The following is a 52,685-nucleotide window of genomic DNA, read 5'->3' as shown; positions in this document are numbered from 1 at the left end:
TGGTCGGCGGCTTCGTGGTCGGTGGTGTCGTGGTGGGCGGTGTCGTGGTGGGCGGCTTCGTCGCGGGCGGCGGGGTGGGTCGGGTCGGGTGGGGAGCGAGGACCGTCTCCGAGACGCGGGAGCACCGGCACCGACTGTCGACGGTCGTGTGCCCTTCCGTCCGGGCGGAGCGTGCGCGTGAGCGTGCCGGACGGCGTGTCCGCAGTGCCTCGATCTGCCATCATGGCGAAACGGAACCTCGCTCCGCCAACGATACGGAACATGGTTCCGCTTTGCAACGGCACGAAAGGACCCGTCTCGATGAACGACGACAACCGGCAGGGAAGCGCGGCCGAATCCAAACGCAAGGACGTCCGGCGCAACCAGAAGACCCTGCTGGACGCGGCCGCCGCGGTGTTCGTCGCCGCGGGCGTGGAGGCTCCGGTACGCGACATCGCGGCCAGGGCCGGCGTCGGGGTGGGTACGGTCTACCGCCACTTCCCCACCCGGGCGGACCTCGTCATCGCCGTCTACCGCCACCAGGTCGACGCCTGCGCCGAGGCCGGCCCGGCCCTCCTGGCCGCCGGCCCGACCCCGCACGCCGCCCTCGAACGGTGGGTCGACCTGTTCGTCGACTTCCTGGTCACCAAGCACGGCCTGGCCGCCGCGATGCAGGCCGACAACGCCGGCTTCGAGGCGCTGCACGCGTACTTCCTCGACCGGCTCGTACCGGTGTGCACCCGACTCCTCGAGGCCGCCGTCGCAGCGGGCGAGGTCCGCTCCGACGTCACCGCGTACCAACTCATGCGCGGCATCGGGAATTTGTGCATCGGCGCCGAAAGCGACCCCCGCTACGACGCCCGCGCGCTGGTCGCACTCGTCGTCGCGGGCCTGCGCCGACCACGCTGACCCGACACCCGGCGGGCCGCGCCCCGGTCGTCAGGCGCGGTAGCCATGCGCGGTGAGCAATGCGGACTACTGCCGCGCCCACGTGACGAACGCGATCAGGAAGAGCGCGCCGGGGCCGACCAGCCAGGCGGCGGAGAGCAGTTTGCCCACCGCCGCTTCGGCGGCCGGCGCACCAGGCCGCGCCCGGGCGCCGGCGACACCGGCGGAAGACGTGTCGGGGCTGTTCGCGCTCCATCGGTGTTCCGAGCGGGGCGTCGATCCGTTGGGAGCGGGCGTCAGTTCGGGTCCGGGATCCAGGAGCCGTGGATCATGGCCGGGACGCGGCGCGGGAGGTGCACGGTGGCGACCGGGGCGGCGGTCAGGTCGCGTGCGTCGAGGACGAGGAGGCGCGAACCGTCGGTGTTGAGATCGCTGACAACGGTCAGGAGATAGCCGTGGTCCTCGTCGGCGGCGTCCGCCGCGCCGACGAAGACGGCCTCGCTGGGGAGTTGGCCGACCCCGACGGGCCGGAGCCGGCGCCCACCGGTGGCACGGTCGTACTTCACCAGGGTGTGGTTGCCGATGCCTTCGTCGTCGGGGAAGGCGAGGGCGTACTGGTAGCGGTGGACGCGGCCGAGGCGAGTCTCGTTGATGGTGGGGAATTCGACGATCAGGTCGTCGGTCTGCTCCTCCCGGGCGGTTCCGGCGCCCAGATCGATCACCCAACGACGGCTGGTGGAACCGGAGTTCGGCTCCGCGCCGCGACCGGGCGCACCCACCCACCAGTTCCACGAGCGCTGCCACCCGTCACGGTCGACCGTGGCGCCTTCGACGACGATCCGGCCGAGGGCGTCCTCGTAGGCGTTGGCGAAGTGCATGCCGAAGCCGGCCTCGACGTCGAACCAGCGAATGTTCGCCGCACCGCCGTCGCCCTGCGGCATGATCCCGATGCGGCACCGCTGCGCGTCGCTCCAGGCGTAGGGGATGCCGGAGCGCTCGGTCGGGTCGAACGTGACCGACCCTTCGAGGAACACGACGTGGTGCTCGGTGATCGCGAAGTCGTGCTTGAGCGCGGCGGATGCGCCCGGAACCTCCTGGCTCTGCACCAGTTCCCCGTCCCGGCCGACCACATGGTGGGTGAGGAACGGCGGGAACGGCGACGACGCGAAGAAGTGCAGTTCGCCGGTGACCGGATCCTCCTTCGGGTGCGCGGTCATGAAGGAGGTGAGCTTGCCGGCGAAGTCGTACGCGCCGACCGTGTCGAGTTCGGGCGTCAGTTCGTAGGGCAGCGCGGACTCGCACAGCGCGAGCAGTCGCCCGCCGTGCTCGATGACGTGGGTGCCGGCGGTGCTGACCCGGAAGTCGGGCCCGTGCTCGGTCATGTACGGCTCGCCGTCCAGCGCCGGAGTACGCACCCAACGGTTGCGGTACCACTCGGCGTTCCCGTCCCGCAGCCGGATGCCGTGCACCATGCCGCTGCCCTTGAACCAGTGCGTCGGGGTGACTCCCGGCTTGGGGTTGTGACTCGCGCGCAGCAGCCGACCGGTCAACTCGGGCGGGAGGGTTCCTTCGACCACCAGGGAGGTGGCGGTGATCTCGTCGGCGACCGGGGCGTAGTGACCGGTCAGATAGGGCTTGTTCATGGTGGGACTCCTTCGGGTTTCGGGTTCGGGCGTCCGACTTCGGGCGTCCGACTTCAGGCTTCAGGTTTCGCGCTTCGGACCTCAGCCCTCGGACCTCAGCCCTCGGAGCTCGGGCTTCGGGCCTCAGCCCTCGGACCTCAGGCTTCGGGCCTCAGGCTTCGGGCTTCGGTATCGGCGGGCCTCGGATCGGCGATGTCTCGGCGAACTTCGCGCCCGGGACGCCGTCTTCGCCGTCGCCGGCACGGTTCACGGGGTGCTCTCCTCTCCCCTGGACGGGGCGACATACGACTTGCGCTCGTCGTCCACGGCGGCCGGCCGCGGTTCGGCCCTCCCGCCGGGCGTGCCGTCGGCGGGTGTGGACCCGCGCCGGGTCCGGCCGACCAGCAGCGGGACGAAGAGCGTGCCCACGGCGGCGATCGCCGCCGAGACCAGGAAGGCGGTCCGGTACCCCTCGGTCAGGGCCACCTCGCGGCTCGCCCCGGGGAGGAGCGAGTCGGTACGGGACGTGGCCAGGGTGCCCAGGACGGCCAGGCCGAGCGCGCCACCGATCTGGCGGGTGGTGTTGACCAGTCCGCCGGCCAGCCCGGCGTCCGCGGCCGGGACACCGGCGACCGTCGCGGCGGTCAGTTGTACGAACGCGGCCCCGAGGCCGAGTCCGATCAACACCGTCGGGCCGAGCACGTCCCCGGCGAAGCTGCCGTCGGCGGAGACCCGCGACAGCCACAGGAAGCCTGCCGCGAGCGCGGCCATCCCGACCGCGAGCGTGCCGGCCGGCCCCCATCGACGGACCAGCCGGGGCGCTGCCGAGGCACCTACGATGTTCGCCACCGCGAGCGGGAGTTGGGTGACCCCGGCCATCAACGCACTGTCACCGAGCACCTGTTGCTGGTAGAGCGGCAGGAAGAAGAACAGTCCCACCCACACCGCGCCCAGCAACGCCATCACCGCGTTGGCCGGCGTCACGGTACCGGCCGCGAGCAGACGCGGCGGCAACAGCGGTGTGGGATGGCCGCGTTCGATCACCGCGAACAGCACCAGCAGCACGAGGGCGGTCGCGATCGAGGCCAGGACCCACGGATCGGCCCACCCGGAACGTCCCGCCCTGGTCAGGCCGTACACGAGCGCCACCAGGCCCAGGCTGACGGCCGACGTACCCGCCGGATCCAGGGCGCGCGGGCTCGGCCGCGGTCCGATCGCCTCGGTGACGCGGACCAGCCAGGCCGTGGCCGCCAGCACGGCGGCGGCGGTGAGCGCGCTCGCGAGGAACACGCTGCGCCAGCCGAACCCTTCGGTGAGCACGCCGCCGAGCAGCACCCCGGCGGCACCACCGGCCCCCGACACCGCACCCCACACCCCGAGCGCCTTGCCCCGGCCGGGGCCCGGCGGGAAGACCTGCATGACGAGGGACAACGCCGCCGGCGCGATCGCGGCTGCGCCGATGCCCTGCAGCGCGCGGGCCGTGATCAGTTGCCATCCGGTGGTGGCCAAAGCCGCGGCCAGTGCGGCGGATGCGAACACCGCGAGCCCGCCCAGCAGCAGGCGACGGCGTCCCACCAGGTCGGCCGCCCTGCCCCCGGGCAGCAGCAACGCGCCGAAGGCCAGGCCGTACGCGTTGATCACCCAGGCCATCCCGGTCCCCGACAGCCCGACACCGTCCCGCACCTGCGGCAGCGCCACGTTGACGATGGAGGTACTGAGCACCACGACGAACTGCGCGGCGGCCAGGACGCCCAGGATCACCCCGGGACTTGCCGCGCGCGCCCCGGCCACGGATTCGGCCGCGGGCGCGGATCGGTGGTTACTGCCTCGCACGAGAACCTCCTGATGTGTGGTTGATCAATCACTTTCGATTCCTGTACCGAACGCGCCGCGAGCAGCTCATGGGCGACGCAATGCAGGGCGTGTCACTCTTGGACCTCGCACCGAGGCCAGGCGGCCCGGATGGTGCTCCGCAACCATCATTGAGTGGTCGATCACTCATCTTGCAGTCCGCACAGATCCCGAGCTCTCCGAAGCCGTCAGCCCCGAAGCCCGGCCCGCGGCGCGACCGCGCCCGGTCGCGCCCGGTCGAACCCCCTCGTACGTAGTCGTGGTCAGAAGTGCCGAACGCCGGCCGTCAAGGTCCGCGTCCAAGGCGCGTCGACCTCGTCGGCGCCGATCGCGGACACCAGGTGGCACAACATCCCGATCGCGAAGAACCGCTGCACCTCCGCGTCGTCCCCGCCGGAGGCGCCACGCACATATTCCACCAACCGCGCGTATCCGCCCCGCACCGCTTCCCGAACCGCCGGCTCGGACGCCGCCGCCGCCTGCGCGTGGAGCTGCAGGAGCATGAGGTCGTTGTCGCTGATCAGGCGGGCATAGGCATCGCCCATCGCGGACAGCACCGCCTCCGCCGAACTGCCCGTCGCGGCGGCGGCGCCACGCTCCAGGCTCTCCCGCACCCGAACGAAGCAGTACTCGACGACCGCGACGAACAGGCTTTCCTTGTTCGGAAAGAGCCGGAACACGTACGCCTGCGAGATCCCGGCGGCCTTCGCCACATCCGTGGTCGTCGTGCCGAAGTAGCCCCGCGCCGCAAACGCCCCGATCGCCGTGCGAAGCACCGTCTCGCGGCGCTCGTCGGCGGTGGAGAGTTGCCTCTTGCGTTCCGTCTTCATGTGAGTACTCAATCACTCACACTCCACCCCGTCAACCTCGGATCCCGGCGTCGGAGTCGACGCCGACGCCGACGTCATTCTTGACCGGACCGCCATATGAGTGATTAGCTACTCACACCCCGACGCACAACGGCAGTACGCCAAGGCCAAGCCGGGACACCCGCTGGATTTCGAGCAACCTGCCTCGACACGCAGCGGACCACAGTATGAGTGATCAATCACTTATGACGCGCCATCCCCTCGAGGAGATCCCGCCATGAGCACCGAAGCCACCACACTCGCCACCGGAACACCGGACGCCATCCTCCCCCCGATCGAGGCCGTCGACGCCGAAGCCCCCGTCATCGTGCGGCTCTCCATCACGGTGAACGCCCCGCTCGCCGACGTCTGGGCCCTGCACAGCGACATCGACGCCTGGGCCGACTGGAACCCGGACATCGACCGCGCCGAACTCGACGCTCCTCTCGCCCCCGGCGCGCGGTTCCGGTGGCTCACCCACGGCCTCGACATCACCTCGACCGTCTACCAGGTCGTCCCCGGAAGGCGCATCGTCTGGGGTGGGCCGGTGCAAGGCATCGAAGGCGTCCACGTCTGGACGTTCCAGGAGCGGGACGGCCTCGTGACGATCCGCACCGACGAATCCTGGAGCGGCGCACCGGTCGAGGCCGCCGCCGACGACATGCGCCACGCGCTCGACCAGTCGCTGCGCCAATGGCTTCGGCACCTGAAGGACCACGCCGAGCGCCGGCAGCCGTAGCACCACCGCGGTCGACGCACGCACCGGCGGACCCAACTGCCGGCGTGGACGCGGCTCATCGGCTCGGCCTCTTGGGCGGCGCCTTCACTCCGGTCTGGCGCGCCTTCTTGGCCGGCGCCCTCAGCTTGGTTCGACCCGCGTCCGCGCCCGCCCCCGCGCCCCCGGGCGGCGCCTGCACCTCGGCCCGGCTCGCCCGCGTCGGCGCTGCCTTCTTCGCCTCGGCTCGGCTCGGCGTCCCGGGCGCCGCCTTGACCTTCGTGTGGAAGGCATCGGGCTGCTTGACGCGCTCGCCGTTCACGGTGAGTTCGGTGGTCACCGTGATCTGGCCGGCCACCCCGTCGGTCTGCGCGATGAAGGCGAGCAGATGTGGCGTATCGGGGGCCACCGGCTTGCTGGGCTTCCAGGTGATCTCGGTGGCCGCGGGCGTGGTGGTGACCGTGGCCCCGATCGCCTGCGCGGGCGGGATGGTGACCTTGGTCTTCTCGCCGCGCACGGTCACGGTGAAGGCCACCTCGGCGGCCGACGGACCCTCGTCGAGCAGGGACCAGCTGTAGGTCACCTGGTCGCCGGCCGTGCAGTCGGAGGGCGCGTTGATCGGGGTCGGGGTGACCGTGGCCTCCCGTTGGACGATGACCGTGCCGGCGGCGTTCTTGCCGGCCGTGGGGTTCTTGCCGGCGAGGGTGGCGGTCACCGGCCATGTGCCGGGGGCCGCGTCCGCTGCCAGATCGAGCTTGGCCTCCACCTGGGTGTTGTCACCGTCGCGGAGCGTGCCGACGTCGATCACCCACTTCTTCGGCGTCCCCTCGGTACGGAACGCGGCCGGGAGGGTCCCGACGGTGGCGCTGAGCAGGGTGCCGCCGGCCAGGACCGGAAGCGACAGCGTCAGGTCCGAACAACCGGACGGACCGGCGGTGTTGTCGGCGTCCCAGATCAACTGGGCGTCACTACCGGGCGCGGCCGGGTCCGGGGCGGTCGGCTGCATGGCCAGGCCGAGGGCCGACTTGCGGGTGACGGTCAGCGTCACCGGCGTCGAGAGCACCGTCTTCGGCGCCCCGTCCCACACCGGGGTGGCGGTGAACACCACGGGACCGGCGGCGAGTTCGTCATCGATCCGACAGGAGAGCTCGACGGTCACCGGTTTGGCCAATGCCGGGGGAATGGGCGCCGGTTGTTTGCCGTCGCGCACCCTGACCGCATGGCCGTCGACCGTGACGCCGGTGACCCGGACCTGCTTGGGGACGTCGATCTCCAGGAAGGTGCCCGCCAAAGGGCCCTGTGCGGCGCGGGAGACCGTCCAGCCGAGGGTGGCGGTCGCCCCGGCGTCCACGGCGGTCGGATTGCCCGGCGCGGCGGTCGCCGCCACGCTCGCCTCGGAGACGGCCGCTCGGGTGCCGGAGACGCTTGCCAGGATCTTGCCCCGGTAGGCGACCTCGGCGATGGCCGTATAGGCGCCGGGGTGGGGCGGGTTCAGGATGCCGGTCAGCACGGCCGCTCGGCCCAAGACGGTGTTGCCGCCGGGCACGCGGTCGAAGGTCACCGTCATGCCGTCGACCTTCCCGTCCTTGGAGGTCAGCTTTGCCCCGGTCAGCTCGCCGGGCGGCCGTACGGTGACCTTGACGCCGCTCGCGTCCGACCCCCCGTTCTGCAGGCTCCAGGAGAACTCCGCCTGCTTCCCGATACCCACCGGCTTCGGATACCCGACGGGAAACACCTGCAACTGCGGGTTCTCCGCGATGTCGGCCCGCGGCTTGTCCTTGACCGAGACGGTCTCGGCATTGGCCGCCCTGGCCTCGGCCGCGGTGGGGCCCAGCTTCTTGCCGCCCTGGTCGGGTCGGAGCGTGAAGACGGCGATCGCGTTCTTGGCCGAGTTGCCCGGGAGGGTGCCCAGGTTCCACACCACCTTGCCGTCGTCCCGGGAGGCCGGCGGAGGCACGGAGTTCAGGAAGTGGCCTTGGCGCACGGTGGGTCCGTCCATGGACAGGACGACCTTGTCTGCCTGGACACCGGTCGTGTTGCGGACCGTCCACAGATAGGTGGCGAACGCGTTGGACGCCACCTTGCCGACGATCTTGCCCGAAACCTCCAGTACGGTCCGCCCTTCTTCTTCACGGTCAGCGGCTTGTCACCCACCGTCACAGCGACGCCGTCCAGGCCCTTGGGCACCGTCACGGTGAGCTTGGTGTTGTGGGCGGTGGAGGGGCCGTCGTTGGTCAACGACCACGCGAAGACGACTTCCTTGCCCAACCGGACCTGGTCGGGCGTGGGCTTGCCCTTGGGCAGCCGCAGCTTGACGGTGCGCCGGGGGGGGTGACGGTGAGCCGGTGGACGGCCGGGACGGCGTTGGTCGCGGTCGCGGTGCCGACGGCCGTCACCGACTTCGGCGGGTCGCTCTCCACGGTGGCGGTGAGTTCGAGCTTGACGTCCTTGTCGGTACCCAGCGAGCCGGGCCGAAAGAGGGCGCTGCGCTTGCCGAGCACCTTGGCCGAGCCCTTGGCCGAGGTGGCCTTGGTGACCTTCAGGCCGGCGGGGACGACGACGGTGACGGAGGGCGACTTGGCCGCGTTCTTGCCACCGGTGTTCTTGAGCGTCCAGGTCATCACCACCTTGGCGCCCGCCTTCGGTGTGGTGACGTCGGCCTTCGCATCGAGTTGGATGGAGGTGAACTTGTTCTACTTGTTCTTGTTGCGCTTGGGCTTCTTGTTCTGCTTCGGCTGGGACGAATTGCCGCCGCCGGGCGAGCCGATCAGCTTGAACAGCGCGAACAGTCCGCCCACGAGCGCGTCGCCGATCCGCTTCCACAGGTCGTCGTCGTCCGAGGAATCCCACTTGGCGCCCTCGGCGGTGACCTGGGCCCAGGACTCCAGCGCGGGCGCGGGATCGGCGATGTTCGCGGCGGTGACCTCGGCGGTGGCGGTGAGCCTGCCGCCGGCGTCGCCGCCCACCCTGGTGATCAGCGGGACGGTCCAGCCATCGTCGGCGGGCTCGAGATCGGCGGTCTTGAACCGGTATTTGCCGCCGCCGAGGTCCTCGATCGCGCCCTTCTCGACCGCGTCCCGGTGCTTGGGGTGCAGGGTGACCTTGGCCGGCAGTTGCACCGTCACCAGTACGCCGGTGGCCTTGGTAGGGCCGTTGTTGTCGATGCGCCACTGGAAATTCAGGTCGCTGCCCGACCGGACCTCGGCCGGGAACGCGTACCCCTCCTGGAGGCTGAGTTCCGCGTCCGTCGCCGGGGCGAGCGCGAGCACCGTGGGCGAGGCCCCGCCGCCGGACAGCCGCAGCGCCGGGACGCCGAAGTCGACCCGCTTGAGCACATAGGGCTTGCCCTTGACCGCGGACTCGCCGGGGAAGATCTCGTTCACGTCGGCGGGGTCGCCGTTCGGCCGGTCCCCGGCGAGGTAGCGCGGGGAGTCGGACTTGGCGAGAAACGCGTAGTGCCCGGCGGCGATGGCCGACACCTCGGGTTCGCTGATGAGCAGGGGGCCGCCCTGGGTGGAACTGCCCACGCCCCAGGTGTAGGCGTGGCCGTCCTCGGTCAGCGCCATGGCGAGCCGCTGGTACGCGGAGACCGCCGCCACCTTCGCGGCGAGTACCTCCGGGGGCGGGATCAGCAGCTTGTCGTCGGGGTCCTTGCGCCGGCTCACCAGGCGGTTCTTCGAGGTACGGATGAGCGCGTGCTCCTGGCCGGTGGCGACCTCCACGGCAAACTCGCCCATGGCCACCGTGGAGCCTCCGTCGTTCGTCGTCTCATCGCCGTCGTTCGGCGCTTGCAACGCAAGAGTCGGGGCTGTTCCCGGCGCGGCGGCGGACGGTAACCCGATTCCGGGAATATCACCCGTATATGGGAACGGGCGCGGCTATAGGGGAACGGGCGCGGCCGAGGTCGATCCCAGTGGCCACCCGTGGGTGTGGTCGGGTGTCGACTCGTGCGCCGGGATCGAACCCCGAACCGGCTGGAGGTGGTTCCGCCGCCGACGCGACGTTTGTCGCAAATGGGCGTGGGCAGCAGGGGCGGTGGGCCGCCGTCACGACCGATGGACGGCCGGCCTCCCCTGTCGTGAACCGCGAACCGAAAGGCGAGCCCGATGAACGACGCCGACCTGACCGGCCGACGCATCCTGGCGATCGTCACCAACTACGGCGTGGAGCAGGACGAACTCGTCGTACCGGTCCGCCGTCTCCGCGCATCCGGTGCCCGGGTCGACATCGCGGCGCCTTCGGCGGAACCGATCCGGACCCTCGTCGGCGACAAGGACCCGGGCGTGAGCGTCGAGGCGACGCTCACCCTGTCCGACGCGGACCCCACCGGCTACGACCTCCTGCTCGTACCGGGCGGCACGCTCAACGCCGACTCGTTGCGCCTGAACGACACCGCCGTCGGGATCGTCCGCTCCTTCGCCACCTCGGGCCGCCCCGTCGCCGCCATCTGCCACGGCCCCTGGATGCTGGTCGAGGCCGACGTCGTACGCGACCGCACGCTGACCTCCTACGCGTCCGTCGAGACGGACATCCGCAACGCCGGCGGCCGCTGGCTCGACGAGCCGGTCGTGCGGGATGACACGGGCGACTACGTACTGATCACCTCCCGCACGCCCGATGACCTCGAGGACTTCCTGCACCAGATCGACGCGGCCCTGACGATGTCCGGCCTCGGGTCGACGCGCCGCGTGTGAATCACGAAGCAGTCCGATTTCGGATCACCGGACCGATCGATGGCGCTCCCCCCGCCCGGGGTGGGGCGCCATCCGCATGTCCGCGGCGTCCGCAACCCCACGCCCCTTGGTAGGCGTCTCGGCATCTCCCGCGGGCCTCGGTAGCGCGGAGCGAGGGCCGGGACCGGGGCGCGGCGATGACGAGAGCGATGGCGATGGCGATGGCGATGGCGAGAGCGAGAGCGAGAGCGAGAGCGAGGGCGAGGGCGAGAGCGAGGGCGAGCGGCGACAATCCTTGCCGCAGCCAAGATTATGAGCATGCTCACAATCGCCGGCGCCGTCGCCGCCGATCCTTGCTCTCTGCAATGATCACGACACGTTATCGACGCGTTGCCCGATGGTGACCCCTCGGTTTTCACGCGGAATCTCTCGTCATATTCCGGTCGAGCCGAAGATTTTCCCGCGCACCCCCCACCAGGTTCGAAGGATTTGTGGACGGGAGCCGGACGACGTCGAGCACGTGCCGACCGGAGGTTTGGCGTCCGGCCTCCGGGCAACGTGCGCGCGTGCACCCGAAGATTACGAAGAGGTGCCCGGGCGGGGAAGGTCCGTCCTTCCCGTTGGCCGAGAGCGCGTCGGTAGGTTCGATCCGCATGTCCGCCGAAACGAAATTCTTCGCCGAAACGGAATCCGCACATCCCGTCGTCACGATGGGTCCACCCGAGCTGCGCGACGGCGCGGCGCTGTGGCAGCTCGCCCGCGAAAGCGGGTCGCTGGATCTCAACTCCTCGTACAGCTACCTGCTCTGGTGTCGGGACTTCGCGGCGACCTCGATCGTCGCCCGTGACCGCGACGCCCGCGTCCTGGGCTTCGTGACCGGCTACGTCAGACCCGGCCTGCCGGACACGCTCATGGTGTGGCAGGTCGCGGTGGCCGAATCCGCCCGAGGGCAAGGGCTGGCCACGCGCATGCTGACCGCGTTGATGCGGCGGCGCGTACCGCATGGGCAAACCCGCCTGGAGACCACGATCACCCTCGACAACTCGGCGTCGATCGCGCTGTTCACCGCGCTGGGACGCGAGCACGGGGCGGGCGTGAGTCGTACCGAACTCTTTCGCGCGGCGCTCTTCCCGGATGGGCACGCCGACGAAGTCCTTTTTCGGGTAGGCCCGTTCACCGCAGCCGCCTGACCCCCGACAGGCCCCGAACCGGAGGGGGCGGCACCGTCGGACGTGGCTCGCCGCTGCCCTCGACCATGCGATCCAGGAGAAGCATGACTGTTTTCGAAACTCTCGAGTCCGAGGTCCGCAGCTACTGCCGGAGCTGGCCGACCGTGTTCACCCACGCGCGCGGCAGCCGGATGCACGACGAGAACGGCCGCACCTACCTGGACTTCTTCGCCGGAGCCGGCGCGCTGAACTACGGCCACAATCACCCGCTGCTCAAGCGCGCGTTGCTCGACTACCTGGAGAACGACGGCGTCACGCACAGCCTGGACATGTCCACGGCGGCGAAACGCACGTTCCTGGAGCGCTTCGCCGAGGTGGTGCTGGAGCCGCGCGGCCTGGACTACAAGGTGCAGTTCCCCGGCCCCACCGGCGCCAATACCGTGGAGTCCGCGCTCAAGCTGGCCCGCAAGGTGACCGGGCGCGAGGCCGTGATCGGGTTCACCAACGCCTTCCACGGCATGACGCTGGGCGCGCTCGCGGTCACGGGCAACTCGAAGAAGCGCGCCGGCGCGGGCATTCCGCTGGTGCACGCCACGCCGATGCCGTACGACAACTACTTCGACGGGCAGTTGCCCGACTTCATCTGGTTGGAACGTCTGCTGACCGACGGCGGCAGCGGCCTGAACCTGCCCGCCGCGGTGATCGTGGAGACCGTGCAGGGCGAGGGCGGCGTCAACGTCGCCCGTTTCGAGTGGCTGCGCGCGCTGGCCGACCTGTGTCGGCGTCACGACATCCTGCTGATCGTGGACGACGTGCAGATGGGTTGCGGCCGCACGGGGCCGTTCTTCAGCTTCGAGCCGGCCGGGATCACCCCGGACATCGTGTGCCTGTCGAAGTCGATCGGCGGCTACGGCCTGCCGATGGCGCTCACCCTGTTCCGCCGTGACCTGGACGTGTGGGAGCCCGGCGAGCACAACGGCACCTTCCGCGGCAACAACCCGGCCTTCGTCACCGCCACTGCGGCGTTGGACCTGTGGGCGGACGGGTCGCTGGAGAAACAGACCACGCTCAAGGGCGAACTGATCGAGCGACACCTCGACGACATCGTCACCGAACATGCCGAGCTCGGCGCCTCCCGGCGCGGTCGCGGCCTCATCCAGGGCCTGACCTTCGCCGACGACTCCTTCGCCGAGGCCGTGTGCGCACGGTCCTTCGAGGACGGACTGCTGGTCGAGACCTCCGGTTTCGAGTCGGAGGTGGTCAAGCTGATGCCCGCGCTGACCACCACCGAGGACGAACTCGACGAGGGCATGCGGATCCTCGCGAACGCCGTCCGCGCCGTCCGCGCCGCCTGAACTCCCCTACGCCACCGACCACAACGGAAGGACCACCACGATGATCGTTCGCACGCTGGACGAACTCGACGGCACCGACCGCGACGTCGTCGCGGACACCTGGCGCAGTCGCCGCATCGTCCTCGCGAAGGAGGGCGTCGGCTTCTCCCTGCACGAGACGGTGATGTACGCGGGCACGGAGACCTCGATGTGGTACGCCAATCACATCGAGGCGGTCTTCTGCACCTACGGCGAGGGTGAACTCACCGACGAGGAGACCGGCCGGACCTACTTGATCACGCCGGGCACGACCTACCTCCTGGACGGTCACGAACGACACACCATGCGGCCGAAGACCGACATCCGAATGGTGTGCGTGTTCAACCCGCCGTGCACAGGCCGCGAGACACACGACGAGAACGGGGTGTACCCGCTGCTGCACGAGGAGGCGGGCGCATGACGATCCATTCGCTCGATCACCCCTCGGTCGACGGCTACCCCACCCGGCACGTCACCGGCTCGCTGCGCGTCGAGCGACGCGAACCCGTGGTGTGGGCCGACTCGTTCGAGGGCCCGATGGGCCGGGACGAGCTCCGCGGCTACGAGCGGGACGGATTCGTCACCGTCGAGCAGTTGCTCGACCCGGACGAAATCGTGGCGCTGCGCGCCGAGTTGGCCAGACTGTGCGGTGATCCCAAGGTTCGCGCGGACGAACGTACCGTCATCGAACCCGCTTCCGAGGCCGTGCGGTCGATCTTCGAGATCCACCGCATCAGCCCGCTGCTGCGCGAACTCGTCCACGATCCACGGCTGGTCGGCCGGGCCCGCCAGATCCTCGGATCGGACGTGTACATCCACCAGAGCCGCGCCAACCTGAAGCCCGGCTTCGACGGCTCCGGCTTCTACTGGCACTCCGACTTCGAGACCTGGCACGCCGAGGACGGCATGCCCGCGATGCGGGCCGTGAGCATCTCGATCGCGCTGACCGAGAACCACGTGCACAACGGCGCGTTGATGATCATGCCGGGCTCGCATCGCACGTTCGTCGCGTGTCCGGGCGAGACGCCGCACGGCCACTACCGAACCTCCCTGCGCCGCCAGGAGATCGGCACGCCCGACCCGGACTCGCTGACCGAACTCGCGGACCGACACGGCATCTCGGTGATCACCGGCCCGGCGGGTTCGGCGACCGTGTTCGACAGCAACTGCATGCACGGCTCCGCGGAGAACATCACCCCGTTCCCGCGCAGCAACCTGTTCATCGTCTACAACAGCGTCGACAACGCCCTGACCACCCCCTACGCGGCCCCGGCACCCCGCCCCGACTTCATCGCCACCCGCACCCGTCCCGTCACCTGACCCCCTCGCGACCCGGACCCCGACAACCCCGGGGATCCCATCGCCCGGCGCCCCCGACGAAGGGGCGCCGGCCCGGGTCTCGCACCCGCCCCGGTTCCCGGACTCGGTCGCACCCTTCGCCCGGGAACCCGGTGTGCGCACCGAGCGCGTTCGGTAGCCGGCGGCCCGGAACAGGAGGGGCCACCGACAGCCCGAGCACCATCGACCTCGTCACTCCTCGTGATTCAATGATCACGCTCGGGTGGTTCGGGTCGAGGTGAGAGGTGGGTCCATGGGCGAGTCGTTCGTGGAGGTTCACGGCGGGCGGTATCGGGACTCGGTGGCGCTGGCGTTGTTCTCCCGTGAGGTGGCCGAACTGCCCGGGGTGTCCGTCGCGTCCGTGGCGATGGGAACCGTGATGAACCTGGAGCGGTTCGCCGCGTTGGGCTTCGAGTTGCCCGCGCACACCGGGCCGAACGATCTGGTCGTGGCGGTGCGTGCCGAGGAGGAATCGGCCGTCGAGGCGGCCCGGGACGCGGTGGCGACGTGGCTGCGCTCGGGCGGCCGGGCGCACGCGTCCGGGGATCGGGCCTCGCGTGCGGTACCGACGGTGCGTCCGCGCACGGTGGCCTCCGCCGCCCGACGCAACCCGCAGGCCACGATCGCGGTGGTGTCCGTCCCGGGTGCGTATGCCTTCGTCGAGGCCATGGAGGCGTTGGAGGCGGGCCTGCACACGCTGATCTTCAGTGACGGCGTCTCCGTCGCGCAGGAGGTGCGGCTCAAGGAGGAGGCGGCGCGGCGCGGGTTGTTGGTGATGGGTCCCGATTGCGGGACGGCGGTGCTGGGCGGGGTCGGATTCGGTTTCGCCAACGCGGTGCGGCCCGGGCCGGTGGGTGTGGTCGCGGGCGCGTGCAGCGGCGCGCAGCAGCTGTTGTGCCTGCTGGACGCCGCCGGCGTGGGAATCAGTCACTGTGTGGGCGTCGGGGGTCGCGACCTCACTCCGGACGTCGGGGCGTCCTCGTCCCTGCGCGCGTTGTCCTTGCTCGAGGAGGATCCGGCAACCGAGTTGATCGTGCTCGTCGGCGAGGACCCGGGGCCCGCCCTCGCAGCGGAGATCGAGTCGCACGTCGCGGCGTTCCGGACGCCGGTGATCCTGCATCTGTTGCGGCCCGACTCCACGGATCTGACGACGGTGGCCGCCGAGGCCGTCCTGCGCTGCGCCGGCGCGGTGCCCGATCCGTGGCCCCGATGGCTTCCCGAGGACCGCGCGCCCGCACCGGGACCGGCCGGCGGGTTGTTGCGCGGACTGTTCTGTGGTCGCATGTCATGCGGCGAGGCGACGGCCGTCGCCTCCGCCGTGCTGGGCCCGGTGACCTCCAACCTGCGGGACGCGGCCGTGCGAGGCACGTTCGAGGAGCTCCTGACCGGCGGTGGGCACGCGATCATCGACTGGCAGGAGGAGCGCGCCCGTTCGGGGCGGCCACACCCGATCATCGATCCGACCGGCCGCGCCGAGCGTTTGGCTGTCGAACTGGCCGACCCGCGCACCGGTGCCGTCCTGATCGACGTCGTACTGGGCCGGGGCAGTCCGGCCGACCCCGCCGCGCCGGTGATCGCCGCGATCGAGAACTGCGCGCGGGAGGGCCGATCCGTTCCGGTGGTGGTCTCGCTGGTGGGCACGGCGGCCGACGAACAGGGGCTGGACCGGCAGGGCCGGGCGCTGGCCGCGGCGGGCGCGCACGTGTTCCTGTCCAACGCGCAGGCCGCCCGGCACGCGGCCGGTCTCGCCGCGGGCGTTCTCGTACCGGCGGGAGTGGGCGCGTGAGGGGGCTGCACGAGGACATGTGGGCGATCACCGTCGGGATGGACCTGCTGGCGGACGCGCTGCACGCCCAGGCCGTCCCCACCGTGCCCGTCGACTGGAGCCCCTCGAACCCGGACCTGGCCGATGCCCTGGCCCGGATCGCGGCGGACCCGCGACGCGCGCCGGCGAACGCCGAGGCGGTACGCCGGATCACCGCGGCCGGCGCCCACTTGGTCGACGTACGCCCCGCGCACGAGGCGCTCGGCCTCACCCCCGGCACGTTCCTGCACTCCGGGCCGCCGCTGACCTGGGACCGCGCGTCCGGCCCGATGCGCGGCGCACTCATCGGAGCCGTCCTGTTCGAGGGCCTGGCCGACACCCCCGAGCGCGCCGAACAGGGCCTGGCGGAGGGGACCTTCACGCTGGAGCCGTGTCATCACCACGGCGCGGTGGGGCCGATGGCCGGGGTGGTGAGCGCGTCCATGTCGGTGTTCGACGTCGTCGAACCCGGCACGGGTCGGCACGCGTTCTGCACCCTGAACGAGGGCCTGGGCAAGGTGCTGCGCTACGGCGCCTACGACGCCACGGTGCTGGAGCGGCTGCGCTGGATGGAGGACGAGCTCGCCCCGTTGTTGCGCGCGGCGCTGCGCGCGCACGGGCCCGTGGACACCCGGGCACTGCTCGCGGCCTCGCTGCACATGGGCGACGAGTCGCACATCCGCCCGCGTGCCGGCAGCGCGCTGTTCCTCGCCGAGATCGTCCCCGAGCTGGTCACCGCCGGCGCGGGCGACGCGGTCGCCCGGGCGGCGCGGTTCATCGCCGACAACGACTTCTTCTTCCTGAACCTGGCCATGCCCACCGCCAAACTCGCCATGGACGCCGCCCGCGACCTCCCCGGCTCCACCGTCGTGGTGGCGATGGCCCGCAACGGCACCGACTTCGGCATCCGGCTGGCCGGGACCGGCGACCGGTGGTTCACCGGGCCCGCGCAACTCCCGCGAGGGGTATACCTCGGCGGCTACGGCCCCGCCGATGCCAACCCCGACATCGGGGACTCGGCGATCACCGAGACCCTCGGCCTGGGCGGGCTCGCCGGCGCCGCGGCCCCTGCCGTGGTCGGCATGGTCGGCGGCCTCGCGTGCGACGCGCTCGCCACCACCGAGTCGATGTACGAGATCACCCTGAGCGAACACCCCGCCTACCAGATTCCCGCCCTCGACTTCCGCGGCGTGCCCACCGCGATCGACGCCGCGCTCGTCGCACGCACCGGCACCCTGCCCGTCATCCACACCGGCATCGCCGGCCGGATCGCCGGCACCGGCCAGGTCGGCGGCGGAATCGTCGCCCCACCCCTCGAAGCCTTCACCTCGGCCATCGTTCAAGCCGCCCGGCACGCCCCCCACGTGCCGCGCGTCGACCCGACCGTCGCCCGCGAGCGAACCTGACCGACGGGAGCCGCCCTCGCCCCTCGCCACCCGCCCCGCCCGGGCGAAGCCGCGGCGGGTGGGGGCGACAACATGCCACCGATGGCGGTCACCATCGTCTCGGCCTCACTCGGCATCGGCTCGTCCTCGGTCACGTGAACACACTCGCCATCGCGGCGGCGGCCTTGAGGCCCGATCCGGTCAGGACGACCACGACCTTGTCGCCGGGCCGGATCGCTCCGTTGGCGGCGAAGGCGTCGATCGCGGCGGCCGCCGAGGCCGAGGTCGGCTCCGCGTAGAGTCCGATGCCCGCCAGTCGGCGGGTCGCCCCGGCGATGTCCTCCTCCGGGATCGCCACGGTGTCGCCGCCGGATCGCCGGATCGCGTCCACGATCTCCGGTAGCCGGATGGGCGACTCGATCGCCGTGCCCTCGGCGATCGTGGGCCCGACGTCGACGGCGGGGCCGCCTCGGAACGCCGCGTGGATGGGCGCGCATCGTTCGGGTTGGGCGACCAGCAGCCGAGGGCGCCGATCGATGTGACCCGCGGCGAGCAACTCGCCGAAGCCAAGGTCGCATCCCAGGACGATGCTGCCCGCGCCCGCGACCGTGACGACGACGTCCGGCGCGGCGAAGCCCAGGTCCTCCCAGATCTCGTACGCCAAGGTCTTGGTGCCCTCGAGGAAGAGCGGGTGCCAGTTGTGGCCGGCGTACGCGGTGGTTCGCGCCTCGCGCATCGCCTGCTCCCCGGCGGCCGCCCGACCGCCCGGCACGAGCACCACCTCGGCACCGTACGCCCGGGCCTGCAAGACCTTGGCCGCGGAGGTGCCCTCCGGGGCCAGGATCCGCGCCCGGATGCCGGCGGCGGCACAGTAGGCCGCCACCGAGGAGCCCCCGTTGCCGGAACTGTCCTCGAGCACCGACCGCACGCCCCGCTGGGCGAGCAGCGACATCATCACGCTGGTTCCGCGATCCTTGAAGCTGCCGCTCGGGTTGAACCATTCGAGCTTGAAGTGCACCTCCCGATTCCCCCAACGCCTTTCGATCAGCGGGGTGCAGCCCTCGCCGAGCGACACCGGTCGGGTGACGTCTCCCGGGAGCGCGGCACGGTAGCGCCACAGGGAGCGGGTGGAGCTCTCGATGTCCTTCGGCCCGATGCCCGGCCGCGGCCCGACCATCAGCGGTGCGCCGTCGTCGCCTTGCCAACGCAGCGCGTCGAGGGCGTAGGTCCGGCCGGATCGCGGGTCGAGATAGACGTCCATGTTCACCTTCCTCGGAATAGACGGAAAGTCTAACATTGGACACTCGGTCCAATCAGGGGGCGGGTGTCGGTTCCCGATCCGGCATCGGGCGTAGCGCGCCGGCGGCGGCGCACGAACTCCTCACTCCCGCAGGCAACTCAGCGCCCGCATGGCCTCGCGCTCGATACGGGAGAGGTCGCCGACGACGGCCCCGGCCTGCGCGAGGCAGCGCGCGTCGCCCGATTCACCGGCCTTCGTGATCAGTTCCGCCGCTTCCGTCCACAGGACGGCCGCCTCGGTGTACAGCCCGAGGCCGGTACGCAGGTGGTCGCTGTCGACCAGTCGCGCGCATTCGGCGAGAAAGTCGCGGTAGAGATTGCGGAACAGCGCGCCGCCGGTCCCGGCCCTCTCCATCAGGACGGCGGCCTGCGGCAGGTCCCGTCGCGGGGCGTCCGTACGCCGGAGCCAACCGGGTATCAGCTTCCCGGCCTTCTCGATGCCCCGGTGACCCAGGTTGGCGATGGGCGGGTTGAGGAAGGCGTGGGCGCAGGCCGTGATCGCGGGAATGACCAGATCCCGCACCGAGGGCGGGTTTCCCGGCACGGTGAGGGTGAAGGATCGGTGCCTGGCGGTCATCGGTCCGCGCGCGGCTCTGGCCCGGGCGAGGCTGATCAGGCTGGTGGATACCGCTCCGCCCTGCTGGTCGGTGTCCACCAGGTACGCGTCGTGGTCGTCGTAGCCGTACATCGCCACGACATGGGCGCCGAAGTGCACCTTCGACCCGAAGTAGTCCAGGTGGTAGCTGTCGAGTTGCAATCCGACGGGGCGACCCGCGTCGATGGAGGCCGCCACGTTCTCCCATGCCTTGCGCGGGGAGGTGGTCTCCTGGACCAGCAGCTCCAGGTCGAGTCTCTCGGCCAGGTTCCTGGTCAGCTCGAAGGGCTTGACCCGTCCTCCGAGGAACGGGAAGCCCAGGTTCTTGCCGTCCCAGTAGATGAAGGACAGGCCCGAGCCGAGCCCGAAGAGCATGGGTTCGGACAGATCGAGTCCCTGGTGCCGCAACAGCACTCCCAGGGCTGTCGTCTCGCAGTGCCGCATGCCGCGGGCGTCGATGTCTTCGAGCATGGTCATGCCGTGTCCTCCTGGACGGGGATGATCAACCGGGTCATCAGCTCTTCTTGTGGTGCCTCCGCCGGCGCGACGAGATAGACCTCGCGTACGGGCGCCCGCGGGCGCAGCCCCCGCTCGTGGATGGCGGCGAAGAGCGCGTTGTAGGCCAGCGGCAGTTGGGCGTAGGGCCCGATGTGCACGGTCTCGGCCACGGGGCCGCCGGGCAACACCTCGAACTCCAGGCCGGGCGTGCCCTGCCCGTGCGGCGTGTGCGCCCCGAGGGCGATCTCCATCCGGTCTTCCAGATCCAGCGGGTACAGGGCCCACAGCGGCGGCTCCCAGGCGATTTCGGCTCTGGCGAGCGCGGGCAACAACCGGCCCACACACTCCTCGACCGTCGCGCCGATCCCCGCGGGGGCACAAACCGCTCGTACCACCGCCAGCCGTCGCTCCGGCTCGCTGCCCATCGTCACCTCGTAGCCGGGCAGGCCACCTTCGACCAGGCGTTCCAGCATCTCCAGCCGTGCCCGGTCCCTGCTGATCCGCTCGGCCAGCCGATCCCGCTCCGTACGCAGGATCCGTGCCCTGGACGCGGGCTCGGCGACCAGCGCCCGGGCGATGACGGCCAGCGGCAGATCCATCTCGCGCAGCAGGCCGATGGTCAGCGCGTCCCGGGCCTGTTCGGGCGCGTAGTAGCGATACCCGGAGCCGGCGTCCACGTGAGCCGGCGCCAGCAGCCCCAGTTCGTCGTAGTGCCGAAGCTGCTTGACACTGAGCCGACACAGGCGGGCGAAGCGCCCGATGGTGAGAAGTTCGTCGTGCACACCACCATCGTGGACTCTCCCACGGGGGGAGAGTCCACCCTCGCCCTCGCGCCGACCGACGACGCCCCCGGCGCACCGCCCGGACGATTCGGGTCGCCGCCCTCAGGTCGGTGGCGCTCGGCAACGACGACAGCCCCGGCGGGCGATCGAATGCCGGGACCGTTATTCGTCGGTGGGTGGGGTGACCACCGTCAACCGCGCCTTCGGCCGCGTTCAGCCGACTTCACTCGCCGTTCGGTGTCCGCGTTCGGGCGTTGTCGGGCAGGGACGGGTCGGCGAGGAGCGCGTCCACGCTCGACGCGTCGTCCCACGGGACACGCGTGCCGTACGCGGCGTCGAAGCGCGCGTCGCCCAGGATGTCGCGGGCCCGCGCCGTGATGCGCACCACGTCGTCCTGTTCACCCTCGGGCAACGGTATGCCGACCGAACGGCGGGCCGCCGCGGCAGTGCCCAGCAGCCGCGCCGCGTGGTCGGCGTGGCCCGCCGACACCTGTGCGCCGGCCAGGCCCTCCAGGGCCAGCGCCACCGCCCGGGGGTCCCCGGAACCTCGGGCCGCGGACAGGCCCTCGAGCTGCAACTCCAGGGCCGTCGCCGCCTCGCCCCGCAACTCGGCGACGAACCCGAGTTCGGCCAGGATCAGCGACGGCAGGCCCGGCTCGTACCCCATCCGCCGGTGCACCTCCAGCACATTCCGCAGGTGCTCCTCGGCGGCGTCCGGGTCGCCCGCGCGGCGGGCCCCCATCCCGAGCCCGATCTCCGCGTACTGCTCGCCGAAGGTGTCCGCCTGCGCGATCGCGACGCGCCTGGCTCGCTCGTGGAACTCCCGGGCCCCCGGGTAGTCCCGGGTGAGCATGGCGATGCGTCCCAGGCCCGAGAGTTGGAAGGACACCTCCGGCCACAGCCCGAGGTCCTCGGCCATCCGCAGCCCCTCGCGGTGCAGCCGCCCGGCGCGTTCGTAGTCGCCCATCACCTCGGCCAACGTCTGCAGCGGCACCATGGCCCGCAACTGCCCCCACTGGTCGCCCAGTTCCCGGAACAACTCCAGACTCCGCTCGCCATGGCCGCGCACCATGCCGAAGTCCCCCCGCAGCTTCGCGTGGAAGGCCAGGCCGGCGAGCGCCGCGGCCGTACCCCACCGGTCGCCGACCGATCGGAACGTCGCGAGCGCGGACTCGACCAGGTGCAGGCTCGGCGCGGAATCGCCGACGCCGTACAGGTTGGACGCCACGAACCACTGCGCCCGGGCCCGGGCCGGCGGGTCGTCGACGGTTTCGTACGGCCGCAGCGCGGCGCGGTACTCGCCGACGGGGTCCGCGCTGCCCCGGAGCGCCAGCGTGACACCGCCCAGCCAGGCCGTCGCCTCGGCCACCGACGCGGCGGGGGCGTCCGCACCGACCGACAGGGCCGTGGCGAGGGAGCGTTGGGCCTCGTTGTTGCGCCCTCGCAGACACCAGTACCAGGCCAGCGCGTTCACCAGGCGCAGCGCGCCGTCGGCGTCCCCGGCCCGCACCGCGCCGTCCAGCGCGGAGCGCAGGTTCGCGTTCTCCGCGTCCAGCCGGCGCAGCCACCTGCGCTGCTCGTGACCGCGCAGGTGCGGCTCGGCCCGCTCGGCCAGCGCCGTGTAATAGGCGCGGTGCCTGCGCCGGTACACGCCGGACTCGCCGGATTCCACCAGTCGTTCCGTGGCGTACGCGGCCACCGACTCCAGCATCCGATAGCGGGGTCCTTCGGTGTCGCCCGGGCTTTCCGCCATCACCACGAGCGAGCAGTCCACCAGCCGGGCCACCAGGTCGAGCACCTGCGCCCGGTCCACGCCGTCCCCGGTGCACAGCTCCTCCGCGGCGGCGAGCGTGCAGCCGTCGGCGTGCACGGCCAGGCGCCGCAACACCGCCTGTTCCCGGTCGCCGAGCAGGTCCCAGCTCCAGTCGATCACCGCGCGCAGCGTGCGCTGCCGGGCCGGGGCGCCGCGCGCACCCACCGCCAGCAGGTGGAAACGGTCGTCCAGGCGGGCGGCCAACTCGTGCACCCCCAGCGCCCGTACCCGCGTCGCGGCCATCTCCAAGGCCAGCGGAAGGCCGTCCAGGCGCCGGCAGATCGACACCACCGCGTCCAGGGTGGTGTCGTCCAGGACGAAACGCGGTGCGGTTGCGGTGGCCCGCGCCACGAACAACTCGACCGCGCCGAACCGCAGTACGTCTGCCGCGCTCAGTCCTTCGGCGGACGCCGGCTGCCGCAGCGGCGGTACCTCCCACAGCCGCTCGCCGGTGATCCCCAGCGGCACCTGGCTGGTGGCCAGGATGCGCAGGGCCGGGGCCGCCTTCAGCAGGTGTTCGGCCAACTCGGCCACGGGCTCCGCGACGTGCTCGCAGTTGTCGAAGATCAGCAGGGCCGGCCGCTCCCCCACCGCGTGCGCGACGCGCGCGGCCGACGACAGCGGCTCGTCCCCGGGACGAATGGTGTCGTCCCGCACCCCGAGCACCGCACCGACCACCTCGTCGACCTCGGCCCACGCACCGGTCCGACCGGCGGCGAACACCGGTTCGAGCGCGGAGAACTCGGCCAGGTGGATGCCGGCGGGGAACGTCGCGCCGAGCCGCGCGGCGGTCGCCAGCGCGAGCTGCGTCTTGCCGACGCCGCCGGGGCCGGTGAGCGTCACCAGCCGGTGGGCGTCCAGCAGCCGTCGCAGTTCGGCGACCGCCTCGCCGCGGCCGACCAGTGCGGCCGGCAGGGCCGGCACGTTGTTCGGCGGGCGGCTGGAGGGGGCGGCCGGAGCGGACGGGGCGGCCGGGGCGAGGTCCTGGGTGAGGATCGCCCGGTGCAGGGCGGTCAGTTCGGGCCCCGGGTCGAGCCCCAGTTCCTCGGCCAGCCGGGTACGCAGATCCGCGTGGCTGCGCAGGGCCGCGTCCTGGCGACCGGCCAGATACAGCGCCCGCACGTGGGCGGCGCGCATCCGCTCGCGTAGCGGATGCAGGACCACGAGGTCGCTCAACTCGTCCGCGACGAGGGCATGTTCGCCGAGTTCCAGGCGGGCTTCGGCCTGTTCCTCCAACGCGGTCAGCCGCTGCTCCTCGAGCAGGGTCGCCGCGGTGCGGGTGAACTCCTCGTCGGCGAAATCGGCGAACGCGGGGCCGCGCCACAGGGCCAGCGCGTCCGCCAGCACGGCGGCCCGGGTCCGCGGATCGGCGACCGCCCGCGCGCGCCCGAGCAGTTCCTGGAAACGGTCGGCGTCGACCGCGTCCGGGCCGACCCGCAGTTCGTACCCCGGCGGGCGCGAGACCACCAGGAGCCGTCCGCCCGGCTCGGCGTCCTCCAGCGCGCGCCGCAGTCGCCACACCTTCGTCTGAAGCGCTCCCGGGGGATCGCTCGGCGGCTTGGCGCCCCACAGGTCCTCGACGAGTCGGTCCACCGAGACCGGGTGCCCCCGGTGCACCAGGAGGCATGCGAGAAGGGCGCGGGCCTTCGACTCGGGGACCTTGCTCTCCGCCCCGTCGTCCGTCCACACGCCGAGCGAGCCCAGCACCCCGAAACGCATACGGCCAGGCTAGTCGACGCCGCCCGGCGGCCGACGGGACGGCGCGGGGAGCACCGAGCACGGGGCGGGCGCCGGCAAGGAGGGCGGGTGCCGGCAAGGAGGGGCGGGAGCGGGCTCGGTACGAACCCGGAAGCCGATCGGCGACCGAACCGAAGCCGACCCGGACGAGCCCGACGAACCGCGAGCCGGCCGAGCCCGGACCCGGAGCCGACCGACAGCGCTGAGGCGCACCGAGGGACACCCGACGCGAAACGCGGATGCCGATCGAAGGCGGCCCCGGCTCCGCAGCCCCCGACTGTCCGGGAGGTGTGCAACAGGACTGTCCGGGAGGTATGCAACAGTGCGCGCCATGACTTTGCGAAGCACCCCGCACGACTGGACGGAGACCGTCGCGCTCTTCGAGCGACGGGAGTTCCCCGAATCCTCGTACGGGAACCTGTACGACGAGACGTACGACGTACACGAGGGCAACGCCTCGATACCCGGCCACTTCGACCTGGACGAGGCGGAACCCACCGGCGCGGGCTACGTCGTCGACGGCGACCTGACCGTCGGCGGCAATATCGTCAACGTGGACGACGGCTGCCCGGCACTGATCGTGCTGGGGGATCTGCGCGCCGGGAACATCTACCTCGAAGGCGACGCCAAGCTCCTGGTCCAGGGAACCGTGCACGTGGACGCCTTCGTCGGCAACATGACCGACAAACTCGTGATGATCCACGGCGACCTGCGGGCGACCGTGACCGTCCTGTCCGCCGAGTTCTCCCCCGACCTCGTCGGCGGCGAACTGCACGGCGGCGTGATCGCCCCCTCGTACCTCGAACTCGCCCAGGACCGCGATCCGGCCGCACTCCTCGTCCCCGAGGTCCTGGTCACCGACGAGGACCCCGACGATGACGACGACCGCCGCGGCTTCGACGCGCCGAAAGTACACGGTGGCCGCTTGCTGCGCCGCATCGAGAAGGGACTCCCGGTCACCCTGACCGCCGAGGCCCGGTAACCACCCGGACTCCGGATGCGGCAACGCCGCGAAAACCCTTCCGCTCCGAGGTCCCGGCCCCTTCGCGGCGTTGAGACCACGGTCCGCGCCCTGGCCCGTCCCCGGTGACGACACCTCGCCCCGGGCGCCCGCAAGCCCGGGGCAGCCGGCCCCGGGGCCATGGCCGAGGCGGCCACGACGGACGACAGCGCCGCCCCGACCGAGCACCGCGGTCAGCCCGGCCCCGATGGGGTGGGTCGACGCTCCAGTCGCATGGCCAGTCGGTGCGGAGTCGGGGAAGCCGACCTGGCCGGTCGGGTGCCGTTCGGCAGTCGGCGCCCACGGGCCCGTCGAACTCGTCGTCGAACAGGAAGAACGGACCCAGGACCTGGGCGCCGAGCAGCAGATCGGCGCCACGAGCGTGCGGGTACATCGGCGCCACGAGCGTGCGGGTACATCAGACCCGCCGGCCGGGCCACATTCCACCGCTCGTACCGGGCCGCGGTTCCCGGCGACTCCAGCAGGCCGCGCTCGCACAGCCACCGCACGCCGGCCGCCTGCGCCCGCCGGATCTCGCCTTCGGGCGCAACGACACGCTCGAACGGGAAGGTGAACCGCGTCAGGGGCTGCCATGCGCCTCCCACCAGACGAACCCGGGGCCGCCGCGAACCGTCCCGGCTCCCCGGCGCGGCATCGAACCCAGTGTGAGCCGCCGACCGCACCCCGGAGAACGACCACACCACCCCCGCCGGGAGCACGCGGCGCACACCCCCAAGGTCCCGCGCGGCACCGCGCGCAGAACACACCGCGCACCCACCGCCCTCTCGGAGGAGCGCAGCAGCCGCTGAAGCAAGCCGCCGGCGGTCGGCCGGCCGGCCGAAGGTACCGGGCCCCGGCCGATCGGCGCGGCGACAAAGGGCTTGAGTCTCCAGTGGCGGGAGACGCCAGGATGAGGGACATGAACGACGCGGCCCTGCATCCGATCGGGGAAGTTGCCCGACGCACCGGACTGTCGGTGAAGACCATCCGCTTCTACTCCGACTCGGGCCTGGTGCCGTTCTCCGATCGTAGCCCCGCCGGCTACCGGCTCTACGACCTCGACGCACTGCTGCGCCTGGACCTGGTGCGCACTCTGCGGGAGTTGGGCCTGGACCTCGCCACGATCCGGCGCGTGCTGGACCGCAAGGTGTCGGTGGCGGAGGTCGCGGCGGTCCACCTCGACGCCGTCGACGTACAGATCCGGACCTTGCAACTGCGTCGAAGTGTCCTGCGAGTCGTGGCCACCCACGGCTCCGGTCCAGAGGAGACCAACCTCATGCACAAGCTCACCCGACTGACCACGGCCGAACGCCGGCGCCTGATCGACGACTTCATCGGCGCCACCTTCGGCACCGAACCCGCCTACCTCGATCTGGCGACCATGGTGCGCGCCGCCGCCCCCGACCTCCCCGACGACCCCTCTCCCGAGCAGATCCGGGCGTGGGTCGAGCTCAACGAACTCATCGGCGACGAGGACTTCCGCGTCCGCATGCGCAAGTCGGCGGAGCGCGAAGGCGACCGGGCCGAGACCGGCATCCCCGACGAGGTGCTGGAGGCCGTGCGCGAGCGGATCACCGCAGCGAAGGAAGCGGGCGTCGACCCGCTCGGCGCGGCGGCCGAACCCGTCATCGAGGACATCCTCCGCCTGCTCGGGCGGGCGTACCCGCACGTGTCCGAGGCAGAACTGCCGGCCTGGACGATCCGACACCTCGAACAGATCGACGATCCGCGCGTGGAGCGGTACTGGCGACTGGTGTGGGTCGTCAACGGCTGGCAGGTACTGCCCGGTCTGCTCCCGGACTTCACCTGGCTGCTCCAAGCACTGCGCGAGGACCGCGACCTGTGACCGGACCCACCGGGGCCGGCGCACCGGGGCCGGGCGGGCCGGGGCCGGGCACACCGGGCGACTCATCGAGGAACAGCACCGCGCCGGGAGGCAGTTGCTCGCCCCGGCCACACCCCCGGCCGACCCGGCCGTGGCGAACCGCCGGAAGGGGCCGTCCCGCGCGGTCATGCGCGAGCGCATGGCGCACGGGACGGCCCCGGTTCGGCCCGGCGTGGATCACCCGTCTCCGGGACCGGTGCCGGGTGGTCAGGCGCCGGCGGCCTTGGCCCGGTAGGTGGCCACGTGGACACCGGTGCCGCTGGTGACGGTGGAGACGAGGTCGAAGGCGCGCAGGGCCCCGTCGGCCGGGTAGATCGTCTTTCCGCCGCCGAGCAGCACCGGCATGATCATCAGGCGGAGTTCGTCGGCGAGTCCTTCGGCGATGAGCGTCCGGGCGAGCGAGGCGCTGCCGGTGACGACCAGGTCGCCGCCGTCGATCTCGCGCAGCTTCCCGATCTGCTCCAGGGCCTGGTCGCCCGGTATACGGATGGTGTTGTTCCAGGTCAGGTCGTCGTCGGTGAGCGTGTTGGTCACCACGTACTTGGTGACGCTGTTCATGTGGTCGGCGAACGGGTCGCCCGTGCGCTCCGGCCAGGCGGCGGCCATGACCTGCCAGGTGTTGCGGCCGAAGAGCATGGCCCCGGTACCGGCGCTCCATTCGGCCAGGGCCTTGCCCATCACCGCCGGGTCGAAGTAGGGGTGGGTCCAACCACCGTGGGCGAAGCCGCCGTCGGTGTCCTCGTCCGGATGGCCCGGTGCCTGTACGACGCCGTCGAGGCTGACGAACTCGCCGATTACAATGCGCATTTGAGCATCTCGCTTTTTCTCGTGGTGGCGGCATGGGGTAGTCGGTGCGGTGGCCACCGGCGCGGTGCCACGGCGCGTTGGAACGCGCCCTCTCCGGAACCCGCGATCCGGGCCCTGCCGTTTTCCAACTGGGGAAACGCTAAATTGCATTCACTGGAACGTCAATCAACGAGATCGTCGGATTTCATCATTCATGCAGGTGAACGCGGGTTATATCGTTGCAATGAAATGCCGGCAAATGCAAATACCATCAACCTGGCGTTGCAATGACCTGCACTGAACGAACGCCCGGAAGAGTCGTGGCGATCAGCCGGTCGACACCGGCCGGCCGGTCAGGAACTCACCGGCGGGCGGCGCCAGCAGCCCGACGTTCGGATTGTGGCTGAGCTTCGGGATCTCGGTGTGCCGGGCATCGGGCAACACCGCGGTGGCGGCCCGGGCCGCGGTACGCAGCAGCGCGTCGCTGCGCGCGCCGGAGAGCACCAGCACCGGCACCCGTACACCCTCCCAGTCGGCGGGGTCCAGCGGCTCGCCACGCATGTATTCGCCCATCACCGCCCAGTCGTGCGGCGTGGAGCCGGCCACCGCCGTGAGCTTGGACCACATCGGGGTGATCCGCATCAGCCCCACGAACGGGGCCGGGATGCCGATCGCCTTGGTCATGAAGCACCGCACGACCTTGCCGCGCCGGTCGGCGGCGACCAGTGCGTGCAGGGTCTCGCCCAGGTCCGCCGGCGGCACATGGCGGGTACGGTCGACGACGAAGGGCGGCTCGAAGGCAACCACCCGGTCGATCCCGGGAATTCGCCCCGAGGCGGCGGCTCGCAGCGCCAGGCCCGCGCCCGAGGACCAGCCGAAGAGCGCCGCCGAGCCCCCCTCGGCGGCAACCACCGCGGCCAGGTCGTCGATCTCCTGCGCGACGTCGTACCGCCCCGGGGTGTCGCCGCTGTCACCACGACCGCGACGGTCGTAGTCGACGACGGTCAGCCCGTACGAACCGACCAGCAGCCGCGCCAGTTCCACCATCTTCGGGAACCCCCGGTAGCTGAAGGCGCCGCCGACGAGGATCACCGTCCCCTTGCTGTCACCCGTCGGCGTGTACCGGTCGTACGCGATGGTGGTTCCGTCGGCGGAGGTGACGGTGTGCGTGGTGGTCATGGAAGCTCCCGTGTCTGTGTTCCGGCGTCTCGCGTCGCTCTCGTTCCCGCTGCGAACGCTGTAATTGATCAGACCGAAGCCACTCGGAAAACTCATCGCCGTCCCGGAACTTCTTTGCGAGCACTTACCGACCACCGCGGCCGTGCCGCCCCGCGCACGGGTCGCGGTACACCGGGGCGGGGTCGATCCGGCCGCGTGGTGGACGCGTCGGCCCGGGTCGGTGCGTCGTCCGGCGCGGGGATATCGCCGTGCGACGCCGAATCGCCCAGTGGTAGTCCTTGACCTGTGATCACTCCCTTCCGAGCGCCGTCCTTCCGCCGCTCCATACCCGTGGCCGCAGCCCTGCTCGTGGCCACGGGGTGCACCGGCTTCGGCGATACGGCGTCCGACGCCGCCGCGGCGAAGCCCGTTCCCCCGCCGGTGACGACCGCGCCGGCGGCGCCCACCCCGCCGCCGGCGAAGCCCAAGGGAGCGGCCGACCCCGCGCTGCGTGCCTTCTACGAGCAGAAGATCTCGTGGAAGGCGTGCGAGGACGACCCGGCGACGTCCAAGAAGAACGAGAGCGAATTCCGGTGCGGGACCTTCAAGGTCCCGCTGGACTACACCGCTCCCGACGGCAAGTCGCTCGACATCGCCGTGATGCGACATCCGGCCGCCAAGCCCGATCAGCGGATCGGCTCGCTCGTGCTCAACCCCGGCGGACCCGGCGGCTCCGGGCAGGACTTCGTCAAGTACGGGTTCGCCGAGTTCGACGGCGTCCTGCACGACCGCTACGACATCCTCGGCTTCGACCCGCGCGGTGTCGCCGCCGGCTCGCCCGTGCGCTGCCTCGACGACAAGGCCCGGGACGAGCGCAACGCCCAGGACTCGCCGCACGATCCGGTCGAGCGCAAGGCGCACGGCGAGCGGAGCGGCAAGGCGTTCTCCGCCGCGTGCCAGGACAAGTCCGGCGACCTGCTTCCGTTCGTGGGCACCCGCAACGCGGCTCGCGACATGGACGTCCTGCGCGGTGCGGTCGGTGACGACAAGCTCGACTACCTCGGCGTCTCGTACGGAACCTACCTCGGCTCACTGTACGCCGAGGAGTTCCCCGACCGGGTGGGCCGGCTCGTCCTGGACGCCGTGGTGGACCCGGCGGCCGACAAGCTCGACGCGGCCGTCGACCAGACCATCGGCTTCGAGCGCTCGTTCCGCGCGTTCGCGGCCGACTGCGCCGCCCGCAAGGGCTGCCCGCTGGGTGGCGATCCGGACCGGGCCGCCGAGATCGGCGCCGACTTCCTCGACAAGCTGCAGGACAACCCCCTGCGCACCGCGAGCGAAGGACGCAGGCTCACCTCCAGTCTCGGCTGGGCCGGTGCGAAGAGCCTGTTGTACGGCGACAAGGAGACCTCGTGGAAGTACCTGCGCGAGGCACTCACCGTGGCCATGATCGGCAAGGACGGCAGCGCCCTGCTGTTCTACGCGGACCGCTACCTGGGCCGGGACGACAAGGGTCACTACGACAACGGCTCGGACTCGCGGGCGGCGATCCGCTGTGCCGACGGCGCCGCTCCCGCCCCCTCCCCCGAAGCGGTCCAGCGGGTCCTGGCGAAGCTCAAGGCCGACGCACCGCTGTTCTCGAAGGACACCGTCGCCTCCGACATCGAGGGTCCCGGTTGCGAGTTCTGGCCGTATCAAACGCCGGAGAAGCCGCACGTGATCCGGGCCGAGGGCGCCGCGCCCATCCTGGTCGTCGGCACGACGGGCGACCCGGCCACGCCGTACGCCGCCTCCGAGAAGCTGGCCAAGGACCTCGCGCACGGGACGCTGCTGACCCTGGAGGGCGAGGGCCACGGCGCGTTCGGTCGCAGCAAGTGCGTCGACGCGAACATCATCGCCTACCTCGTGGACGGCAGCCTCCCGGCGGCCGGCACACGGTGCACGGACGGGAAGTAGCAGACGCGGGCGTGATCACCTGCTCGTCGCAAGGAACCCGCCGCGACCGGAGGGCACTTCCGGTCGCGGCGGGTGTCGATGCGGTGCGCTCACACTCCCGCCGCGGCCGGCTTCGGCGCGCGCGGCGCGCGGTCCGCCCGCTCGGGCGTGGGCTCTCGGTCCGGGCGCCGCGGCCACAGCAGGTACGCCCCGAGGGTGACCACGAGATTGGGCGCCAGGGCGATCAACCCCGCGTCCCAACTCCCCACGTCGACATGGGCGAACGTCAGCCAGCTCAGTACGCCGATGCCCGTCGTGATGCCCAGGAGCGCGGGCATCGCGGCCCGCGGGTTGCGCCGGCGCAGCGCCATCACGGTGGCCGGCGCCAGTTGCGACAGGCCGCCGTAGGTGAGCAGCAGCAGGTTGGCGAGCAGTCCCGGGCGGCCCAGCGCCAGGATCAGGGCGAGGCCGGACGCGAGCACCACGCACGCGTGGTTGACCCGGAGTCGGTTGCGCTCGCCGCGTACGGGCACCAGGTTGTGCGACACCAGGGTCGAGATGCCCATCACGATCGCCGCCGACGGCACCATCGCGGCGGCGGCCGCGGCGACCGCGACCACGCCGACCAGCCAACCGGGCATCGAGTGCCCGGCCATGGTCAGCAGTACGCCGTTGCCGGCGCTGTCGGGCGAGAGTTCGAGCACCGCCGCGAAGCCCACGATCACCGGGACCGCGAGGGCGACCTGGTACAGCGGGAGCCAGATGTAGTTCTGCCGCAGGGCGCGTGCGCTGCGCGCGGAGAGCACGGGCGGCCACAGGTGCGGCATCGTGTTCAGGCCCGATCCGATCGCGCTGATCAGCAGCGCGGTGGTGTACCAGGTCTTGTCGTAGTCGCCGCCGACACTCAGCAACGACGCGTGGCTGTCCCGGACGGTGTCGAAGATGTGCGCGAACCCGCCGGTGACCGACATCGGCACCGCGATCAGGAGCGCGACGAGCGCGAAGACCATGAGCACGTCCTTGGCGTACGCCACGCGGGCGATCCCCCGGATGCCGGACCACAACACGAAGCCCGCGGTCAGGACGGTCGCGAGCACCATGCTCAGGTGGCCGCCGGCCTTGCTGCCGGTGGCCAGTTGCACGATCAGTCCCAGGCCGGTGATCTGCAACTGCAGGTACGGCAGCAGGAACACCGCGCCGACCACCGCGACCGCCTTGCCCAGCAGCGGGCTGGCGAAGCGGTCGGCGAAGAAGTCGGCCTGGGTCAGGTAGCCGCGGTCGCGGCCCAGGCGCCAGGTGCGCGGGCCGATGAAGTACATCGTCACGAGGGAGATGGCGAGGTAGCCGAGCGCGTAGGTGGCCGCCACGCCGCCCCCGAAGGCGAGACCGGCCAGGCCCAGGAAGCTGAAGGTGGTGAAGGACTCGCCGGCCTGGAGGAACCACGAGGTCATGGCCGAGAAGCGCCGGTTGCCGACGGTCCATTCGCCCAGTTCGCCCTTGGCCGGCCGCCGGCCGCCGACGCCGATCGCGGCGAGGGCCACGATGCCGAGCACGGTGATGACCATGGTGCTGTTCACGACGTGATCTCCGATGCGGCTGCGGCCTTCACGGCTTTCCCGGCCTTCACGGCCTTCGTGGCGGATCCGGCGCCGTCGTGCTCGTCGTCCACCGCGTGCTCGTCGTCCACCTCGTGCTCGTCGTCCTCGGGGTGATCGGCGTAGCGCTCGATCGCGAACAGCGCGACGGTGCAGCCGACGGTCCACAGGACGGCCCAGACCAGTACCGAGGGCAGCCCGAGCCACAGGTGCGGGCCGTTGACGAACGGCAGGTAGGGAGTTGCGAAGAAGGCGAGCACGGGCAGCGCGGCCCATGCGGCGTGGCGTTTTCTCATCGGGGCTCCCTGAAGGGGACGGAACGCGGCGGGGACGAGGGCGGGTTCAGCCCAGGGGCGGGCGGCGGCGCCCGTGTCGGGTCGCGGCCTCGAACGCCGCGCCGATTCGCAGCGTGGTCAGGTCCGACCGCGGCGCGGTGACGATCTGTAGGCCGACCGGCAGCCCGCCGGGCGTGAATCCGGCCGGCACCGACAGCGCGGGGGCGCCGAGCAGCGTGACGTAGTACGCGGAGCGCATCCAGTCGAGGTAGGTGTGCTGCGCGACGCCCGCGACCGATCGCGGGTACTCCAGGTCGGCGTCGAAGGGCACGACCTGGCTCACCGGGGCCAGCAGCACGTCGTAGCGGTCGAAGAAGTCGATGCCGCGCGCGTACAGCCGGCTGTGCGCGATCGTCGCGCGCGCGAGATCGTCCGAGCCGAGCCTGCGGCCCTCCTCGATGTTCCACGCCAGGCTCGGTTTGAGCGCCGCGCGCGAGGAATCGAGCAGGTGGCCGAGGCCGAGGTTGAACTCGTGGGCGCGCAGGGTGCGGAAGACGTCGTCGGCGCCGCGGAAGTCGGGGCTGTCCGACTCGACGTGGCAGCCGAGGTCCGCGAACACCGCGACCGCGTCCGCCAGGACGTCGAGCACCTCCGGGTCGACGGGAACGCTGCCGCCCAGGTCCGGCGCCCAGGCGACCCGCAGCCCTCGCGGGTCGAAGTCCAGGGGCGCCGCGAACGCCGATCCGGGTGTCTCCAGGGCGATCGGGTCGCGCGGATCGGGCCCGGCCATCGCCGAGAGCAGCAGCGCGGTGTCGGCGACCGTGCGGGCCATCGGGCCGGCCACCGCCAACGTCTCCCAACTGCTGCCGGAGCGGGCCTGCGGCACGCGGCCCGGCGTGGGGCGCAGGCCGACGACGTTGCAGAAGGAGGCCGGGTTGCGCAGCGAGCCGCCCATGTCGCTGCCGTCGGCGATCGGCTGCATGCCCGCCGCGAGGGCCGCGGCCGCCCCGCCGCTGCTGCCGCCCGCCGAGCGGGAGGGGTCGTAGGGGTTGCGGGTGGTGCCGAAGACGGTGTTGAAGGTGTGCGAGCCGGCCGCGAACTCGGGGACGTTGGTCTTGCCGATCCGGATCGCGCCGGCCGCCGTGACCCGGGCCACCAGCGGGTCGTCGTGGTCGGGCACGTCGTCGACGTGCAGCGGGGAGCCGTGGGTGGTGCGCATGCCCCGGGTGTGGTGGGTGTCCTTGAAGGCGATCGGCAGTCCGTGCAGCGGACCGGTGGCGTCCCGGCGGGCGAGCGCCGCGTCGGCCGCGTCGGCGGCGGCGAGGGCGCCCTCGGGGTCGAGGGTGACGATCGCGTTGATCGCGGGATTCACCGCCGCGATGCGGTCCAGGTGCGCCTGGACCACCTCGCGGCTGGACAACTCGCGCCGCCCGATGCGGGCGGCGAGGTCGGTGGCGTCGAGGTCGGGGATGTCGTCGGTCATGGGTGTCCCGGTGCGAGCGGCGGCGGAAGTGGGAGGTGTGGGGTGGCGACCGGCGGCGGTGCGCCTCCGGTGCGGCCGGGCCAGTCTGCGGATCGTTGACGAATTCAGTCAAGGGTTTGAGCAGTATGAACTTTTCGGCCGACGAGTGATCGGCCGAAAGTCCACGGCCTTGCGCTTGGCGATCGAACAAGAAAACACACGGTCCGATCTAGACGAATTCAGCCATACATGCTTACCCTCTGACTGTTTCAGTCAATGCACATCGCACATGTAAGGGGTCCCATGTCCGGCGATCCGTCCGCTACCCGCGGCCCGCTCGACGGCCGCCTCGTCCTCGACCTGTCCCGAGCCCTCGCCGGCCCGCACGCCGCGATGATGCTCGGTGACCTGGGGGCCCGCGTGATCAAGGTCGAACTGCCCGGCCGCGGCGACGACACCCGGGGCTGGGGTCCGCCGTTCGTCGGTCCGGCGGATGCCCGCGAGTCGACCTACTTCCTGGCCTGCAACCGCAACAAGGAGTCGGTCACCGCCGACCTCAAGAGTGCCGAGGGCCGCGACCTGGTGACCCGGCTGGCCCGTCGGGCCGACGTACTGATCGAGAACTTCCGGCCCGGGGTGCTCGACCGACTCGGCTTCACCGTCGAGCGCCTGCGCGAGCTCAATCCCGGCCTGGTGGTGCTGTCGATCAGCGGATTCGGCCACGACGGGCCGCACGGCGGGCGGGCCGGCTACGACCAGATCGCGCAGGGCGAGGCCGGCCTGATGAGCCTGACCGGCGGGCCCGGCGCGCCGACCAAGGTCGGCACTGCGATCGCCGATCTGCTCGCCGGGATCTTCGGCGTCTCGGGCGTACTCGCGGCGCTGCTGGAGCGGCAGGCCACCGGCCGCGGACGCGTCGTGCGAACCTCGCTGTTGTCCTCGATGATCGGCATCCACAGCTTCCAGGGCACCCGGTGGACCGTCGCCGGCGACCTCCCCGAGCCGACCGGCAACCAGCATCCCTCGATCGCTCCGTACGGGCTGTTCCCCTGCGCCGACGGCGACATCCAGCTCGCCGCCGGCAGCCCGGCGCTGTGGCGTGCCCTCGCCGCCGTCACCGGCCTGGATCCGGACGACCCGCGCTACGCGACCAACGGCGACCGGGTCCGCCGGCGCGACGAGCTGGCGGCCGAACTGACGGCGGTCTTCGCGGGCGCGAGCGCCGCCGACTGGCTCGCCCGGCTCGACGCGGCCGGGGTGCCCGCGGGGAGGGTGCGCGGCATCGACGAGGTGTACGCGTGGGAGCAGACCCGGCAGCAGGGACTGGTCGTCGAGGTGGAGCACCCCACGCTCGGAGCGATCGAACTGCCCGGACCGCCCTGGCGCTTCGACGACGGCGGACGCCGCGAGCACACCGCGCCGCCCACCCTCGGCCAACACGACGCGAGCGTGCGGGCGTGGCTGGACGCCCGGGACGCCGAGGACGAACACCCCTCGGGCACGGACTCCTGCGACCCGTCCCGGTCCGCCGACGACGCGCCCCGCGACGCGGGGCCCTTCGTCGCGGCCGGCGTGCGCCCGGGCCCGCACACCGACGTACGGACGCGCCGATGACGCCCACCGCCGCGACCCGCCGTCGGCCCACCGCCCTCGATTTCGCCACCGACCTGCTCGACCCCGACAGCTTCCGCTCCTGGGACGAGCCGATCCCGCCGCGCACCGCTCCGGGCCCGTACGCCGACGCCCTCGCGCACGCCCGCGCGCGCAGCGGGAGCGACGAGTCGGTACGCACCGGCGAGGGGCGCGTCGCCGGGCACCGGATCGCCGTGCTCCTCGGCGAATTCGGCTTCCTCGCCGGATCGATCGGGGACGCCGCCGCGAACCGCCTGGTGGCGGCCATCCGTCGGGCCGGCACCGAACGACTGCCGTTGTTCGCCTCGCCCGTCTCGGGCGGCACCCGGATGCAGGAGGGTACGCCCGCGTTCGTGCGGATGATCGACATCACCGCGGCGATCGTCGCGCACAAGGCCGCGGGCCTGGCCTACCTGGTCCACCTGCGCCATCCCACCACCGGCGGGGCGTTCGCGTCCTGGGGCTCGCTCGGACACGTCACGACCGCCGAACCCGGGGCGCTGATCGGGTTCCTGGGGCCGCGCGTGTACGAGGCGCTGCACGGCGCACCGTTCCCGGAACAGGTGCAGCGGGCGGAGAACCTGTGCCGCAGGGGCGTCCTGGACGCGGTGTCGACCACACCCGAACTGCGCCGCCGCACGGCGAGGACGCTCGACCTGCTGTCCGGGCAACGGTCCACCACCACGGCACGGACGACCGCCTCGGCGCACTCGGGCTCGGGGCCCCATCCCGCCGCGGCGCCCTCGGATCCGTACGGGAGTCCCGTCGGGGCGCCCCCGAACCCGCGTCCTCGTCCGGCCCGCGCCCCGCACGACGTCTGGCGGTCCGTCGTCCGTACCCGCCGGGCGGATCGTGTCGGACTCGCCGACCTGCTGCGCCGCGCCGAAACGCTCGTCCCGCTGTCGGGGACCGGGGCCGGCGAGCGCGACGACGCGATGCGGATCGCCCTCGCCCGGATCGGCGGAACGGCCTGTGTCGTGGTCGGCCACGATCGTGAACGGGCGGCCGTGCGCGGCCCCGTGGGACCGGGCGGCCTGCGCACCGCGCGGCGCGGGATGAGGCTGGCCGCCGAACTGGGCCTGCCGCTGCTGACCGTCGTCGACACCGCCGGCGCCGCGCTGACGCCGGCCGCCGAGGAGGGAGCCCTGGCCGGCGAGATCGCCCGCTGTGTGGCCGACCTCGGGTCCTCCCCCGTGCCGACCGTGAGTCTGCTGCTGGGCGAGGGCGCGGGCGGCGCCGCGCTGGCCCTGGTGCCGGCGGTGCGCCGGATCGCGGCCGAACACGCGTGGCTGGCCCCGCTGCCGCCCGAGGGCGCGTCGGCGATCGTGTATCGCGGCACCACCCGGGCCGCCGAACTCGCCGACGAACAACGCATCGGCGCCCGGGCCCTGCTGGCAGCCGGGATCGTGCATCGCGTCGTCGCGGAAGCCGGGGAAGCCGGGGAAGCCGGGGAAGCCGGGGAAACCGCCGAAGTCGCGGGACCCGCGGGAGCCGCCGACGTCGCGGGAGCCACCGAAACCGCCGAACCCGCCGACGTCGCGGACCCCGAGCCGCCCACGCCGGGCGACTTCCTGGACCGGCTCGGCACGGCGATCGCCGAGGAGTTCGCCCACGCCCGAGCCGCCCGCTGAACCCGGCCGTCCCGCCTCCGACTCAGCCGACGCCCGCCCCGAGTTCGGCCCCGACCCCGGCCCGCGCACCGAGCAGTTCGCGCAGTCGTGGGGTCGGGGTCGCGCTGCGCATCAGGGGTTCGACCACGAGGTGCGACTGCACCGCCTCCACGTGCCGCACCCACGGCGAGGTGGTCAGGAACTCGTGCAGCGCCTGCTTCGACGGTTGCACGACGTCGACCAGGATCTGGTACTCCCCCATCACCACCGCCGCGTAGCGCACCAGCGGCGAGTCGAGCAGCAGCCGACCCACCGACTCGACGTCGTCGGGCCGGGTGCGGATCCACAGCATGGCCTCCACCGGGAAGCCGAGCAGGGCCGGTTCGGTCGAGGCCCGGATGCTCACCATGCCGGACCGGGTCAGCGCCTCCACCCGCCGGCGCGCGGTGGCCTCGGAGACACCCGCGATGGCGGCGAGTTCCTCGTGCGTTCGCCGGCCGTCCTCGGCGAGCGCGTGCAGGATGCTCCACTCCTCCGGGCCGACGTCGGCGTCCGCCGGCTCGACGTTCTCGGTCGGCGTGGGAAACCGCGCGAGCGCGCTCGCCTCGTCGGGGGCGAGGATGTCCGGCTGCCATTCGTGCACGGTGCGGAAGTACCGCAGCACCGGCGCGACCTGTTGGGAGACCAGGCCGGGCAGGGTGGGCAGTTCCTCCAACATCAACCGCGCGAGTCGATCGGGCGGACACTGCACCTCGGCCACGCAGTCCACCGAGCCGGCCAGCACGTACGCGAACACGGTGCCGCTGCCGGCCGCCGCGGCGATGGCCGCCTCGCGGACCTGCCCCGGCCGGCAGTTCAGCCGCACGATCACCGTGTCCCCGCCGGCCACGAGGCCCGTCACGGTGACCGATCGGGTCTCCAGCAGGCGCAGCCCTCGGCGCGCCACGGTGCGCTCGGGCTCGCCGAGCGCGGTCGCGATCCGACGCCAGGAGGCGCGGCCGTCGACCTGGAGGGCGGCGATGATGCGGCGGTCAAGGGCGTCCACGCCCGCGTCGACTGGGGTCACCGGAAACACGGTACCCACCGGCCGCGCCGACCCGGGACCGCCCCACCGAGGCGACCCGCCCGCCCGAGTCGGCCGACCGGCCCTCGGTCGGGGCGGGGAAATCCGCGGTACCGCGCGAGGCGCCCGACCGGAATCCTTCGGCCGAGCGCCCCACGTCGATCACCCCCTCAATGCCTCACCGCTCACCCGCTCACCCGTCGCTCGACCGCAGCGGCCGGAAGAAGGACCGCAGGTCGGCGACCACCTGGTCGGGTTCCTCGTGTGCCATGAAGTGGCCGCCGCGCTCCGGGATGTGCCAGTGGCGCAGGTCGGTGTGCACCCGTTCGGCGAGGCTGCGAGGGTAGTTGCGGAAGGCGGGCTCATTGCTCAGGGTGATCGCCGCCGGCGCGGTGATCGGCGGGACCGGCGTGTTCTTCGGGTAGTCGTAGTACTGGCGGAACGACGAGCCGATGCTTTCGGTGACCCAGTACAGGGTCGCCACCGTCAGCAGCGTGTCCCGGTCCCAGCGGGTCTCCAGATCGCCGCCGCAGTCGCTCCAGTCCCGGTACTTGTCGGCGATCCAGGCCAGCAGCCCGGCCGGTGAGTCGGCCAGGGCGGCGGCGATCGTGTCCGGCCTGGTCCACATGATCTCGCTGTAGCCCTGATCGCCCTGGTCGTACGCGTCCAGCGCGTCCAGGAAGGCCTGTTCCTCGGCGGTCGGCGGGGTGGTCCGGAAGTCGGCGGAGACCACGGCCGAGGTCAGGTGCACTCCGGCGACCTCCTTCGGGTACAGCGCGCCGAGCCACTGGGTGACGCCACCGCCGATGTCCCCGCCGAACGCGCCGAAGCGCGGGTAGCCGAGCGTCTCGGTCATCAACTCGTGCCAGATCTCGGCGACGCCGCGACGGGTGAACGATCCCCGGGGCAACTCGGAGAACAGGAAGCCGGGCAGCGAGGGGATCACCACATCGAACGCGTCGGTGTAGTCGCCGCCGTAGGCCGCCGGATCGGTCAGCGGCCCGGCGACGCGCAACATCTCCACGAAGCTGCTGGGCCAGCCGTGCGTGAGAATCAGCGGCATCGCCGCCGGCGCGCCCTCGGCCCGCGCGGCCTCGAGGTGCACGAAGTGCACGCGTGTTCCGGCCACTTGGGCGGTGTACTGCGGATGGGCGTTCAGCGCCGCCTCGGCCGCGCGCCAGTCGAAGTCGTCCGCCCAGTAGGCGACCAGCTCGCGCAGGTGGCCGGGGTCGACGCCGGCGGCCCAGCGGGTGGAGTCGGAGGCGGTGGTGAACAGGGTGCGGCGCAGACGGGTCCGCAGGTCGTGCAGGACGTCGTCGGACACGGAGATCCGGAAGGTCTCGACTGCCATGGTTCCTTCGTTTCGAGAGCGCGCTCACGCGCGGGGCACTCCCGAATGCGTCATACGGACGCGGCGAACGGGAGGGCCCGGTTCATACGGACACATGCCATGCGGTTGCTCATCGGGCTCACCTCCTCGTGTTGGTCGCGTGCGTCGCGCGACGGGCTCGATGGTACACACTTTCGCGCCGTCGCGAGCATCCGGCGCGCCGCCCGCGGGTCGGCGGCGGGCGGCGGCGGGCGGCGGCGACCCGTGCCGGCCGCCGCCTCCGCGTCGACCCGGCCCCGGTTCGCCCCGGAGGCGGGTCGGCCCGGAGGCGGGTCGGCCCGCCGCGTCAACTCGTCGCGGGAGACGGCGAAACGCTCCAGAAGTCGGCGTAGCGGCCCCCCTGGCGCAGCAGTTCGTCGTGGCTGCCGGATTCGACGATTCGGCCGTCGTCCAGGAAGACGATGCGATCGGCGCGTTGCACGGTTCGCATCCGGTGCGCCACCATCACCACCGTTCGGCCCGCCATCAGGCGTTCGATGCCGTCGTGGACGGCCGCCTCGTTCACCGGGTCCAGCGCCGAGGTCACCTCGTCCAGCAGCACGATCGGCGCGTTCTTGAGCAGCGCTCGCGCGATCGAGACGCGCTGGCGCTCGCCACCGGACAGCAGTGCGCCGCCCTCGCCGACGTGTGTCGCCCATCCGCCGGGCAGTCGCTCGATCACCTCGTCCAGCCGGGCCGCGGTCGCCGCCGCCCGCACCTGCGCGTCGTCGGCGTCGGGGCGGCCCAGGCGTATGTTCTCCTCGATCGTGCCGTCGAAGAGATAGACGTCCTGGAAGACGATGGCGAACCGCTCCATCAACACGCGGGGGTCGATCGCGCGCACGTCCACGCCGCCCACCCGCACCGCGCCCGCGTCCACGTCGTGAAACCGTGCGAGCAGCCGGAGCAGGGTGCTCTTGCCTGATCCCGACGGTCCGACCACGGCCAGCCGTTGTCCCTCCGGCACGCGCAACGACACGTCGTCGATCACCGTACGGTCGCCGTGTCGAAAGACTGTGGACTCGAACTCCAGCTCGTGGCCCCCCGGTCGGATCGGTTCGGCGGCTTCCGGCAGCGGCTCGGCGCGCAGCACCGCGTCCAGTCCCGCCAGCACCGAACGCGCGCCGCGGAGTTTGCCGGCGATGTCCGTCAGCGACAGCAGCGGATCCGCGCAGCGGGCCGCCAACACCAGGATCGTCAGGACCTCCGCCGCACCGACGTCACCTTCGAGCGCGAGGTAGGCGCCCAGGACCAGCAGCACGGTGAACATCGCCTGCACCACGAGTGTCAGTCCCACCACGCCGGGCAGCGCCGACAGCGTGGAACGGCGGGACGTGCGCCGCACCTCCCGCAGCGAGTCGTCGAGCAGTCGGAAGCGTTCGAGGGTCCGGCCGCCGGCCCGCAACACCGGCTGGGCCTGGAGGTATTCGATCACCCGTCCGGTGGCCTCGTGGTCGCGTTCGGTGCGCTCCGCGTCGGCGGCGGCCATCGAGCGTGCGGTCCGGATCTGGATCGCCGCCACGATCGGTGCGGCGGCCAATGCGGCCAGCCCCATCTGCCAATTGAAGGCGAGCATCACGACCACGATGGTCAGCGGGGTCACGCAGGCGGAGACGAGCGGTGCCAGCAGATGCGCGATCACGCCCATGGCCTCCAGGACACCCCGGCTGGCCAGCGCGGACACCTCCCCGACGCGGCTCGCGCTGTACCAGCCGATCGGCAACCGGGCCATGTGATCGCCGAGTCGGTGGTACGTACCCCGCAACACCGTGGCCCCGATCCGGAATCCGGACAGGTCGCCGCTGTAGCGCAGCACCGCGTAGACCGCGACCGCGAGCCCGAACGCGATCAGCCAGGGCCAGACGTCCTCGGGTGTGCTCCCGAACAAAGCGCGCAGCACCGGGACCAGCAGTGCGTACGACAAGCCCTCGACCAGCGCGGCCGTCGTCATCAGCGCCACGGTGCGGCGCATCGGCCGGGCGTGTTCGTCGCCCAGCACACGCAGCAACATTCGGATCATCGGGACTCGTCTCCTTGCACTGCGCCTTGGGGGGTGTCCCCCTCGTCGGCGACAGCCGATCGGTGGGTGTGCCAGAACGCGGCGAACTTCCCGTCCTGTGCCAGTAGTTCGGCGGGGCTGCCGCGTTCGACGATCGCGCCGTTCTCCAGCATCACGACGGTGTCGGCGTCCGCGATCGTCTCCAGGCGATGCGCGATGACCAGCATGGTGCGATCGCTTCCCGGCGCCGCCAGGGCTCGGCGCACCGCCTGCTCGGTCTGCGGGTCGGCGAACGCGGTCGCCTCGTCCAGCACCAGCACGGGTGTATCGGCCAGCAGGGCGCGGGCGATCGAGATCCGCTGCGCCTCGCCGCCCGAGAGTCCGGCGTCCGCTCCGATCACCGAGTCGTATCCGCGCGGCAGTTCGAGGATGCGATCGTGAATGTTCGCGAGTCGGGCGGCACGCACGACGTCGTCGAGGTCGGCCCGCGGTACGGCGAGCGCGATGTTGTCCGCGACGGACGCGTGCAGCAGGCGGACGTCCTGGAAGACGAAGGAGACCCTGCGGTAGAGCTCGCGACTGTCGAGTTCGCGCAGATCGACACCGCCCAGGGCGACCGATCCGTGGGTCGGGTCGAAGAACCGCGGCAACAGCCGGACCAGCGTGGACTTTCCGCTTCCCGACGGCCCGGCGATCGCGGTGACCGTTCCCGGTTCGAGCACCAGGTCGATCCCGCGCAGGACCTCGTGATCGGCTTCGTAGCCGAAGCGCACGTCGCGCAGTTCCACCCGGTGGCCGTGTGGTGCGCTCGGGTGCGCGGGCTCCGGCAGCACCGGCGCGTCGAGTACGTCCCGGATCCGGCCGACCGCGCGCCCGGCGGCCTGCATGTCGTCGAAGCCGTGGCCGAGCGCCGCCACCGGCGCGGTCAGGCCCAGTCCGAGCAGCAGGAAGGGCAGCAGATCGGCCGGGTCCATGCCGCCGTTCGTGATCAGCGCGGCGCCGCCGACGAGCACGACCAGCAGCACGAACGGCGGCGACAACACCAACTGCATCGCGGCGGCGATCCGGGACAGCCCCTGCACCCAGCGGTGGAAGGTGTCGACGAAGTCGTCCGCGGCGGTGCGGAACTTGCGGTGGGCACGCCCGGATCCGCCGAACGCCTTGACCACCGAGATGCCCTGCACGAACTCGACGACGGAACTCGAGATCCGCCCCATGGCCGCGTCGAACTCCTGCTGCTCGCCCAGCCGGCTCGGCGTCATCATCAACGGGACCATCGCCACCGCGAGCGCCACCGGGATCAGCGTGATCAGCGTGAGCCGCCAGTCGATGGTGAACAGGTAGATCAGCGACGCGAGCGGTACCACGAACGCGGAGACGAGTTCGCCGGGGGCGTGCGCGATGAAGGGGTGCACGGCGCTCACGTCCTCGCCCACCACCTTGGCCAGTTCGCCGGTCCGCCGCCGGGAGAACCAACCGATCGGAACGCGCCCCAACCGTGCGGCCAGTTCCCGACGGAACATCAGTTGCACCCGGCCGTCGAGTATGTGCCCGATCCCCGACGACGCCGCCGTGAGCACCAGCCGGACCAACATGCCGCCCGCGCCCACGATCACGACCATCCGGACATGACCACGATCGGCCGGGCCGGGCGACAACAGGGAACGCCCCAACTCGACCACCGCCAGCAGCGGCGCCAAACCCGCGAGCGCGCCGACGACCTGCAGGAGGACAACGGCGGCGAAGCTCCATCCGTACGGACGCAGCAACCGCGCCATGCTCTTCCCCGGCGCGGCGTCGCCCTCCGGCGGCGCGGCCGGCGGGGGCGGTGGTGGCGGCGACGGCGGCGACGGCGGTGCGGACTGCGCCTGGGCGAGGTCGGTGGCCTTCATCGCTCTCCCGTCTGCGCCGTCATCGCGGACTCCGGTCTCGGGCACGGCCCGATCGACTTTCCGAACATGTTCCGAAAGTAGCATCGCGCCCATTCCGTGTCGACCACGAGATCCGAACCCCCGTTGACGACACGAGGAAAGAGGGGCACGGCACGCCTGCGGAAACGGCGCCCCGGCCGGCCTGGGAACCTCCTGGCGCACGGACCCTCGCGGCCCACGATCCGCACCGCGACCCTCATCCGGCGCCGACCGGACCCTCGCGGTGCGTCAGCACGTTGACCACCCGGCCGTTGGGGTCGCGGACGAAGAACCGGCGCACCCCCCACTCCTCGTCCTGCAAGGGATGCACGATCTCCGCACCGCTCGCCTGCACCGCCGCATGGACCGCGTCCACGTCCTCGACCTCGACGCTCACGTCGGGTACGACCGGCGCGGTCTTGTCGTGGGTCATGAAGGTGATCTGCGCGGTGGGATTCGACGTGGAGGCGAGCGTCATCACCCAGCCCTGGTTCATCACCTCCTCGAACCCCAGGAGACCGTAGAAGTCCCGGCTCTCCGCCATGGCCTGCGAGGGAAAATCGGGCATCACGCGGCGAATGGACATGGGCAACTCCTGGTGACGGGCCGTGCGGACAGCGAAGAAGCGTCCGCCGACGGGCGGACACCGACGAGGGTGCCCGAAGCCGCCGCCGCGGTCTTGTAGAAATGGGAACGCCACGCCGTCGAACCGGGTCGTCGTCGATCGGTCGCGCGGCGCTCCCGGTCGGTGTCCACACCGCGCGGCACCGATTCCGTGGAACAGGCGGGCCCGCGGTTCGTCCGGACCGTCCTGCGGGTGCCTGTCCGGGGCCGCCGAGGAAAACCGTGTGCCGTGTCCGTCCGTACCGGGAAAGAATCGGCCCATGGCGGACATGCGAGCGTTCCGGGACGCGGTTACCGGCTGGGCGGCGGGCGGTCCCGGTGGGTCGGCGAGTGAGTTGGCCGTGCGACTGCGCGTGCGGACCGCGGTGTTGTTGGAAGGGCCGAGCGATCTCGCGGCCGTCGAGACCCTGGCCGCGCGGCGCGGCCGGGACCTGTCCTCCGAGGGGGTGTGCGTGCTGCCGATGGGCGGAGCGATGAGCGTCGGCCGGTACGCGGGCCTGCTTGGGCCGCCGGGGCTGGGTCTGCGCCTCGCCGGTCTGTGCGACGAGGGTGAGCAGGGTTTCTACGACCGCGGTCTCGAGCGGGCCCGCGCACCGCGCCGGGGGTTCTTCGTGTGCGTGTCGGACCTGGAGGACGAACTCGTCCGCGCGCTGGGCGTGGCCCGGGTCGAGGAGATCCTCGCGGCCGAGGGCGACTTTCGGGCCTGGCGGACCTTCGTGAGCCAACCCGCACACCGGGGCCGGCCCCCACAGCAGCGGCTGCGGCGCTTTCTCGGCACGAAGAAGGGCCGCAAGATCCGCTACGGCCGCCTGCTGGTCGAGGCCCTCGACGCCGAGCGGGTACCCGCTCCCCTGGACGATCTGCTCGCCAGCCTGTGACCGACGCACCGATCGGGACCGGCCGCAGCCGCGGCGCGGTGGCGGCCGGTAGTGGCGGTGGCGGCGGCGGTCAGTTCGAGGAGTCGGGCCGGTACGGGCTGTGCATGGTCAGGAAACGGATGTCCAGGTCGGACTGGAGATAGTCCATGCGGCTCTCCCGGAACGCGCTCATCCGGGGGAGGGCCAGGTGGGCGTCTAGATCGGCCTGCGAGCGCCACGCCTCGTAGAAGACGAAGACTCCGGGTTCGTCGCGGTCCTCATGGAAGTGGTATTCGAGGCAACCGGGTTCCGCCCGCGTGGGCTCGACGAACGAGAGCAGGAGCCGCTTCAACTCGGCGGCGCGTTCGGGCTTGGGCCGGGCGGTGCCGACCAGGGTGAGCGGCTGGGTCATGGGATTCTCCTCCGATAGGTATGACGAAGTTCGTACCTAGTGCCCGGTGGACGCTAGCAAGACAGTAGGTATGATGCAAGCCGTACCTAGGAGGAGGTGGCCGCATGCCCGACGACGAAGGACACCCTGCCGTCGAGGAGATCGAACTCGGCCGGGTGCTCTCGGCGCTGGCGGACCCGCTGCGTCGTCGGGTGGTGCGCGAGCTGGCCAACGAACCCGATGCCACGGCGCGCACGTGCAGTTCCTTCGGGCTGCCGGTGTCCAAGGCCACCCTGACGCACCACTTCCGTACGCTGCGCGAGGCCGGATTGGTCCGACAGGTCGACCGGGGCAACAGCCGCATGGCCAGCCTGCGTCGGGCCGACATCGACCGGCGATTCCCGGGGCTGCTGGACATCGTCGCGGCCGAGCCGCAGGACTGACCCGCGGCGCGCGCTCCCACCCCGGGCCGGCTCCCGTACCAGTGGGGCCGACCCGCGTGAAGGCCGGACCGCCCGGCCTTCACGGTGGCCGGCCTTGATACGGGAGGCCTACCGCCGCTTCCTCGTGAAACGTGCGGACCTGGGACCTACGCGGTCCCGCGGTCGCGGCCTCGGTTATTTGGCGGGCGTGGCGTACTCGTGGATGTTGCCGGCGAAGTCGAAGACGACCGCGGTCTCGTCGCCGACGACCCACGCGTCGTGGCCGGGATCGCAGACGAAGACGTCACCCGCGCCGAGATCCCTCTCCTCACCGTCGTCCATGCGAATGTGCAGATGCCCTTGGGCGACATAGCCGTTGTGGTGGAATTGGCAACTGTCGGTCCCCGCGATGGGTCCGACATCCTGCGACCACCGCCAGCCCGGTTCGAATCGGGCAACGCCGAAATCGACGCCTTCCAGGCTGACTACGTCGAGATGGCCGTGCGGCATGTCGCGGCTCTCGTCGGCCTCGTTGATCGAACGCACAGCGAGCATGGTGAATCATCTCCTTCGGAGGTCACCACTTCCATCGTGCGCTTCATCGCGGAAGAACGCGACCGGAACCCTCGATCCGCAACCCGGGGCACCCATACGAGTGAGTTCCACCTGCGGGCCGAGTCCCGGCGGTGTACCGGCAGTGCGGTGCGCGCGGTGGTCGGCCGCTTTGCGCGCGGGGGCTGTCGGTGCGAGAGCGGCACGGCAGCATGAGGGGCGCCGAGGACCGCGGGGACGGCGCGGCTCGGGAGAGCGAAAGGTGACGGCACATGCCCTACGGGATCATTCTCCTGCCCGACACGCGGACATCGGCGCGGCTGGTGGCGTATGCCCGCTCCATCGCCCGCGACGTGCCGACGATCATGTGTGTGGACGAAGTGCGCCGACCGCACCTGACGTTGCTGCACGTGGACTGCGGCCGGGCGGAGGCCGCCGAGTTGTGGGGGCGTACCCGCGCGACGGTCCCGGCGGAGTTGCCCGTGGTGTTGTCCGGTACGCAGATCGCCGCGTTCGCGGCCGGCGACCCCTACGTTCCACAGGGCGGTGTGTACGTCGGGTCGGAGGCGCTCCGCAGGGCCGACCTCGACGCGACGCACCGCGAAGTGCTGCGGCACGCCCACGAGTTGTCGCTCCGTACGCTCACCTCGGCGGGCGCGGACTACCGCCCGCACGTGACCCTGGCCGTCCTCGAGACGACCGACCGCGTGCTCGTGCCGGTGCCGCCGCAGGAGTTGTCGGTGTCGTTCACCGGGCACCTGGCCTGGGGAGCGATAGGCCCGTACGGCACGTTCCCGGACATCATCGAGATCCGGAAGGCCGCGGCCACGTAGGCGAATGCGGCGCGGTCGTCGTCGATGCCGCCGAGGCGGGGGTGAACCCGGGGTTTCCGCGCGTCGGGGTCGCTCAGCGCAGGACGGCTGCCAGCAGGTCGGTGCCCAGGGTCGTCAGGTCGGGCAGGTTGAGGGTGTAGCGCACGTAGCGGCCGTGGCGCCGGGCGGTGAGCAGGCCCGCGCGGCGCAGGACGGCGAGGTGGCGGGAGACCTCCGGGGGTGACAGTTCCCAGACGTGGGCCAGTTCGGCGGTGGTGTGCGGGCCGCGGGCCAGGGTGCGCAGCAGGCGCAGCCGGACCGGATGGGCGAGCGCCTCCAGGCGCAGGGTGACCGTTTCCAGGGGCACCGGCTCCGAGGGGCTCGGCTCGGCCACGGGGTACTGCACCACCGGGTGCCACCCGGGCGCGTGGACCACGACCAGGTGCGGGCGGTTGAAGACGGTGGGGATGAAGGTGACCCCGGTGTCGTGCGCGGCGGTCGCCTTGTCCTGCAGCTTGTCGATGACGATGCGGTCGCCGTCCGGTGCCAGGGTGATCGCACCGGAGACCGACGCGAGCGCCGACCCGACGCCCTGGCGTTTCAGCAGGTCGTTCTTCAGGCGCAGGTCGGTGGCGAGTTGTACGGCGACGCCCGACCAGGCGGCGTCGAAGAAGGCCTCGGCGCACTGTTCGAGGGTTTCGCGCACCCACACCCGTACGGTGGCCGGGTCCGCGAGCAGCCGTTCCGCGAAGGCCTCCTGTCGTGCGCCGCGGGCCTGGGCCAGATCCAGCGCCCGTTCGCGGGCGGTCGTGTCGGTGAGCGGCGACGGCGCGGCGAAGCGGACCCGGTTGCCGCCGCACGTGGTGACGAGTGCGGCGGTCACGTATCTTTCGTCGTCGATCCGGTCCACCTCGTGCAACTCCTCGGCGAGGGTCGGCCGGGGGCGGGCGGGGATCAGGAAGTCGGCCTGTGAGGAGCGCCAGAGGAAGTCCGCTTCCCGCAAACGTTCGGCGAGCTCGGGTGCCAGCCCGGCCCAGACGTCCGCCGCCCAGGCGGCGAGCTGCGGATGATGCCCCGGTTCGGCCAGCACGTGCAGCATCGCGGTCAGTTCGGCCAGCGGGGACGCGGCGAATCGCACTCGCTCGGACGGCAGGCCGCTGATGTCGATCCTCAAGGTCACCCCCTCATCATCACCGACCGCAGGACCGGCGCCCGCGTCGATTGACGGTGTCCGTCAACCGAGGCGGGCGAACCCGGCGGCCGAAAGCACCGTTGTCGCCATGCCAACCACCATCAAGATCCGGCCCCGTGCCCTCGTCCGCGCCTCGGGAGGCCCCCGCTACGCCGTCGCCCTGGCCGTGGACGCGCTCGGCACCGGCCTGTTGCGGCCCTTTCTGCTGCTCTACGGGATGACGGTGCTGAGGTTGTCCGCGCCGGCCACCGGTATCGCCATGACGGTCGGCGTCGTCGTGGGCCTGGTGTGCATGCCCGCCGTGGGCCGATGGCTGGATCGGGGCGCACGCAGCACGGTCGTGGCCGCGTCGATGCTGGTACGGGTGCTGGGTGTGGTGCTGCTGCTGGCCACCCCTGCGGGGCAGGTCTGGCTGTTCGGGGCGGCGGCGCTGTTCCTCGGCATCGGCAACCAGGCATGGCCGGCCGCGCACGCGGCTCTCGTGGCCACGGTCGCCCACGGCCGGGAACGTGATGCCGCTCTCGCGGCGGGCCGCGCCCTGCGCAACGCCGGCCTGGGGGTGGGCGCGCTCCTCGCCACCGTGTGCCTGGCGGGCGGCGCCACCGCCTTGCAGGCGCTGGCCGCCGTCACCGGGCTCGCCTATCTCACGGCGGCGGCCCTGGCCTGGTCGGTCCACCTGCACGCGCGTCCGGCCGCCGCCCCGGTCAAGGACAGGGACGAGGGGCCCGCTCCGCGGATGCGCGCGGTACTGGCCGCCAACGTGGTGTACGTCTTCTGCCTCAACGTCCCCGAGATCGCGCTGCCGCTGGTCCTGGTGACCCAGTTGCACGCGTCGCCCGTGTGGTCGGCGGCCATCTTCGTGGCCAACACGGTGCTGGTGGTCACGCTTCAGGTGCCGGTCACCGTACTGATGTCCCGGTTCTCCCGGCGGAGCGTGCTGGCTCTGGCAGGCGTCGTGCTCACCGTGTCCTACCTGGGCTTCCTCGCGACCACCTCACTGGGGCACGGCTGGGGTGCCCCGGCCGTCGCGGTGGTGTCCGTGGTCTGCACCATCGGCGAGATCATCTACGCCGGCAGCGCCACCGCGCTCGTCACCGCCCTCACCCCGGCCCATGTCCTGGGACGGTCCCTCGCCCGCTTCGAACTCTCCACGGGCCTCGGCCTGGCCGTCTCCCCGGCGGTCTTCACCGCCCTCGCACCGCACGGTCCGACCGCCCTCTGGGGCAGCCTCGCCGCCGCGACCCTCCTCTCCGCGGCCGCGGTCGCCACCGAAAAGGACGAAGAACGCGGCTCGGCGAGAACGCAAGCGCCCACCGGGTGCGAGCGGCCTCGTGAGCCGGGGAGCGCGGCACGCGGTCGTCGGCCCAAATCTTCGTCCAGGCAGGCTCTTGTCGATTGAAACGCATCGAGTCGAATTCCCCGCGCGGGATGGCGGCCGGCGGCGATGCGTACGCCGGTTCCGCGCACCACTTCGCGAGCGCGTGCGCGGGCGTGCTCCCGGCCTGGTCGACCACCGCCTCGTCGCAACCGCCCAGGCCGGCCGACCATCGTCATCGGGCCGCACTCGACCCGCCCGACCCGCCCGGCTGTACGCCTCCCGACGAAGGGCCCCTCGCATGCCCGCGTCCTCCGCGATCGACCTCTTCGACGACAGCATCCTCGCCGATCCCTACCCCGCCTACGCGACCCCGCGCGGCCTCGGCCCCGTCGTCCGCCTCGAAGCCCACGGCGTGTGGGCGCTGCCCCACCACGCGACCGTCGCCGGCGCGCTGCGGGACCCCGCCACCTACTCCAGCGATCACGGCGTCGCCCTCACCGACGAGGTCAACAACCGGTTCCTCTTCGGTTCGGCGGGCCGCGACCGCGGCAAGTGGGGACCCCGGGCCGACGCGTTCGACATCACCCGCGGCGACAGCCCCGACCAGCTCTCGCTCGGGCTGGGAACCCACCAATGCGCCGGAAACCACCTCGCCGGCCTGGAGTTCGACGCCGTACTCACCGCGCTGACCACACGCTTTCGCACCCTGTCCCCCGGCCCCGACCGCTCCCCCATCCGCCACCCGCACAACATCCTCCGCGGCTGGCACACCCTGCCACTCACCGCCGCATGAACCCTCTCCGCCCCGGTTCGAGCCGCTCGCGCACCTCGCCGGGTCGCAGCGAGCGGGCGTGCCCACCCTCGTTGCGGGTAACGGCTCCGCCGACGGCGATCACCCTCGCGACACGGAGCGGCCGGGCATGTCTTCCAAGAGCACAGGATCCCCCGGCCCGACCGAGGCGGCCGGGACCAGGCGCGAGCTCGTCGGCGTGGTGCTCGCCGAGGCGGGCACCACGTACGCCCGGCAGGCCGGCATCCGTTTGACGAACAAGCCTGCGCCGCTGTGGCGGTTGCTCGTGCTGAGCAACTTGATCTCCACTCGCATCAAGGCCGATATCGCGGTGCGCGCGGCGCGGGAGCTGATCGACGCGGGCGGCGGCACACCGAAGGGCATGGGCGACCTGACCTGGCAACAACGGGTGGACGCACTCGGACGGGCGCACTATGTGCGCTACGACGAAGGCACCGCGACCCGGCTCGGCGAATGCGCCGATCTGGCCCGCGACCGTTACGCGGGCGACCTGCGTCGCCTGGCCCGGGACGCCGGCGAACGCCGCGAACGCGTGCTGGAGCTGTTGCGCGAATTCCCCGGCATCGGCCCGGCCGGCGCCTTGATCTTCTGCCGTGAGGTCCAGGAGGTGTGGCCCTTCCTGCGCCCGGTTCTGGACGGGAAGGCGCTCGCGGGGGCGACTCGTGTGGGCCTGCCCGAGACCGCCGCCGCGCTGGCCGATCTGGTCGACGGCGACGACTTGGCCCGCTTCGCGGCGGCATTGGTACGCATCGACCTGAACCGCGACTTGGCGGCGAAGGTCACCGCCTCCGGGTAGAGGACACCCGCGCGGCGCCGCGCGCCGTCGCGGCAAAAAGGGTTGAAGAGTAGATATTTCGCTGTACGAGCCTGTCCACCTTGCGCATGAAGACCGTTTCCGGCGGAAACGGGATGCTGGAGTTCCCCTCGATCACTCGAAAGGAAGAACCATGAACACGAAGAAGAGGTTCGCGGTACTCGCCACCGCCGCAGCGCTGTTGACGGCGCCCGCTCTGGCGGCGGGCCAAGCCGTGGCGGTGACGGGACCGGCGGTCGGCTCCGCGACCGGAGTCGCGGCCGCCGGCCCCTCGGTCGGCCCCGGCTGGCACCACGTGCAGGACTTCGCACCCGAAGACCTGGGCGGCTGCCACACCAGGGGCCAGTGGTACCTGGAGAACGGGGCCAACAGGTACGAGTGCCGACCTGCCGGAGTCTGGCAACTGTGGGTGCTCACGGACTCGTGAGCCGCTCCTGGGACGGGACCTCGGCGGCGCTTCGAACCCACCGCCGTAGGTCCCGCCCGGGGGTCCGGCCCGTTCCGCACGACGCACGATGCGGGCGGGTGCGGCGTTGCGGCGCGGCGGCGGGCGCGGGTGGGTGTCCGGTGATCTCCCGGCCCGCCTCTTGACCTTGACACCGTGACAAGGTCTTGACTACGGCCGAGGAGGTGGTCCCGATGACCTTGCCGAAACAGGAGACGGACACGGTGCGAGTTCTTCAGGCGCTGGAGGACGGCCGCTCGTCGGTGCGGCTGCGGGCGGCGATGGTGGCCGGCACGACCCCGGACCCGCGGTTGGTCGACGGGCTCGTCGAGCGATGCGCGATCGAGCCCGATTTCCAGGTGTGCGAGACGCTCACGTGGGCGCTCACCCGCCACCCGT

Annotated in this window: 46 protein-coding genes (1 of these 46 running past the window's edge); 23 read left to right on the top strand and 23 right to left on the bottom strand. The window is 71.7% G+C overall.

The window, feature by feature from the left end; genetic code table 11:
• The first annotated feature begins 300 nt into the window (after positions 1-300).
• Positions 301-888 (top strand): TetR/AcrR family transcriptional regulator, encoded by a 588-nt coding sequence (locus ACWCPW_RS12740; protein ID WP_449761571.1) that lies wholly within the window; start codon positions 301-303, stop codon positions 886-888.
• Positions 889-1,163: 275 nt separating this feature from the next.
• On the opposite strand, the gene ACWCPW_RS12735 is transcribed toward ACWCPW_RS12740, so the two are convergent.
• The 3 genes from ACWCPW_RS12735 to ACWCPW_RS12725 form a co-directional block, all read right to left on the bottom strand.
• Entirely contained in the window at positions 1,164-2,510 is a 1,347-nt protein-coding gene (locus ACWCPW_RS12735) for a carotenoid oxygenase family protein (protein ID WP_449761570.1), read from the bottom strand.
• A 246-nt stretch (positions 2,511-2,756) separates the two neighbouring features.
• Positions 2,757-4,322 carry an MFS transporter gene (locus tag ACWCPW_RS12730; RefSeq protein ID WP_449761569.1) on the bottom strand — a complete coding sequence of 522 codons (1,566 nt, stop codon included), beginning with the start codon at positions 4,320-4,322 and terminating at the stop codon, positions 2,757-2,759.
• Positions 4,323-4,603: 281 nt separating this feature from the next.
• Complete coding sequence (locus tag ACWCPW_RS12725; RefSeq protein ID WP_449761568.1) at positions 4,604-5,170, bottom strand: TetR/AcrR family transcriptional regulator; 567 nt, start codon at positions 5,168-5,170, stop codon at positions 4,604-4,606.
• Positions 5,171-5,426: 256 nt separating this feature from the next.
• Between ACWCPW_RS12725 and ACWCPW_RS12720 the strand changes: the two genes are divergently transcribed.
• Positions 5,427-5,927: an SRPBCC family protein gene (locus ACWCPW_RS12720; protein ID WP_449761567.1), complete on the top strand. Its 501-nt coding sequence runs from the start codon at positions 5,427-5,429 to the stop codon at positions 5,925-5,927.
• Between the two features lie 55 nt (positions 5,928-5,982).
• Here the strand turns inward: ACWCPW_RS12720 and ACWCPW_RS12715 are convergent, their stop codons facing one another.
• From ACWCPW_RS12715 to ACWCPW_RS12705, 3 genes are all read right to left on the bottom strand, one after another.
• Positions 5,983-7,983, bottom strand: a complete 2,001-nt coding sequence (locus tag ACWCPW_RS12715; protein ID WP_449761566.1) for a hypothetical protein — start codon at positions 7,981-7,983, stop codon at positions 5,983-5,985.
• Between the two features lie 154 nt (positions 7,984-8,137).
• Positions 8,138-8,581: a hypothetical protein gene (locus ACWCPW_RS12710; RefSeq protein ID WP_449761583.1), complete on the bottom strand. Its 444-nt coding sequence runs from the start codon at positions 8,579-8,581 to the stop codon at positions 8,138-8,140.
• A 15-nt stretch (positions 8,582-8,596) separates the two neighbouring features.
• Positions 8,597-9,640: a hypothetical protein gene (locus ACWCPW_RS12705; protein ID WP_449761565.1), complete on the bottom strand. Its 1,044-nt coding sequence runs from the start codon at positions 9,638-9,640 to the stop codon at positions 8,597-8,599.
• 369 nt (positions 9,641-10,009) lie between these two features.
• On the opposite strand from ACWCPW_RS12705, the gene ACWCPW_RS12700 reads away from it, so the two are divergent.
• The 7 genes from ACWCPW_RS12700 to ACWCPW_RS12670 all read left to right on the top strand — a co-directional run bounded on the left by ACWCPW_RS12700 (position 10,010) and on the right by ACWCPW_RS12670 (position 17,666).
• Positions 10,010-10,597 (top strand): type 1 glutamine amidotransferase domain-containing protein, encoded by a 588-nt coding sequence (locus tag ACWCPW_RS12700; RefSeq protein ID WP_449761564.1) that lies wholly within the window; start codon positions 10,010-10,012, stop codon positions 10,595-10,597.
• Between the two features lie 632 nt (positions 10,598-11,229).
• A complete protein-coding gene (ectA, locus tag ACWCPW_RS12695; RefSeq protein WP_449761563.1) occupies positions 11,230-11,766 on the top strand; it encodes a diaminobutyrate acetyltransferase in 537 nt (178 codons plus the stop codon).
• Between the two features lie 83 nt (positions 11,767-11,849).
• A complete protein-coding gene (gene ectB / locus ACWCPW_RS12690) occupies positions 11,850-13,100 on the top strand; it encodes a diaminobutyrate--2-oxoglutarate transaminase (protein ID WP_449761562.1) in 1,251 nt (416 codons plus the stop codon).
• Positions 13,101-13,140: 40 nt separating this feature from the next.
• Positions 13,141-13,539, top strand: coding sequence for an ectoine synthase (locus tag ACWCPW_RS12685; protein WP_449761561.1), 399 nt, complete (start codon positions 13,141-13,143; stop codon positions 13,537-13,539).
• Complete coding sequence (gene thpD, locus ACWCPW_RS12680) at positions 13,536-14,438, top strand: ectoine hydroxylase (protein ID WP_449761560.1); 903 nt, start codon at positions 13,536-13,538, stop codon at positions 14,436-14,438. Before ACWCPW_RS12685 ends, thpD begins: the two co-directional genes overlap by 4 nt.
• A gap of 271 nt (positions 14,439-14,709) precedes the next feature.
• The gene (locus ACWCPW_RS12675) at positions 14,710-16,242 is read left to right on the top strand and encodes an FdrA family protein (protein WP_449761559.1); all 1,533 of its coding nucleotides are present in this window, start codon (positions 14,710-14,712) and stop codon (positions 16,240-16,242) included.
• Positions 16,239-17,666 carry a DUF1116 domain-containing protein gene (locus ACWCPW_RS12670; protein ID WP_449761558.1) on the top strand — a complete coding sequence of 476 codons (1,428 nt, stop codon included), beginning with the start codon at positions 16,239-16,241 and terminating at the stop codon, positions 17,664-17,666. The genes ACWCPW_RS12675 and ACWCPW_RS12670 overlap by 4 nt, the downstream gene beginning before the upstream one ends.
• Positions 17,667-17,796: 130 nt before the next feature.
• Here the strand turns inward: ACWCPW_RS12670 and ACWCPW_RS12665 are convergent, their stop codons facing one another.
• The 4 genes from ACWCPW_RS12665 to ACWCPW_RS12650 all read right to left on the bottom strand — a co-directional run bounded on the left by ACWCPW_RS12665 (position 17,797) and on the right by ACWCPW_RS12650 (position 24,351).
• Positions 17,797-18,906, bottom strand: coding sequence for a threonine synthase (locus ACWCPW_RS12665; RefSeq protein ID WP_449761557.1), 1,110 nt, complete (start codon positions 18,904-18,906; stop codon positions 17,797-17,799).
• Between the two features lie 120 nt (positions 18,907-19,026).
• Entirely contained in the window at positions 19,027-20,016 is a 990-nt protein-coding gene (locus tag ACWCPW_RS12660; protein ID WP_449761556.1) for a BtrH N-terminal domain-containing protein, read from the bottom strand.
• Positions 20,013-20,819 (bottom strand): MerR family transcriptional regulator, encoded by an 807-nt coding sequence (locus ACWCPW_RS12655; protein ID WP_449761555.1) that lies wholly within the window; start codon positions 20,817-20,819, stop codon positions 20,013-20,015. Before ACWCPW_RS12655 ends, ACWCPW_RS12660 begins: the two co-directional genes overlap by 4 nt.
• Before the next feature lie 223 nt (positions 20,820-21,042).
• Positions 21,043-24,351, bottom strand: coding sequence for a BTAD domain-containing putative transcriptional regulator (locus ACWCPW_RS12650; protein WP_449761554.1), 3,309 nt, complete (start codon positions 24,349-24,351; stop codon positions 21,043-21,045).
• Positions 24,352-24,700: 349 nt separating this feature from the next.
• Between ACWCPW_RS12650 and ACWCPW_RS12645 the strand changes: the two genes are divergently transcribed.
• Positions 24,701-25,351, top strand: a complete 651-nt coding sequence (locus ACWCPW_RS12645) for a hypothetical protein (protein WP_449761553.1) — start codon at positions 24,701-24,703, stop codon at positions 25,349-25,351.
• 937 nt (positions 25,352-26,288) lie between these two features.
• A complete protein-coding gene (locus ACWCPW_RS12640) occupies positions 26,289-27,215 on the top strand; it encodes a MerR family transcriptional regulator (RefSeq protein ID WP_449761552.1) in 927 nt (308 codons plus the stop codon).
• 246 nt (positions 27,216-27,461) lie between these two features.
• On the opposite strand, the gene ACWCPW_RS12635 is transcribed toward ACWCPW_RS12640, so the two are convergent.
• Complete coding sequence (locus ACWCPW_RS12635; protein WP_449761551.1) at positions 27,462-28,061, bottom strand: dihydrofolate reductase family protein; 600 nt, start codon at positions 28,059-28,061, stop codon at positions 27,462-27,464.
• On the opposite strand from ACWCPW_RS12635, the gene ACWCPW_RS12630 reads away from it, so the two are divergent.
• Positions 28,062-28,331, top strand: coding sequence for a hypothetical protein (locus tag ACWCPW_RS12630; protein WP_449761550.1), 270 nt, complete (start codon positions 28,062-28,064; stop codon positions 28,329-28,331).
• 36 nt (positions 28,332-28,367) lie between these two features.
• Here the strand turns inward: ACWCPW_RS12630 and ACWCPW_RS12625 are convergent, their stop codons facing one another.
• On the bottom strand, positions 28,368-29,219 hold the full coding sequence (locus tag ACWCPW_RS12625; RefSeq protein WP_449761549.1) for an alpha/beta fold hydrolase: 852 nt from the start codon (positions 29,217-29,219) through the stop codon (positions 28,368-28,370).
• A 285-nt stretch (positions 29,220-29,504) separates the two neighbouring features.
• On the opposite strand from ACWCPW_RS12625, the gene ACWCPW_RS12620 reads away from it, so the two are divergent.
• Positions 29,505-31,154 (top strand): alpha/beta hydrolase, encoded by a 1,650-nt coding sequence (locus ACWCPW_RS12620; protein ID WP_449761548.1) that lies wholly within the window; start codon positions 29,505-29,507, stop codon positions 31,152-31,154.
• Positions 31,155-31,243: 89 nt separating this feature from the next.
• On the opposite strand, the gene ACWCPW_RS12615 is transcribed toward ACWCPW_RS12620, so the two are convergent.
• The 3 genes from ACWCPW_RS12615 to ACWCPW_RS12605 are packed head-to-tail and all read right to left on the bottom strand — an operon-like array spanning position 31,244 to position 34,486.
• Entirely contained in the window at positions 31,244-32,710 is a 1,467-nt protein-coding gene (locus tag ACWCPW_RS12615; RefSeq protein WP_449761547.1) for a sodium:solute symporter family protein, read from the bottom strand.
• On the bottom strand, positions 32,707-33,024 hold the full coding sequence (locus ACWCPW_RS12610) for a hypothetical protein (protein WP_449761546.1): 318 nt from the start codon (positions 33,022-33,024) through the stop codon (positions 32,707-32,709). Before ACWCPW_RS12610 ends, ACWCPW_RS12615 begins: the two co-directional genes overlap by 4 nt.
• Positions 33,025-33,070: 46 nt before the next feature.
• Positions 33,071-34,486, bottom strand: coding sequence for an amidase (locus ACWCPW_RS12605; RefSeq protein WP_449761545.1), 1,416 nt, complete (start codon positions 34,484-34,486; stop codon positions 33,071-33,073).
• Between the two features lie 282 nt (positions 34,487-34,768).
• Between ACWCPW_RS12605 and ACWCPW_RS12600 the strand changes: the two genes are divergently transcribed.
• Together ACWCPW_RS12600 and ACWCPW_RS12595 are read left to right on the top strand one after the other, a co-directional pair.
• Positions 34,769-36,079: a CaiB/BaiF CoA transferase family protein gene (locus ACWCPW_RS12600; RefSeq protein ID WP_449761544.1), complete on the top strand. Its 1,311-nt coding sequence runs from the start codon at positions 34,769-34,771 to the stop codon at positions 36,077-36,079.
• Positions 36,076-37,728, top strand: a complete 1,653-nt coding sequence (locus tag ACWCPW_RS12595; RefSeq protein WP_449761543.1) for a carboxyl transferase domain-containing protein — start codon at positions 36,076-36,078, stop codon at positions 37,726-37,728. Before ACWCPW_RS12600 ends, ACWCPW_RS12595 begins: the two co-directional genes overlap by 4 nt.
• A 22-nt stretch (positions 37,729-37,750) precedes the next feature.
• Here ACWCPW_RS12595 and ACWCPW_RS12590 read toward each other — a convergent pair whose 3' ends face one another.
• From ACWCPW_RS12590 to ACWCPW_RS12570, 5 genes are all read right to left on the bottom strand, one after another.
• Entirely contained in the window at positions 37,751-38,773 is a 1,023-nt protein-coding gene (locus tag ACWCPW_RS12590; protein ID WP_449761542.1) for an Lrp/AsnC family transcriptional regulator, read from the bottom strand.
• A gap of 190 nt (positions 38,774-38,963) precedes the next feature.
• On the bottom strand, positions 38,964-40,121 hold the full coding sequence (locus ACWCPW_RS12585; protein WP_449761541.1) for an epoxide hydrolase family protein: 1,158 nt from the start codon (positions 40,119-40,121) through the stop codon (positions 38,964-38,966).
• Positions 40,122-40,446: 325 nt separating this feature from the next.
• Complete coding sequence (locus tag ACWCPW_RS12580; RefSeq protein ID WP_449761540.1) at positions 40,447-42,159, bottom strand: ABC transporter ATP-binding protein; 1,713 nt, start codon at positions 42,157-42,159, stop codon at positions 40,447-40,449.
• Positions 42,156-43,916, bottom strand: coding sequence for an ABC transporter ATP-binding protein (locus tag ACWCPW_RS12575; RefSeq protein ID WP_449761582.1), 1,761 nt, complete (start codon positions 43,914-43,916; stop codon positions 42,156-42,158). Before ACWCPW_RS12575 ends, ACWCPW_RS12580 begins: the two co-directional genes overlap by 4 nt.
• Before the next feature lie 349 nt (positions 43,917-44,265).
• Positions 44,266-44,634: a VOC family protein gene (locus tag ACWCPW_RS12570; protein ID WP_449761539.1), complete on the bottom strand. Its 369-nt coding sequence runs from the start codon at positions 44,632-44,634 to the stop codon at positions 44,266-44,268.
• A 298-nt stretch (positions 44,635-44,932) separates the two neighbouring features.
• On the opposite strand from ACWCPW_RS12570, the gene ACWCPW_RS12565 reads away from it, so the two are divergent.
• Positions 44,933-45,550, top strand: coding sequence for a TOPRIM nucleotidyl transferase/hydrolase domain-containing protein (locus tag ACWCPW_RS12565; protein ID WP_449761538.1), 618 nt, complete (start codon positions 44,933-44,935; stop codon positions 45,548-45,550).
• 70 nt (positions 45,551-45,620) lie between these two features.
• Here the strand turns inward: ACWCPW_RS12565 and ACWCPW_RS12560 are convergent, their stop codons facing one another.
• Positions 45,621-45,941 (bottom strand): putative quinol monooxygenase, encoded by a 321-nt coding sequence (locus ACWCPW_RS12560; RefSeq protein WP_449761537.1) that lies wholly within the window; start codon positions 45,939-45,941, stop codon positions 45,621-45,623.
• Between the two features lie 104 nt (positions 45,942-46,045).
• Between ACWCPW_RS12560 and ACWCPW_RS12555 the strand changes: the two genes are divergently transcribed.
• On the top strand, positions 46,046-46,363 hold the full coding sequence (locus tag ACWCPW_RS12555) for an ArsR/SmtB family transcription factor (RefSeq protein WP_449761536.1): 318 nt from the start codon (positions 46,046-46,048) through the stop codon (positions 46,361-46,363).
• A 174-nt stretch (positions 46,364-46,537) separates the two neighbouring features.
• Here ACWCPW_RS12555 and ACWCPW_RS12550 read toward each other — a convergent pair whose 3' ends face one another.
• A complete protein-coding gene (locus ACWCPW_RS12550; protein ID WP_449761535.1) occupies positions 46,538-46,897 on the bottom strand; it encodes a cupin domain-containing protein in 360 nt (119 codons plus the stop codon).
• 269 nt (positions 46,898-47,166) lie between these two features.
• On the opposite strand from ACWCPW_RS12550, the gene ACWCPW_RS12545 reads away from it, so the two are divergent.
• The gene (locus ACWCPW_RS12545; RefSeq protein WP_449761534.1) at positions 47,167-47,727 is read left to right on the top strand and encodes a hypothetical protein; all 561 of its coding nucleotides are present in this window, start codon (positions 47,167-47,169) and stop codon (positions 47,725-47,727) included.
• 73 nt (positions 47,728-47,800) lie between these two features.
• On the opposite strand, the gene ACWCPW_RS12540 is transcribed toward ACWCPW_RS12545, so the two are convergent.
• Entirely contained in the window at positions 47,801-48,886 is a 1,086-nt protein-coding gene (locus tag ACWCPW_RS12540; protein ID WP_449761533.1) for a DUF5937 family protein, read from the bottom strand.
• 100 nt (positions 48,887-48,986) lie between these two features.
• Here ACWCPW_RS12540 and ACWCPW_RS12535 point away from each other — a divergent pair, with 100 nt between their 5' ends.
• The 5 genes from ACWCPW_RS12535 to ACWCPW_RS12515 form a co-directional block, all read left to right on the top strand.
• Positions 48,987-50,297 carry an MFS transporter gene (locus ACWCPW_RS12535; protein WP_449761532.1) on the top strand — a complete coding sequence of 437 codons (1,311 nt, stop codon included), beginning with the start codon at positions 48,987-48,989 and terminating at the stop codon, positions 50,295-50,297.
• 217 nt (positions 50,298-50,514) lie between these two features.
• Positions 50,515-51,009 carry a hypothetical protein gene (locus ACWCPW_RS12530; protein WP_449761531.1) on the top strand — a complete coding sequence of 165 codons (495 nt, stop codon included), beginning with the start codon at positions 50,515-50,517 and terminating at the stop codon, positions 51,007-51,009.
• A 127-nt stretch (positions 51,010-51,136) separates the two neighbouring features.
• On the top strand, positions 51,137-51,823 hold the full coding sequence (locus tag ACWCPW_RS12525) for an endonuclease (protein ID WP_449761530.1): 687 nt from the start codon (positions 51,137-51,139) through the stop codon (positions 51,821-51,823).
• A 151-nt stretch (positions 51,824-51,974) separates the two neighbouring features.
• Positions 51,975-52,268, top strand: coding sequence for a hypothetical protein (locus tag ACWCPW_RS12520; RefSeq protein WP_449761529.1), 294 nt, complete (start codon positions 51,975-51,977; stop codon positions 52,266-52,268).
• A gap of 212 nt (positions 52,269-52,480) precedes the next feature.
• A protein-coding gene (locus ACWCPW_RS12515; protein WP_449761528.1) for a HEAT repeat domain-containing protein crosses the window boundary here: on the top strand, positions 52,481-52,685 show its 5' portion. Its footprint extends 476 nt past the window's final position; 205 of the gene's 681 nt are visible here — the first part of the coding sequence; the start codon lies at positions 52,481-52,483; its stop codon lies off the right edge, out of view.

The sequence above is a fragment of the Embleya sp. NPDC001921 genome, from assembly GCF_053594475.1.
Note: the sequence above shows the minus strand (reverse complement) of the source record. Positions and strands in the feature narration are given on the sequence as shown.

Excerpts from the sequence above, each read along its gene's own strand:
- ACWCPW_RS12740 (WP_449761571.1), top strand. The coding sequence starts at position 301 with ATGAACGACGACAACCGGCAGGGAAGCGCGGCCGAATCCAAACGCAAG.
- ACWCPW_RS12735 (WP_449761570.1), bottom strand. The coding sequence starts at position 2,510 with ATGAACAAGCCCTATCTGACCGGTCACTACGCCCCGGTCGCCGACGAG.
- ACWCPW_RS12725 (WP_449761568.1), bottom strand. The coding sequence starts at position 5,170 with ATGAAGACGGAACGCAAGAGGCAACTCTCCACCGCCGACGAGCGCCGC.
- ACWCPW_RS12720 (WP_449761567.1), top strand. The coding sequence starts at position 5,427 with ATGAGCACCGAAGCCACCACACTCGCCACCGGAACACCGGACGCCATC.
- ACWCPW_RS12705 (WP_449761565.1), bottom strand. The coding sequence starts at position 9,640 with ATGGGCGAGTTTGCCGTGGAGGTCGCCACCGGCCAGGAGCACGCGCTC.
- ACWCPW_RS12700 (WP_449761564.1), top strand. The coding sequence starts at position 10,010 with ATGAACGACGCCGACCTGACCGGCCGACGCATCCTGGCGATCGTCACC.
- ectA (WP_449761563.1), top strand. The coding sequence starts at position 11,230 with ATGTCCGCCGAAACGAAATTCTTCGCCGAAACGGAATCCGCACATCCC.
- ectB (WP_449761562.1), top strand. The coding sequence starts at position 11,850 with ATGACTGTTTTCGAAACTCTCGAGTCCGAGGTCCGCAGCTACTGCCGG.
- ACWCPW_RS12685 (WP_449761561.1), top strand. The coding sequence starts at position 13,141 with ATGATCGTTCGCACGCTGGACGAACTCGACGGCACCGACCGCGACGTC.
- thpD (WP_449761560.1), top strand. The coding sequence starts at position 13,536 with ATGACGATCCATTCGCTCGATCACCCCTCGGTCGACGGCTACCCCACC.
- ACWCPW_RS12675 (WP_449761559.1), top strand. The coding sequence starts at position 14,710 with ATGGGCGAGTCGTTCGTGGAGGTTCACGGCGGGCGGTATCGGGACTCG.
- ACWCPW_RS12665 (WP_449761557.1), bottom strand. The coding sequence starts at position 18,906 with ATGGACGTCTATCTCGACCCGCGATCCGGCCGGACCTACGCCCTCGAC.
- ACWCPW_RS12660 (WP_449761556.1), bottom strand. The coding sequence starts at position 20,016 with ATGACCATGCTCGAAGACATCGACGCCCGCGGCATGCGGCACTGCGAG.
- ACWCPW_RS12650 (WP_449761554.1), bottom strand. The coding sequence starts at position 24,351 with ATGCGTTTCGGGGTGCTGGGCTCGCTCGGCGTGTGGACGGACGACGGG.
- ACWCPW_RS12645 (WP_449761553.1), top strand. The coding sequence starts at position 24,701 with ATGACTTTGCGAAGCACCCCGCACGACTGGACGGAGACCGTCGCGCTC.
- ACWCPW_RS12640 (WP_449761552.1), top strand. The coding sequence starts at position 26,289 with ATGAACGACGCGGCCCTGCATCCGATCGGGGAAGTTGCCCGACGCACC.
- ACWCPW_RS12635 (WP_449761551.1), bottom strand. The coding sequence starts at position 28,061 with ATGCGCATTGTAATCGGCGAGTTCGTCAGCCTCGACGGCGTCGTACAG.
- ACWCPW_RS12625 (WP_449761549.1), bottom strand. The coding sequence starts at position 29,219 with ATGACCACCACGCACACCGTCACCTCCGCCGACGGAACCACCATCGCG.
- ACWCPW_RS12610 (WP_449761546.1), bottom strand. The coding sequence starts at position 33,024 with ATGAGAAAACGCCACGCCGCATGGGCCGCGCTGCCCGTGCTCGCCTTC.
- ACWCPW_RS12605 (WP_449761545.1), bottom strand. The coding sequence starts at position 34,486 with ATGACCGACGACATCCCCGACCTCGACGCCACCGACCTCGCCGCCCGC.
- ACWCPW_RS12600 (WP_449761544.1), top strand. The coding sequence starts at position 34,769 with ATGTCCGGCGATCCGTCCGCTACCCGCGGCCCGCTCGACGGCCGCCTC.
- ACWCPW_RS12595 (WP_449761543.1), top strand. The coding sequence starts at position 36,076 with ATGACGCCCACCGCCGCGACCCGCCGTCGGCCCACCGCCCTCGATTTC.
- ACWCPW_RS12585 (WP_449761541.1), bottom strand. The coding sequence starts at position 40,121 with ATGGCAGTCGAGACCTTCCGGATCTCCGTGTCCGACGACGTCCTGCAC.
- ACWCPW_RS12580 (WP_449761540.1), bottom strand. The coding sequence starts at position 42,159 with ATGATCCGAATGTTGCTGCGTGTGCTGGGCGACGAACACGCCCGGCCG.
- ACWCPW_RS12575 (WP_449761582.1), bottom strand. The coding sequence starts at position 43,916 with ATGGCGCGGTTGCTGCGTCCGTACGGATGGAGCTTCGCCGCCGTTGTC.
- ACWCPW_RS12570 (WP_449761539.1), bottom strand. The coding sequence starts at position 44,634 with ATGTCCATTCGCCGCGTGATGCCCGATTTTCCCTCGCAGGCCATGGCG.
- ACWCPW_RS12565 (WP_449761538.1), top strand. The coding sequence starts at position 44,933 with ATGGCGGACATGCGAGCGTTCCGGGACGCGGTTACCGGCTGGGCGGCG.
- ACWCPW_RS12560 (WP_449761537.1), bottom strand. The coding sequence starts at position 45,941 with ATGACCCAGCCGCTCACCCTGGTCGGCACCGCCCGGCCCAAGCCCGAA.
- ACWCPW_RS12555 (WP_449761536.1), top strand. The coding sequence starts at position 46,046 with ATGCCCGACGACGAAGGACACCCTGCCGTCGAGGAGATCGAACTCGGC.
- ACWCPW_RS12550 (WP_449761535.1), bottom strand. The coding sequence starts at position 46,897 with ATGCTCGCTGTGCGTTCGATCAACGAGGCCGACGAGAGCCGCGACATG.
- ACWCPW_RS12545 (WP_449761534.1), top strand. The coding sequence starts at position 47,167 with ATGCCCTACGGGATCATTCTCCTGCCCGACACGCGGACATCGGCGCGG.
- ACWCPW_RS12535 (WP_449761532.1), top strand. The coding sequence starts at position 48,987 with ATGCCAACCACCATCAAGATCCGGCCCCGTGCCCTCGTCCGCGCCTCG.
- ACWCPW_RS12530 (WP_449761531.1), top strand. The coding sequence starts at position 50,515 with ATGCCCGCGTCCTCCGCGATCGACCTCTTCGACGACAGCATCCTCGCC.
- ACWCPW_RS12525 (WP_449761530.1), top strand. The coding sequence starts at position 51,137 with ATGTCTTCCAAGAGCACAGGATCCCCCGGCCCGACCGAGGCGGCCGGG.
- ACWCPW_RS12520 (WP_449761529.1), top strand. The coding sequence starts at position 51,975 with ATGAACACGAAGAAGAGGTTCGCGGTACTCGCCACCGCCGCAGCGCTG.